This is a genomic window from Hydrogenophaga sp. OTU3427 (genome assembly GCF_038440225.1).
Lineage (GTDB): Bacteria > Pseudomonadota > Gammaproteobacteria > Burkholderiales > Burkholderiaceae_C > Hydrogenophaga.
This window is the reverse complement of record NZ_JASATI010000007.1, coordinates 52,552-109,726: the sequence shown is the minus strand read 5'-3', so window position 1 is coordinate 109,726 and position 57,175 is coordinate 52,552. Positions and strand designations below refer to the sequence as shown.

General features: G+C 69.5%; 49 protein-coding genes (2 of these 49 running past the window's edge). 37 read left to right on the top strand and 12 right to left on the bottom strand.

Features of this window, described 5'->3' with window-relative positions; genetic code table 11:
- The 4 genes from gmhB to AAHB17_RS06515 form a co-directional block, all read left to right on the top strand.
- On the top strand, positions 1–55 hold the 3' end of the coding sequence (gene gmhB, locus AAHB17_RS06530; RefSeq protein WP_342129698.1) for a D-glycero-beta-D-manno-heptose 1,7-bisphosphate 7-phosphatase. The gene continues 530 nt to the left of window position 1, outside the view; 55 of the gene's 585 nt are visible here — the last part of the coding sequence; its start codon lies off the left edge, out of view; the stop codon is at positions 53–55.
- 3 nt (positions 56–58) lie between these two features.
- Positions 59–790 carry a lysophospholipid acyltransferase family protein gene (locus AAHB17_RS06525; protein WP_342129697.1) on the top strand — a complete coding sequence of 244 codons (732 nt, stop codon included), beginning with the start codon at positions 59–61 and terminating at the stop codon, positions 788–790.
- A 131-nt stretch (positions 791–921) separates the two neighbouring features.
- Positions 922–1,788 carry a M48 family metallopeptidase gene (locus tag AAHB17_RS06520; RefSeq protein WP_446719562.1) on the top strand — a complete coding sequence of 289 codons (867 nt, stop codon included), beginning with the start codon at positions 922–924 and terminating at the stop codon, positions 1,786–1,788.
- A 90-nt stretch (positions 1,789–1,878) separates the two neighbouring features.
- Positions 1,879–2,286 carry a MerR family transcriptional regulator gene (locus tag AAHB17_RS06515; protein ID WP_342129696.1) on the top strand — a complete coding sequence of 136 codons (408 nt, stop codon included), beginning with the start codon at positions 1,879–1,881 and terminating at the stop codon, positions 2,284–2,286.
- A 14-nt stretch (positions 2,287–2,300) separates the two neighbouring features.
- Here the strand turns inward: AAHB17_RS06515 and gstA are convergent, their stop codons facing one another.
- Positions 2,301–2,912: a glutathione transferase GstA gene (gene gstA, locus AAHB17_RS06510; protein ID WP_342129695.1), complete on the bottom strand. Its 612-nt coding sequence runs from the start codon at positions 2,910–2,912 to the stop codon at positions 2,301–2,303.
- Positions 2,913–3,076: 164 nt separating this feature from the next.
- Here gstA and AAHB17_RS06505 point away from each other — a divergent pair, with 164 nt between their 5' ends.
- Genes AAHB17_RS06505 through AAHB17_RS06470 form a run of 8 tightly spaced genes read left to right on the top strand, consistent with a single transcriptional unit; the run spans position 3,077 to position 10,694 of the window.
- Positions 3,077–3,529 (top strand): PaaI family thioesterase, encoded by a 453-nt coding sequence (locus AAHB17_RS06505; protein ID WP_342129694.1) that lies wholly within the window; start codon positions 3,077–3,079, stop codon positions 3,527–3,529.
- A 21-nt stretch (positions 3,530–3,550) separates the two neighbouring features.
- Complete coding sequence (locus tag AAHB17_RS06500) at positions 3,551–4,729, top strand: isovaleryl-CoA dehydrogenase (RefSeq protein WP_342129693.1); 1,179 nt, start codon at positions 3,551–3,553, stop codon at positions 4,727–4,729.
- 29 nt (positions 4,730–4,758) lie between these two features.
- Positions 4,759–5,415, top strand: coding sequence for a carbonate dehydratase (can, locus tag AAHB17_RS06495; protein ID WP_342129692.1), 657 nt, complete (start codon positions 4,759–4,761; stop codon positions 5,413–5,415).
- Between the two features lie 14 nt (positions 5,416–5,429).
- Complete coding sequence (gene aceK, locus AAHB17_RS06490; protein WP_342129691.1) at positions 5,430–7,241, top strand: bifunctional isocitrate dehydrogenase kinase/phosphatase; 1,812 nt, start codon at positions 5,430–5,432, stop codon at positions 7,239–7,241.
- A gap of 36 nt (positions 7,242–7,277) precedes the next feature.
- The gene (locus tag AAHB17_RS06485; RefSeq protein WP_342129690.1) at positions 7,278–8,465 is read left to right on the top strand and encodes an acetyl-CoA C-acyltransferase; all 1,188 of its coding nucleotides are present in this window, start codon (positions 7,278–7,280) and stop codon (positions 8,463–8,465) included.
- Positions 8,466–8,472: 7 nt separating this feature from the next.
- Positions 8,473–9,141 carry an SDR family oxidoreductase gene (locus AAHB17_RS06480; RefSeq protein ID WP_342129689.1) on the top strand — a complete coding sequence of 223 codons (669 nt, stop codon included), beginning with the start codon at positions 8,473–8,475 and terminating at the stop codon, positions 9,139–9,141.
- Positions 9,142–9,163: 22 nt separating this feature from the next.
- Positions 9,164–10,294 (top strand): acyl-CoA dehydrogenase family protein, encoded by a 1,131-nt coding sequence (locus tag AAHB17_RS06475; RefSeq protein ID WP_342129688.1) that lies wholly within the window; start codon positions 9,164–9,166, stop codon positions 10,292–10,294.
- Positions 10,281–10,694 (top strand): YchJ family protein, encoded by a 414-nt coding sequence (locus AAHB17_RS06470; RefSeq protein WP_342129687.1) that lies wholly within the window; start codon positions 10,281–10,283, stop codon positions 10,692–10,694. The genes AAHB17_RS06475 and AAHB17_RS06470 overlap by 14 nt, the downstream gene beginning before the upstream one ends.
- 126 nt (positions 10,695–10,820) lie before the next feature.
- On the opposite strand, the gene AAHB17_RS06465 is transcribed toward AAHB17_RS06470, so the two are convergent.
- From AAHB17_RS06465 to AAHB17_RS06455, 3 genes are read right to left on the bottom strand one after another with little or no spacing between them, the layout of a single operon-like run.
- A complete protein-coding gene (locus tag AAHB17_RS06465) occupies positions 10,821–12,446 on the bottom strand; it encodes a hypothetical protein (RefSeq protein WP_342129686.1) in 1,626 nt (541 codons plus the stop codon).
- A 42-nt stretch (positions 12,447–12,488) separates the two neighbouring features.
- Positions 12,489–14,315 carry a hybrid sensor histidine kinase/response regulator gene (locus tag AAHB17_RS06460; protein ID WP_342129685.1) on the bottom strand — a complete coding sequence of 609 codons (1,827 nt, stop codon included), beginning with the start codon at positions 14,313–14,315 and terminating at the stop codon, positions 12,489–12,491.
- Positions 14,312–14,929: a response regulator transcription factor gene (locus tag AAHB17_RS06455; protein WP_342129684.1), complete on the bottom strand. Its 618-nt coding sequence runs from the start codon at positions 14,927–14,929 to the stop codon at positions 14,312–14,314. The genes AAHB17_RS06460 and AAHB17_RS06455 overlap by 4 nt, the downstream gene beginning before the upstream one ends.
- A 122-nt stretch (positions 14,930–15,051) precedes the next feature.
- Between AAHB17_RS06455 and AAHB17_RS06450 the strand changes: the two genes are divergently transcribed.
- The 6 genes from AAHB17_RS06450 to AAHB17_RS06425 all read left to right on the top strand — a co-directional run bounded on the left by AAHB17_RS06450 (position 15,052) and on the right by AAHB17_RS06425 (position 23,173).
- Positions 15,052–15,435: a hypothetical protein gene (locus tag AAHB17_RS06450; RefSeq protein WP_342129683.1), complete on the top strand. Its 384-nt coding sequence runs from the start codon at positions 15,052–15,054 to the stop codon at positions 15,433–15,435.
- 37 nt (positions 15,436–15,472) lie between these two features.
- A complete protein-coding gene (locus AAHB17_RS06445) occupies positions 15,473–16,315 on the top strand; it encodes a hypothetical protein (protein ID WP_342129682.1) in 843 nt (280 codons plus the stop codon).
- Between the two features lie 147 nt (positions 16,316–16,462).
- Entirely contained in the window at positions 16,463–17,833 is a 1,371-nt protein-coding gene (locus tag AAHB17_RS06440; protein WP_342129681.1) for an efflux RND transporter periplasmic adaptor subunit, read from the top strand.
- A 10-nt stretch (positions 17,834–17,843) separates the two neighbouring features.
- Entirely contained in the window at positions 17,844–21,026 is a 3,183-nt protein-coding gene (locus AAHB17_RS06435) for an efflux RND transporter permease subunit (protein WP_342129680.1), read from the top strand.
- Positions 21,023–22,444, top strand: coding sequence for an efflux transporter outer membrane subunit (locus AAHB17_RS06430; RefSeq protein WP_342129679.1), 1,422 nt, complete (start codon positions 21,023–21,025; stop codon positions 22,442–22,444). Before AAHB17_RS06435 ends, AAHB17_RS06430 begins: the two co-directional genes overlap by 4 nt.
- A 66-nt stretch (positions 22,445–22,510) precedes the next feature.
- A complete protein-coding gene (locus AAHB17_RS06425) occupies positions 22,511–23,173 on the top strand; it encodes an HAD family hydrolase (protein WP_342129678.1) in 663 nt (220 codons plus the stop codon).
- 16 nt (positions 23,174–23,189) lie between these two features.
- Here AAHB17_RS06425 and AAHB17_RS06420 read toward each other — a convergent pair whose 3' ends face one another.
- Positions 23,190–24,167, bottom strand: coding sequence for a Bug family tripartite tricarboxylate transporter substrate binding protein (locus tag AAHB17_RS06420; protein ID WP_342129676.1), 978 nt, complete (start codon positions 24,165–24,167; stop codon positions 23,190–23,192).
- A gap of 182 nt (positions 24,168–24,349) precedes the next feature.
- Between AAHB17_RS06420 and AAHB17_RS06415 the strand changes: the two genes are divergently transcribed.
- The gene (locus tag AAHB17_RS06415; RefSeq protein ID WP_342129675.1) at positions 24,350–25,093 is read left to right on the top strand and encodes an IclR family transcriptional regulator; all 744 of its coding nucleotides are present in this window, start codon (positions 24,350–24,352) and stop codon (positions 25,091–25,093) included.
- 85 nt (positions 25,094–25,178) lie between these two features.
- A complete protein-coding gene (locus AAHB17_RS06410) occupies positions 25,179–27,521 on the top strand; it encodes a cytochrome P450/oxidoreductase (protein ID WP_342129673.1) in 2,343 nt (780 codons plus the stop codon).
- A 1-nt stretch (position 27,522) separates the two neighbouring features.
- On the opposite strand, the gene AAHB17_RS06405 is transcribed toward AAHB17_RS06410, so the two are convergent.
- The gene (locus tag AAHB17_RS06405) at positions 27,523–28,509 is read right to left on the bottom strand and encodes an AraC family transcriptional regulator (protein ID WP_446719561.1); all 987 of its coding nucleotides are present in this window, start codon (positions 28,507–28,509) and stop codon (positions 27,523–27,525) included.
- Between the two features lie 213 nt (positions 28,510–28,722).
- Between AAHB17_RS06405 and AAHB17_RS06400 the strand changes: the two genes are divergently transcribed.
- From AAHB17_RS06400 to AAHB17_RS06350, 11 genes are all read left to right on the top strand, one after another.
- Complete coding sequence (locus tag AAHB17_RS06400; RefSeq protein ID WP_342129671.1) at positions 28,723–30,450, top strand: AMP-binding protein; 1,728 nt, start codon at positions 28,723–28,725, stop codon at positions 30,448–30,450.
- Between the two features lie 2 nt (positions 30,451–30,452).
- Positions 30,453–32,060: a carboxyl transferase domain-containing protein gene (locus AAHB17_RS06395; protein ID WP_342129670.1), complete on the top strand. Its 1,608-nt coding sequence runs from the start codon at positions 30,453–30,455 to the stop codon at positions 32,058–32,060.
- Between the two features lie 7 nt (positions 32,061–32,067).
- Positions 32,068–32,577 carry a DinB family protein gene (locus tag AAHB17_RS06390; protein WP_342129669.1) on the top strand — a complete coding sequence of 170 codons (510 nt, stop codon included), beginning with the start codon at positions 32,068–32,070 and terminating at the stop codon, positions 32,575–32,577.
- Complete coding sequence (locus tag AAHB17_RS06385; protein ID WP_342129668.1) at positions 32,574–33,368, top strand: enoyl-CoA hydratase/isomerase family protein; 795 nt, start codon at positions 32,574–32,576, stop codon at positions 33,366–33,368. Before AAHB17_RS06390 ends, AAHB17_RS06385 begins: the two co-directional genes overlap by 4 nt.
- A 24-nt stretch (positions 33,369–33,392) precedes the next feature.
- Positions 33,393–34,094: a DUF4126 domain-containing protein gene (locus AAHB17_RS06380; RefSeq protein ID WP_342129667.1), complete on the top strand. Its 702-nt coding sequence runs from the start codon at positions 33,393–33,395 to the stop codon at positions 34,092–34,094.
- A complete protein-coding gene (locus AAHB17_RS06375; protein WP_342129666.1) occupies positions 34,095–36,101 on the top strand; it encodes an acetyl/propionyl/methylcrotonyl-CoA carboxylase subunit alpha in 2,007 nt (668 codons plus the stop codon).
- Between the two features lie 77 nt (positions 36,102–36,178).
- On the top strand, positions 36,179–37,117 hold the full coding sequence (locus tag AAHB17_RS06370; protein ID WP_342129665.1) for a 2-hydroxyacid dehydrogenase: 939 nt from the start codon (positions 36,179–36,181) through the stop codon (positions 37,115–37,117).
- Positions 37,118–37,135: 18 nt separating this feature from the next.
- Entirely contained in the window at positions 37,136–38,044 is a 909-nt protein-coding gene (locus AAHB17_RS06365) for a hydroxymethylglutaryl-CoA lyase (RefSeq protein WP_342129664.1), read from the top strand.
- Positions 38,045–38,057: 13 nt separating this feature from the next.
- Positions 38,058–38,690, top strand: coding sequence for a LysE family transporter (locus AAHB17_RS06360; protein WP_342129663.1), 633 nt, complete (start codon positions 38,058–38,060; stop codon positions 38,688–38,690).
- A gap of 15 nt (positions 38,691–38,705) precedes the next feature.
- Positions 38,706–39,206 (top strand): YbaK/EbsC family protein, encoded by a 501-nt coding sequence (locus AAHB17_RS06355; protein ID WP_342129662.1) that lies wholly within the window; start codon positions 38,706–38,708, stop codon positions 39,204–39,206.
- A gap of 9 nt (positions 39,207–39,215) precedes the next feature.
- The gene (locus tag AAHB17_RS06350; protein WP_342129661.1) at positions 39,216–39,455 is read left to right on the top strand and encodes a DUF1289 domain-containing protein; all 240 of its coding nucleotides are present in this window, start codon (positions 39,216–39,218) and stop codon (positions 39,453–39,455) included.
- On the opposite strand, the gene AAHB17_RS06345 is transcribed toward AAHB17_RS06350, so the two are convergent.
- Entirely contained in the window at positions 39,425–41,173 is a 1,749-nt protein-coding gene (locus tag AAHB17_RS06345) for a diguanylate cyclase (protein WP_342129660.1), read from the bottom strand. The two genes, AAHB17_RS06350 and AAHB17_RS06345, sit on opposite strands and share 31 nt — an antisense overlap.
- A gap of 81 nt (positions 41,174–41,254) precedes the next feature.
- On the opposite strand from AAHB17_RS06345, the gene AAHB17_RS06340 reads away from it, so the two are divergent.
- Entirely contained in the window at positions 41,255–41,932 is a 678-nt protein-coding gene (locus AAHB17_RS06340) for a 2-hydroxychromene-2-carboxylate isomerase (RefSeq protein ID WP_342129659.1), read from the top strand.
- Between the two features lie 100 nt (positions 41,933–42,032).
- Here the strand turns inward: AAHB17_RS06340 and AAHB17_RS06335 are convergent, their stop codons facing one another.
- Positions 42,033–43,103 (bottom strand): helix-turn-helix transcriptional regulator, encoded by a 1,071-nt coding sequence (locus tag AAHB17_RS06335; protein ID WP_342129658.1) that lies wholly within the window; start codon positions 43,101–43,103, stop codon positions 42,033–42,035.
- Positions 43,104–43,160: 57 nt separating this feature from the next.
- On the opposite strand from AAHB17_RS06335, the gene AAHB17_RS06330 reads away from it, so the two are divergent.
- The 4 genes from AAHB17_RS06330 to uvrA all read left to right on the top strand — a co-directional run bounded on the left by AAHB17_RS06330 (position 43,161) and on the right by uvrA (position 54,096).
- Entirely contained in the window at positions 43,161–44,906 is a 1,746-nt protein-coding gene (locus AAHB17_RS06330; RefSeq protein ID WP_342129657.1) for an NADH-ubiquinone oxidoreductase-F iron-sulfur binding region domain-containing protein, read from the top strand.
- A complete protein-coding gene (gene fdhF, locus AAHB17_RS06325; RefSeq protein ID WP_342129656.1) occupies positions 44,903–47,725 on the top strand; it encodes a formate dehydrogenase subunit alpha in 2,823 nt (940 codons plus the stop codon). Before AAHB17_RS06330 ends, fdhF begins: the two co-directional genes overlap by 4 nt.
- A gap of 63 nt (positions 47,726–47,788) precedes the next feature.
- On the top strand, positions 47,789–48,226 hold the full coding sequence (locus tag AAHB17_RS06320; protein ID WP_342129655.1) for a universal stress protein: 438 nt from the start codon (positions 47,789–47,791) through the stop codon (positions 48,224–48,226).
- Positions 48,227–48,354: 128 nt separating this feature from the next.
- A complete protein-coding gene (gene uvrA, locus AAHB17_RS06315) occupies positions 48,355–54,096 on the top strand; it encodes an excinuclease ABC subunit UvrA (RefSeq protein ID WP_342129654.1) in 5,742 nt (1,913 codons plus the stop codon).
- On the opposite strand, the gene AAHB17_RS06310 is transcribed toward uvrA, so the two are convergent.
- The 4 genes from AAHB17_RS06310 to AAHB17_RS06295 are packed head-to-tail and all read right to left on the bottom strand — an operon-like array spanning position 54,086 to position 56,464.
- Entirely contained in the window at positions 54,086–54,559 is a 474-nt protein-coding gene (locus tag AAHB17_RS06310) for a DoxX family protein (RefSeq protein WP_342129653.1), read from the bottom strand. The genes uvrA and AAHB17_RS06310 overlap by 11 nt on opposite strands.
- Entirely contained in the window at positions 54,556–55,347 is a 792-nt protein-coding gene (locus AAHB17_RS06305) for an HvfC/BufC N-terminal domain-containing protein (RefSeq protein WP_342129652.1), read from the bottom strand. Before AAHB17_RS06305 ends, AAHB17_RS06310 begins: the two co-directional genes overlap by 4 nt.
- Entirely contained in the window at positions 55,344–56,180 is an 837-nt protein-coding gene (gene bufB, locus AAHB17_RS06300; RefSeq protein WP_446719564.1) for an MNIO family bufferin maturase, read from the bottom strand. Before bufB ends, AAHB17_RS06305 begins: the two co-directional genes overlap by 4 nt.
- A complete protein-coding gene (locus AAHB17_RS06295; protein ID WP_342129650.1) occupies positions 56,177–56,464 on the bottom strand; it encodes a BufA1 family periplasmic bufferin-type metallophore in 288 nt (95 codons plus the stop codon). The genes bufB and AAHB17_RS06295 overlap by 4 nt, the downstream gene beginning before the upstream one ends.
- 142 nt (positions 56,465–56,606) lie before the next feature.
- Here AAHB17_RS06295 and AAHB17_RS06290 point away from each other — a divergent pair, with 142 nt between their 5' ends.
- Positions 56,607–57,175: the 5' portion of a sigma-70 family RNA polymerase sigma factor gene (locus tag AAHB17_RS06290; protein ID WP_342129649.1), read on the top strand. Its footprint extends 7 nt past the window's final position; only the first 569 of its 576 coding nucleotides appear in the window; it begins with the start codon at positions 56,607–56,609; its stop codon lies off the right edge, out of view.

The window sequence follows — 57,175 nt, the reverse complement described above, 5'->3', positions numbered from 1 at the left end:
CGCGGCATTTGCCGATTTCATCCTGGCGCGCGGCGCCGTCCCCGACAAGGCCTGATCCATGCTTTTCCTGCGTTCCGTGCTCCACATGCTGTGGATGGCCGTCACCGTGGTGCCCTGGGCGCTGGCCGTGCTGATCGCCGCGCCTTTCCTCAGCAGCACCCAGGTCTACTGGATGTGCGCCGGTTGGCTCAAGGTGGCGGTGCGCGGCGGCAACCTGATCCTGGGCATACGCAACCAGGTGATCGGCTACGAGAACCTGCCGGTGGGCAGCACCGCGCCGGCGGTCCTGCTGCTCAAGCACCAGTCCACCTGGGAAACCTTCTGCATGCCCGCGCTCATGCCCCATCCGCTGGCCTATGTGTTCAAGAAGGAGTTGCTCTACGTGCCCTTCTTCGGCTGGGCCATGGCCAAGATGGACATGATCCACATTGACCGCTCCAAGCGGGCCCAGGCCTTCAACAAGGTGGTGGCCCAGGGCAAGCGGCTGCTGGACCAGGGCACCTGGGTGATCATGTTCCCCGAGGGCACCCGCATCCCGCGTGGCCAGAAGGGGCAGTACAAAAGCGGCGGCACGCGCCTGGCCATCGAGACCGGCGCGCCGGTGATCCCGATCGCGGTGACCTCGGCCAAGTGCTGGCCACGCAAGGCCTTCATCAAACGCCCGGGTGTGGTGGAGTTCTCCATCGGCAAGCCCATCCCCAGCGAAGGTCGCAAGCCCGACGAGCTGATGCGCGAAGTGGAAGACTGGATCGAGGCCGAGATGCGCCGCCTCGATCCCGAGGCGTACTGATGACCCCCCCGTCGCTTGCCCACGGCATGTGGCCGCATCCCCCCCAGGGGGCGACACCAGCGGACCGGCAGAGCCGGATCCGCGGTGTCTGCTGGGGTGGCGACTGAGCGCGGGGCGTGACGGTGAAGCGCGTGGCCCCTCCGGTTGATGCCACACAGTTGTCGCTGGATTTTTTTGGCGACGATGGGCCGCTTGCGCCGGTGCTGCCCGCCGCATCCACCCGGCCGCAGGACGCGGTGATGCCGGCCTCGCACTGGAAACACCCGCGCGCCAGCCGCCAGTTGCAGTTGGGCGCCTGCCTGGTGGCCTACGAGTTCAAGCGCGGCAAGCGCCGCACCATCGGCCTGAGCGTGGGGCCGGATGGCCTGAGCGTGAGCGCGCCGCGCTGGACGCCGCTGGCCGAGGTGGAGGCGCTGCTGCGCGACAAGGCGCGCTGGGTACTGGAGAAGCTGCAGGCGGTGCGCGAGCGCCAGGCCCAGGTCGAGCAGGCTCGCATCGAATGGCGCGATGGCGCGCGGTTTCCTTTCCTGGGCGAAGAGGTGGTGGTGGTGCTGGACCCGGCCCACGGTTTCAGTGCCGCGGGCGCGGTGCTGGAGCTTTCGCCGCAGGGCCCGCGCCTGCGGGTGGGGCTGTCGCAGCTGGCGGGCGCCGATCAGATCCGGGACGTGGCCCAGGCCTGGCTGATGCGCGAGGCGCGCGCGCTGTTCGTGGCGCGGCTGGACCATTTCGCGCCCGCGCTCGGTGTGCGCTGGACCAAGCTGCGCCTGTCCAGTGCCGGCACCCGCTGGGGCAGCGCCAGCGCCGATGGCAGCATCCGCCTGAACTGGCGGCTGATCCACTTCGGGCCACAGGTGATCGACTATGTGGTGGCCCATGAGCTGAGTCACCTGCGCGTGATGGACCACAGCCCCCAGTTCTGGGGCACGGTGGCCAGCGTCATGCCCGACTACCAGGAACGCCGCCTGGCCCTGCACAAGCTGCCCGTGCCCAAGTGGTGAGGCCCGTTCGCGGCATGTCCGACATCCCACCTCTTGGCGTTAAGATGTGTGGCTTGACGTTAACGTAAACGTCAATATAAAACCCACACCATGGCACCGAACCCGACCTTCACCATCAGCGACCTGGCGCGGGAATTCGACCTCACGACCCGCGCGATCCGCTTCTACGAGGACATGGGCCTGCTGCAGCCCCAGCGCGAAGGGCCGGGCGGGCGCAACCGGGTGTATTCCGCGCGCGACCGCACCCGGCTCAAGCTCACGCTGCGCGCCAAGCGCCTGGGCTTTTCGCTGACCGAGGCCAAGGACATCATCGAGATGTACGACAGCCCGCGCGACACCGGGCCGCAGCTGCGCAAATTCCTGCAGGTGCTGGCCGCGCACCGCCAGCAGATCGAAGACCAGCTGGCCGACCTGCAGGCCAACCTGGACGAAGTCAAGGTGCACGAGAAGGAGGCACGCAGCCTCCTGGCCAAGGTCGACAAGACCGAAAAGGCCTGAACGGCCTGCGTCCCTCAGGCCAGAAGGCCTTCGGCGCGCATGGCGGCCTGCACGGCGGGGCGTGCCGCCACGCGGGCCGAGAAGGCCTGCAGGTGGGGGTGGGCCGACAGGTCCACGCCCACACGCGGCGCCCACGAACAGACCACGAACAGGTAGCCGTCGGCCACCGTGAACTGCTCACCCGTCAGGTAGGACTTGCCTTCGAGCTGGCTGTTGACCCAGGTCAGGCGGCCCTGCAGGCGCTCGGTGGTGGTGGCTTTCATCTCCGCCGGCGTGGCCGGGTTGAACAAGGGGCTGAAGCCGCCCTTGTGCAGTTCGGTGGCGATCAGGTTGAGCCAGGCCTGCAGCTGATAGCGGGGTGGGGTGCCATTGGCCGGAGCGAGTTGCTTGGCGGGTGCCTGGTCGGCGATGTACTGCATGATCGCCGGACCTTCGGTCAGTTTGGTGCCGTCGCGCAGTTGCAGCAGCGGCACATAGCCCAGCGGGTTGATGGTGTAGTAGTCGGTGCCGTCGGGCAACTGGTGTGTCTTGGTGGGCGCGGGAATGCCTTCGTAAGCCAGACCGGCTTCTTCCATGGCGATGTGGCTGGCGAGCGAGCAGGCACCGGGCGAGTAATAGAGTTTCATGAAAAACGTGTGGGAGTGAAAACAGCACGCCCGGGCATCGTAGCCGCACCGCCATGACCCCACGCGCCGCTGGCCTTGCCGCAACCCCCACTTGGCAGGCGGGGGTGTGCTGCGACATAATTGACGTTTACGTAAACGTCAATCAACGCAGCCAACGATCCCCCATGACCTTCCAGCCTGCCGTGCCCGAGTTCTCCGACCGCGTGCGCGCCAGCTTTGCCCGCCAGGGCGCCATGGCGACGCTGGGCGCCCGTCTCGATGCCGTCGAGCCCGGCCGCGTGGTCATCGCCTTCGACTGGGCCCAGGGCCTGACCCAGCAGCATGGCTTCATCCACGCTGGTTTGGTATCCACCGCGCTCGACAGCGCGTGTGGCTACGCCGGCTTCAGCCTGATGCCGCTTGAGGCGGCGGTGTTGACCATCGAGTTCAAGATCAACCTGCTGGCACCCGCCAAGGGCCAGCACTTCCGTGCCGTGGGCACCGTCATCAAGCCCGGGCGCACCATCACCGTGTGCGAAGGCCACTTCTATGCGGTGGACAATGGCCGCGAGAAACTGGCCGCCACCATGGGCTGCACCCTGATGGCCGTGACCGGCCGCGAGAACATCCAATCCTGACCCGCTTTTTCGGAGACACACATGAACCTGCCCGGCCTGAACTTCCAACTCGGTGAAGACATCGATGCCCTGCGCGACGCCGTCCACGCCTTCGCCCAAGCCGAGATCGCGCCGCGCGCCGCCGAGATCGACCGCAACGACCAGTTCCCCATGGACCTGTGGCCCAAGATGGGTGAACTCGGCGTGCTGGGCATCACCGTGCCCGAGCAGTACGGCGGCGCCAACATGGGCTACCTGGCCCACATGATCGCCATGGAGGAAATCTCGCGCGCCTCGGCCAGCGTGGGTCTGAGCTACGGCGCCCACTCCAACCTGTGCGTCAACCAGATCAAGCGCAACGGTAGCGACGCGCAAAAGCAGAAGTACCTGCCCAAGCTCATCAGCGGCGAACACGTGGGCGCGCTGGCCATGAGCGAGCCGGGCGCCGGCTCCGACGTCATCAGCATGAAGCTCAAGGCCGAGGACAAGGGGGGCTTCTACCTGCTCAACGGCAGCAAGATGTGGATCACCAACGGCCCCGATGCCGACACCATGGTGGTCTACGCCAAGACCGAACCCGAGATGGGCGCGCGCGGCGTGACCGCCTTCATCGTCGAAAAAGGCATGAAGGGCTTCTTCACCGCGCAGAAGCTGGACAAGCTGGGCATGCGTGGCAGCCACACCGGCGAGATGGTGTTCCAGAACGTCGAAGTGCCGGCCGAGAACATCCTGGGTGGCCTGAACATGGGCGCCAAGGTGCTGATGAGCGGCCTCGACTACGAGCGCGCCGTGCTGGCCGCCGGCCCGATCGGCATCATGCAGGCGGTGATGGACAACGTCGTGCCCTACATTCACGACCGCAAGCAGTTCGGCCAGAGCATCGGCGAGTTCCAGCTGGTCCAGGGCAAGGTGGCCGACATGTACACCGTGCTGCAGGCCGGCCGCGCCTTCTGCTACCAGATCGGCAAGAACCTGGACAGCCTGGGGGCGGAACACGTGCGCCAGGTGCGCAAGGACTGCGCTTCGGTCATCCTGTGGTGCGCCGAGGAGGCAACCAAGATGGCGGGCAACGGCATACAGCTCTTCGGCGGCAACGGCTACATCAACGAGTACCCGCTGGGCCGACTGTGGCGCGACGCCAAGCTGTACGAGATCGGTGCCGGCACCAGCGAAATCCGCCGCATGCTGATCGGCCGCGAGCTGTTCGCCGAAACCATGTGATCCCGACGGCGCCTCGGTAATATCGCCCCATGACACACCCTCTGCAAAACCTCATCGAAGCCAATCGCCGCTGGGCCGCACAGACCGAGCTGGAGCGACCGGGCTATTTCCAGCAACTGGCCCAGCAGCAAAGCCCCAAGTACCTGTGGATCGGCTGTTCCGACAGCCGCGTGCCCGCCAACCAGATCACCGGCCTGGAGCCGGGCGAGGTCTTCGTGCACCGCAACGTGGCCAACGTGGTGGTGCACTCCGACCTCAACGCCTTGTCGGTGATCCAGTTCGCGGTGGAGTACCTCAAGGTCGAGCACATCCTGGTGGTGGGCCACTACGGCTGCGGCGGCGTGCTGGCCACGCTGCGTGGCATGCGGGTGGGCCTGGCCGACAACTGGCTGCGCCATGTGTACGACGTCAAGATGCGCCACCGCAAGCGCCTGGACCACCTGCCCAAAGCGGTGCAGGAGGACGTGCTGTGCGAGATGAACGTCATCGAGCAGGTGGGCAACGTGGCCTGGACCAACGTGCTGCAGGACGCCTGGGCGCGCGGGCAGAACCTGACCGTGCACGGCTGGTGCTACGGCCTCAAGGACGGCCTCGTCAAGGACCTGGGCGTGAGCATCAGCCGGCCCGAAGAGGTCATGCCGGTGTTCCGCAACGCGCTCAAACGCTACCCGCGCGAAGGCGCCTGAGGCGGGGCGTTCCCATGTTTCCCGAGCGGTTGGACTCGACCGTCGCCTACGACATCGCGCGCGCGATGATGGACGGCTTCAACCGCCACTACCGCCTGTTCCGCACCGAGTCGGCACGCGCCAAGCACCGCTTCGAGACCGCCGACTGGCACGCCCAGCAGCGTGCCCAGCGCGAGCGCATCGAGTTCTACGACCTGCGGGTCAAGGAATGTGTGATGCGGCTGGAAAAGGAATTCAAGGCCGGCGAGCTGTCCATGGACGTGTGGCAGCAGGTCAAGCTGCACTACATCGGCCTGCTGGTCAACCACCACCAGCCCGAGCTAGCCGAGACCTTCTTCAACTCGGTCACCACCAAGATCCTGCACCGCGCCCATTTTCAGAACGACTTCATCTTCGTGCGGCCGGCGGTCAGCACCGAGTACATCGAAAACGAGGAGCCCAGCGCCCGGCCCACCTACCGCTGCTACTACCCCACCCGCGACAGCATGCTGCTGGAGTTGCGCCGCATGGTGGACGACTTCGACCTGCACGTGCCCTTTGTCGACCTGTGGCGCGATGTGAAGTGTGTGCACGAGGCCATGCTGCGGCAGTTCGACCACACCAAGCTGCGCGCCAACTTCCAGATCCAGGTCCTGTCCAGCCTGTTCTTCCGCAACAAGGGCGCCTACATCGTGGGCAAGATCATCAACGGCTTCACCGAGGTGCCTTTTGCCCTGCCCATCCTGCACCACACGCGCAGCCGCCTGGTGATCGATGCCGCGCTGTTCGGCGAGGACGACCTGCTGATCCTGTTCAGCTTCGCGCGCGCCTACTTCATGGTCGACATGGAGGTGCCCAGCGCCTACGTCCAGTTCCTGCGGGGCATGATGCCGCGCAAGCCGCGCGCCGAGTTCTACAACGCGCTGGGGCTGGCCAAGCAGGGCAAGACCCTGTTCTACCGCGACTTCCTCTTCCACATGCGGCACAGCAGCGACAAGTTCCGCATCGCGCCCGGCATCAAGGGCATGGTCATGCTGGTGTTCGACCTGCCGTCCTTTCCCTTCGTGTTCAAGGTCATCAAGGACTTCTATCCGCCCCCGAAGGACACCACACGCGAGCAGATCCGCAACAAGTACCTGCTGGTCAAGCAGCACGACCGCGTCGGCCGCATGGCCGACACGCTGGAGTTCTCCGAGGTCGGGTTCCCGCGTGACCGCTTCGAGGACGGGCTGATCGCCGACATCCAGAAGTTCGCGCCCAGCCAGCTCGAGATCTCGGACCGCGACGGCGACGGCAAGGTCGAGGTCATCCTCAAGCACTGCTACATCGAGCGGCGCATGATCCCGCTCAACATCTACCTGCAGGAAGCCTTTGACGCCGGCCGTGACGACGCGCGCGGGCGCGAGCAGATCGCGCGCGCCGTGATCGAGTATGGCAATGCCATCAAGGACCTGGTGGCGGCCAACATCTTTCCCGGCGACATGCTGTGGAAGAACTTCGGCATCACCCGCCACGGCAAGGTGGTGTTCTACGACTACGACGAGATCGAGTACATCACCGACTGCAACTTCCGCCGAGTGCCGCCGCCGCGCAACGAGGAAGATGAGCTGTCGGGCGAGGTCTGGTACGCCGTCGGCAAACACGATGTCTTTCCCGAGACCTTCGCCCCCTTCCTGCTGGGCAACCCGGCGGTGCGCGAGGTCTTCATGCGGCACCACGCCGACCTGCTGGACGTCGCCTTCTGGCAGTCGCACAAGGAGCGCATACAGCGCGGCCACGTGCACGACGTCTTCCCCTACGAGCGCGCGCGCCGCTTCCACGCCACGGCCGCGGCCGAGATGAGCTGAATCACATCCGTTCCCCCTATCCACAGGAGTATTGACATGTCTTCCCACGATCCCGTTGTCATCGTCGGCGCCGCCCGCACCCCCATGGGCGCTTTCCAGAGCGACTTCGCCAGCCAGTCCGCCCACGACCTGGGCGGCGTGGCGATCCGCGCCGCCGTCGCACGCGCGGGCGTGAACCCCGCGCTGGTCGACGAGGTGCTGTTCGGCAACTGCCTGATGGCTGGCCAGGGCCAGGCGCCGGCACGCCAGGCCGCGCTCAAGGGCGGGCTGCCCCTGTCGGCCGGTGCCGTCACCCTGTCCAAGATGTGCGGCTCGGGCATGAAGGCCACCATGCTGGCGCACGACATGCTGCTGGCCGGCAGCGCCACCGTGATGGTGTCCGGCGGCATGGAGAGCATGACCAACGCGCCCTACCTGCTGCAAAAGGGCCGCGGCGGCTACCGCATGGGCCACGACAAGATCTTCGACCACATGATGCTCGACGGCCTGGAAGATGCCTACGAACCCGGCCGCAGCATGGGCACCTTTGGCGAGGACTGCGCCGCCAAGTACAGCTTCACCCGCGAGCAGCAGGACGCCTTCGCGATTGCCTCGGTCACGCGCGCCAAGGCCGCCACCGAGAGTGGCGCCTTCGCCAAGGAGATCGCCCCCGTGACGGTGAAAGACCGCAGCGGCGAGCGGGTGGTGTCCACCGACGAAGGCCCGGGCAAGGTCAAGCTCGACAAGATCCCCGGCCTCAAGCCCGCCTTCAAGAAGGACGGCACCATCACCGCCGCCAGCAGCTCGTCCATCAACGATGGCGCCGCCGCCCTGGTGTTGATGCGCCAGTCCACCGCCGAGCAGCAGGGACTCAAACCCCTGGCGCGCATCGTGGCCCACAGCACCCACGCGCAGGAACCCAATTGGTTCGCCACCGCGCCGGTGGGCGCCACGCAGAAGCTGCTGGCCAAGACCGGCTGGGGCGTGGCCGACGTGGACCTGTGGGAAATCAACGAGGCCTTCGCGGTCGTGCCCATGGCGCTGATGACCGAGCTGGCGATCCCGCACGAGCGGGTCAACGTCAACGGCGGTGCCTGCGCCCTGGGCCATCCCATCGGTGCCAGCGGCGCCCGCATCCTGGTGACCTTGTTGCACGCGCTGCAGGCGCGTGGCGGCAAAAAAGGCGTGGCCACGCTGTGCATCGGTGGCGGCGAAGCCACGGCCATGGCGATCGAACTGGTCTGACGCCCCCATGCCCACGGTCCTGGTCATCGGCGCCTCGCGCGGTATCGGTCTGGAGCTGGTGCGCCAGTACCGCGAGGCGGGTGCGCGCGTGATCGCCACCGCCCGCGACGACACCGGCCTGGGGCAACTGCGCGACCTGGGCGCCCAGGCCCTGCGGGTGGACGTGGCCGACCCGGCCAGCGTCAGCGGCTTCTCGTGGCAACTCGATGGCGAGAAGCTCGACGTGGCGCTGTACGTGGCCGGCGTGATGGACCGCGCCGGCGCCACCACACCGCCGACGCAGCAGGCCTTCGACCGCGTCATGCACGCCAACGTGCTGGGCCTGATGCAGGTCATCCCGCAGGTGCTGCCCATGGTGGAGGAGGCCGGTGGCGTGTTTGCCGCGCTGTCCAGCGGCATGAGCCTGATCGGCAGCGTGCCCGGCAGCAACGCCTGGCTCTACCGCGTGAGCAAGGCCGCGCTCAACATGGCGCTGGCCAGCGCGCGCTTCGATTACCCCCGCGCCCGCTGGGTCGTGCTCGACCCCGGCTGGGTGCAGACCGACATGGGCGGGTCGGGCGCCCCGCTGACGCTGGAAGACAGCGTGGCCGGCCTGCGCGCGGTGCTGGCCAGCGTGGGCCCTGAAGACAACGGCCGCCTGATCCACCACGACGGCCGGCGCGCCGCCCACTGGTGACACTTTTCCAACGAGAGACAACATGCTGCTGACCCAAGACCAGGAAATGATCCGCGACGCGGTGCGCGCCTTCGCCCAGGAACAGCTGTGGCCCCACGCCGCGCGCTGGGACAAGGAACACCATTTCCCCAAGGAGGCGCACCGTGGCCTGGCCGAGCTGGGCGCCTACGGCATCTGCGTGCCCGAGTCGCTGGGCGGTGCCGGGCTGGACTACCTGACGCTGGCCCTGGTGCTGGAGGAAATCGCCGCCGGCGACGGTGGCACCAGCACCGCCATCAGCGTGACCAACTGCCCGGTCAACGCCATCTTCATGCGCTATGGCAACACCCGGCAGCAGGCCCAGTGGCTGCGCCCGCTGGCGGCCGGCCAGATGCTGGGGGTGTTCTGCCTGACCGAGCCACATGTGGGCTCGGACGCGTCGGCGCTGCGCACCACGGCCGTGAAGCAGGGCGATGAGTACGTCATCAACGGCGTCAAACAGTTCATCACCAGCGGCAAGAACGGCCAGGTGGCCATCGTCATCGCCGTCACCGACAAGGGCGCGGGCAAGAAGGGCATGAGCGCCTTCATCGTGCCGACCAGCGCCCCCGGCTACGTGGTGGCGCGCCTGGAGGACAAGCTGGGCCAGCACAGCAGCGACACCGCGCAGATCAACTTCGACAACTGCCGCATCCCGGCCGAGAACCTGATCGGCGCCGAAGGCGAGGGCTACAAGATCGCGCTGAGCGCGCTCGAAGGCGGACGCATCGGCATCGCCGCCCAGAGCGTGGGCATGGCCCGCAGCGCCTTCGAGGTGGCGTTGGCTTACGCCAAGCAGCGCGAGAGCTTCGGCACCGCCATCTTCAACCACCAGGCGGTGGGTTTTCGCCTGGCCGACTGCGCCACCCAGCTGGAGGCCGCGCGCCAGCTGATCTGGCACGCCGCCGCGCTGCGCGACGCCGGCCGGCCCTGCCTGAAGGAGGCCGCCATGGCCAAGCTCTTTGCCAGCGAAACCGCCGAGCGCGTGTGTTCGGTGGCCATCCAGACCCTGGGCGGCTACGGTGTGGTGAGCGACTTTCCCATCGAGCGCATCTACCGCGACGTGCGGGTCTGCCAGATCTACGAAGGCACCTCCGACGTGCAGAAGATCATCATCCAGCGTGCCCTGGCTTGATGTGAGCGCCACCGAACCCTGCCCCTGCGGCCGCCTGGACGCCCGGGGCCGTCCGCTGCCTTACACCGGCTGCTGCCAGCCCTGGCATGCCGGCCAGCCCGCGCCCGACGCCGAGGCGCTGATGCGATCGCGCTACAGCGCCTTCGTGCGGGAAGACGCCGCTTACCTGCTGTCGACCTGGCATGCCAGCACCCGCCCGGCAGCCATCGATTTCGAGCCCGGCCAGCGTTGGCTGGGTCTGGCCGTGCGCCAGCACCGGGTGGTCGATGGCACACACGCCGAGGTGGAATTCGTGGCCCGATCGCGCCTGGGCGGGCGTGGCCACCGGCTGCACGAACGCAGCCGCTTCGTGCGCGAGGACGGGCGCTGGCACTACGTGGACGGCGATCTCTTCCCCTGATCGCAGCAAACGAAACGGTCGATCCGGGAGACACCGCCGGGCCGGCTTGGCCGGACGGCTGGTGTGGCCCCCTGGAGGGGGGATGCGGCCACGCGCAGCGGGCAAGCGACGGGGGTGGGTTTTATCTCACCCGCGTGGCCACCACACACCCACCAGCGCGCGCAGCTTCTGCCAGGCGCTGAGCTGCTCGTCGGACAGCGCGTCCAGAAAATCCGACAGGCGCTTGGACTTGGCGATGGTGTAGACCGTCAGCGCGGTGGTGGCCACGAACACCACGCCGAACACCGCCAGCCGGCGCGGCAACGGCGCGTCGGCCTCGGCCAGCAGGTTCATGCCCAGGAAGCCGGTGGTGATGGTGCCCACCAGGCCCAGGATGGTCACCACCGTCAGGCGCACCACCGTGTTGGCCTGGCGGCGCAGGCTGTCGGCGTCCAGGTAGCTGTTCATCTCGCCCACGCGCTCGCGCACCTCGGCGTACAGCGCGTCGGTCTGCAGGTGCTGGGCGCACATGCGGAACAGGGCGCGCGTCTGCGCCTGCTCGGCCACCTCGTGGAACCAGTAGCGGTGGGTGAAGCGCAGGAAGGACTCGAAACAGGTGCGTATGCTGCGCTTGAAGCGGCGCACGCTGCCGGTGTTTCCCACGTCCAGGCGGCGCAGCGCCTCGGCCAACCGGTCGGCGAACATCAGCAGGGCGGCCTTCTGGAAGTGGGCGATCACGAACAGCAGGAAATGCTGGTGCCGGAACTGCGCCAGCACCCCGCGGTCGCCACAGGTGTAGAAGTGCGCGTTGGTGTCACCCACCACCACCAGCGAGTGGCCGCTGCACAGGTAGCGGGTGTGGGGCGCGGCGCCGTTGTCGGTCCAGAAGCGGTCGTAGCAGTGGCGCTGCTCGAAGTCGGCGATGTCGCCCTCGGCCCCGCCGGCGCCGCCCACCAGGCCCAGGCGGATGAAGTCGCTGCGGCTCAGGCGCCGCGGGTCGTCGATGGCCAGGTAGGCCATCAGCGGCATGCGGTAGTACTCGATCTGGCGGAACCGCAACGTGCTGGCGTGGCCCGAGCGGTCGTCCACCAGTGGGTGCAGCAGATAGGCCCAGTGCGCGGCGATGCGCGGTGCGCGGTGTTCGCACACGTGGGCCAGGAAGCGCTCGCGCTGCTGGGCGTCCGAGCTGGCCAGCACCTGGCCGCTGGCGTCCAGCCATTCGGCGCTGGCCATGCAGTGCAGTGCCTGGCCATCGGCGTCCCAGCCGCTGGGGTAGCCGCGTCCGAATCGGTACAGGACCTCCTGCGCCACGGACAGCGGCAAGCCGTCGATGGCGAGTTCAACATTGAGGAACACAACGTCCACGTCGAGGAAGAAGATCAGGTCGACGTGCACCACGTCCAGCAGCAGCGGGACCTCGCCGGGGCGTGTCACCACCCGTGCCTGGGCCACGTCGCGGCGGCGGAACACGCGCATGGCGGCGCCGTGCCCAGCCTCGCCGGTGGTGCCGCCTTCGCCATACAGAAAACGCTGCACATAGGGCAGAAAGGTCACGAACTCGTTGTAGTGACGCTCGTGGAAGCCTTCCTTGCCGCCGGTGTATTCGTCCACCACCTCGCGCCAGGGCGAGTCGGCCACCTGGGTCAGCAGTTCCCAGTGCCGCGACACCTGGGCCGATTCACCCGCTACGGGCATCAGGCGCAGCGGCCACAGCAGCACCTGGCGCATGTGGCGCACCGTGGGCGGGGTGGTGGGTGTGTCCGGTGGGGTCATGTCGGGCGCCGTTGCGGTGAGGTCCTCATGTTACCCAGTGGCTTAGGGGTCCGGCGTGGGAGGCCAGGTTCGCAGCCAGCCCGACAGCAGCACATGCAGGTCCTGTGGGACCAGTGGCTTGCGCAGCACCGCGTAGCCTTCGTCCTCGGCCTGAGCCAGTTCGGGCGAGTCGAACTCGCCGCTGACCATGGCGCCACTGGCGTGCGGGCAGCGTGCCAACAGGGCACGCAAGACGTCGAAGCCGCTTTCGCCGGAGCGCAGGCGCTGGTCGCAGAAGATGGCCTGGGGTTCAAAGCCGCCGTCGAGCAGGCGCAGGGCCTCGCCGGCGGTGGCCGCGTAGCGGCCCTCGATGCCCCAGCTGCCCAGCAGGGCGGCCCAGGCGGCGATCACCAAGGGCTCGTCGTCGAGGACCAGGCAACACCCGGACAGCGGCGGCAGGGCTTGCCGGTCGCCGATCGGATGGGTGGGCAGATGGTCCGTGGCGGGGTCGGTGTCCGGGCTTTGGGGCAGTCGCAGCCAGAAGCGGGAACCCCGGCCCAGCCGCGACTGGAAACCCAGCGAGGCCTCCATCAGGCGCGCGCAGCGGGCCACCACCGACAGGCCCAGGCCGTGGCCGGCGCTGTCGATGCGCCAGGCATGGGGGTGGCGGTAGTAGGGCGAGAAAATCTGCTCGCCGTCCTCGGCCGCGATGCCCGCGCCGCTGTCCCACACCTCGATCTGCCAGTCCGTGCCGCGTGGGCGCAAGCCGATCAGGATGCCGCCGCGTTCGGTGTAGCGCAAGGCGTTGTGGACCAGGTTGACCAGCGCTTGGCGCAGCAGGGCCGGGTCGCCCCAGGCCACTGCCGGGTACGCGGGCACGTGCTGGCGCAGCACCAGCCCGCGCTGGCTGGCCTGCTCGCGGAACAAGGTCACGGTGTCGTCCACCAGCGGCTGCAGCGCCACGCGGGCGCGCCGTTGGGCCATGGCGCCGGCCTCCAGTTTGGACAGGTCCAGCAGCGAGTTGAACATCAGGTTCATGGACCCCATGCCCAGCTTCAGGTCGCGCAGCAGCGGGGCAACCTTGGGGTCATGGTTGCGCTGGGCGACCGCCTCCACCAGCAGGGACATGGCGTGCAGCGGCTGGCGCAGGTCGTGGCTGGCGGTGGTGAGGAAGAGGTTCTTTTCCTGCAGGGCGGCCTCGGCCTGGTCCCTGGCGGCGCGGAAGCGGTCGGCGAGCTGTTGGCTGTGCTCCTCGAGCCGGACCTGCTCGATGGAGAAGCGGTGTGAGATCAGCGCATGGCGGTAGACCACCAGGCTGTAGATCAGGCTGAGCGACATGTAGAAGGGCCACTCCATGGGAAAAACCCAGTAGGTCAGCAGCAGCATGACGTTCCAGCCACTGGCGAAGAAGCGCAGGAAGACGCCGATGGTGGGCGTCTGGTGCGTGGCGTTGGCGGCTGTGAGATGGCCCATCACCAGGTAGAGCAGCATGCTGGATGCCTGGGTGTTGGGGTTCTGCGTGGCGAGCACGCAGGCGCTGAGCCCGGCGCCGTGTGCCAGTGCCAGCCGCTGCACCCGGGGTCGCCAGCGGTGCAGGTTGTCGCTGGCCGGACGCTCTGCCTGGTCCCGCCGGTAGCGCCGGTGTTGCCGCCACACCCACAGCGACAGCACGCTGTAGCACAGCCCCCACAGGGCGATCCACTGCGCGCCGCTGTGGCGCGCGTGGTAAGCGATCAGTGGCAAGGACACCAGGGGCATCATGTACACGCTGAAGCGCAGGCGGTTGTAGCTCATGTCGAGCAGCCGCGCGTGGCCGCCGGCGCTGAGGTCGCTGCTGTCGGCCGGTTGCAGCCGGGCCCGCAGCCAACGCATGGCGGACGCGGGGGTCATGGCGCGTCGGAGGCAGGAATGTGGCGGCCCAACCGGGTGATCACCTCGATGCGGCTGCGCGCGCCCAGGCGCCCCATGAGGCCGCTCACATGCTCCTTGACGGTGCTTTCGGAAATGCCCAGCTGGGTGGCGATGCGTTTGTTGGGCAGCCCGCGCAGCAACAGGGCCAGCACCTCGTTCTGCCGCAGGGTCAGGCCCGGCGCGGCGGCGGAGGGTGGGGGCGCGGCGAACCACGTGCCGCCCGCCAGCACCGCCGCCACCGCCTGCCGCAAGGTGTCGGGGGCCGCCTGCTTGTGCACGAAGCCGCGTGCCCCGGCGGCGCGCGCGCGCGCCGGCAGGCTGGGGTCGTCATCGCCGCTGACCACCAGCCAGGGCGTGTGCGGGCACGACGGCCGCCCGCGCACCATGGCCAGCAGGCCGCTGCCCGAGGGCAGCCAGACATCCGCCACGACCAGCACCGGGCAGCCGCGAGCCAGCCTCTGGTACTGAGCCGCCGCCCAGTCGGTCACCGCCACATGGTCGATGTCGGGGAACACCGCTTGCAGGTAGTGCGCCATGCCTTGCGCGACCAGCGGGTGGTCGTCCAGAACCAGGGTGTAGGCGGCGGGTGGCATGGCAGGCGGCGGGCGGGGCAATGCCGGTCAGCATGCACTCCGGCGATCCCCTACTTGAGTCGGGTTTCCAAAGCCTACTGCCGTTCCGACAATGCGGCCAGTTTCCCAAGGGAGTGACAAAAGTGAATTTTCAATTGTTTGGATTTCCGGCGCTGCCGCTGCTGGTGGCATTCGGGTTGTCGGGTTGTGCCGCCACCATCGACCAGGCCGGCCTGGCGCAACGCACCTCGGCCGCCATCGGCCACCCGGTGGGCAGCTTCACGCTCTCCGACCAGAGCGAAGAGACCGGCGGGCGCATCAACTACAAGGCCACGACCCGGGACGGCGCCACCTACCAGTGCTACCTGTACTCCGCCACGGGGTTCCAGAAGCTGATGTCCCTGGGACAGACGCCGAACTCGGACGCCATCTGCACGCCGATGGACAGGCGCGGCACGAAGGCCGGGGCGGGTGGCCCGCCATCGCCTGCCTGCAATGCCCTGAACAAGGCTGCCGGCCGGTGCTGAAGCCGACGTTTCCATCCCTTCATCGCGACGTCTTGCCATGCCCACCCCTTCATTCTCCAAGCTTCTGTGCCTGACCCGTGTGGGCACGGCGGCCCTGCTGGCAATCTTGTCCGCCTGTGGCGGCGGCGACAACGACGCCGATGCCACCTACCAGGTGGGCGGGCAAGTCAGCGGCCTGGCGTCCGCCACCAGTCTGGGCCTGCAGAACAATGGCGGCGACACCGTCACGCTCACGCCCGGCGACATCGTGGCCCCCGGGTTGCCGCTGCGCTTCGTGTTTTCCCAGCGGCTGGCCTCGGGTTCCAGCTATCAAGTCACGGTCAGCACCCAGCCTGCCGGGCAAACTTGTGTGGTGGCCCAGGGCACGGGCACCATCGCCAGTGCGGACATCGACAGCGTGCGGGTGGATTGCCGCCCGTCCACGGGCACGCCACCCGGTGGCACCCCGCCCGCGCCGATGCTGGATGTGGCGAACGTCACCGGCGACTGGCTGCAGCACCAGTGTGTGCCGCTGGGGGCGGGTGTGTCGGGCCGGGCATTGGTGCGGGCGACCCGCCTGAGCGACACCAGCGTCAGTTTCGCCCAGGGTGTCTGGCAGTACCCCAACAGCAGTTGCAGCGGCACCGGCAGCGTGCTGGCGCCCGCAACGGTGTTGGGGACGGTGGTGTTCCGCGACGCCAAGGCGACCTCGACCCTGAGCGCCCTGTGGGGGCGCTGGGACACCATCACGGGCACCACCTCTTACGTGGTTTGGGCGCGCAAGGACAGCCGCCTGTGCGTGCTGGGCGACGAAAACCCGACCATCCTGCCCAGCGCCGCCGTGGTCGAGGACTTTTTCGATCTGCCCGGCCAGCAGCCCAGCTGTTATACCCAGCGCTGATCTGTCGAAGGCGGCGCGCGCCTTGTCAGCAAAACACAACGCGACGGCGGGGTGGGCACACACTTTGCTCGCATTGTTTTCAATTTTTACGGTCTGTATACATTCAGTCCGCACAATGGCTGGCGAATCCCCTACCTTCGACACGCCATGCCCCTGCACGCACCCGCCGGCGACCACGTCGGCCTGATCCGACGCGCCCCCAGCCCCCGGCCCCTCCCGTCTGCTTCCCGGCTCTGGGCCATCGGCTTGTTGGCCACGGTGGCGGCGCTGACCGGTTGCAAGCCCGCCACCGGTGACGCCGCCCCGGCGGGCGCTGCCGCCGCCGGGGCCGCCCAGGGTGGCGCGCGGCCGCCGGTGGCCGTGGGCGTGGTGACGCTCAAGGCCGAGGCCCAGACCCTCACGACCGAACTGCCAGGGCGCACCAGCGCCTTCCAGAACGCCGAGATCCGGCCCCAGGTCAGTGGTATCGTCAAGCAACGCCTGTTCACCGAGGGCGCAGTGGTCAAGGCCGGGCAGCCGCTTTACCAGATCGACGCCGCCACCTACGAGGTGGCCGAGGCCGCCGCCCGCGCCACGCTGGCCAAGACCCAGGCCGCCGCGCGCACGGCCGAACTCAATGCCCAGCGCAACGCCGAGCTGGTGAAGATCGATGCCGTGAGCCGCCAGGTGGCGGACGAGAGCCAGGCCACGGTGTTGCAGACCCGCGCCGACGTGGCCGCCGCCGAGGCCGCCCTGGCCCAGGCCCGCATCAACTTGCAGTACACCAAGATCCTCGCGCCCATCGGCGGCCGCATGGGCCTGTCGACCATCACCGCCGGTGCCTTGGTGACCGCCAACCAGACTGGCGTGTTGACCACCATCGTGCAGACCGATCCGATCTACGTGGACGTGACCCAGTCCACCACCGAGCTGCTGCAGCTGCGGCGCGACCTGGAGGCCGGCCGCTACGAGCGGGCCGGCGAAGGCGCGGCGCGGGTGCGCATCGTGCTGGAAGACGGCACGGCCTACCGCCTGCCGGGCAAGCTGCAGTTCGCGGGCGTCAACGTCAACACCGGCACCGGCGCCATCACGCTGCGCGCCGTGGTGCCCAACCCCGACGGCCTGCTGATGCCCGGCATGTACGTGCGCGCCCGGCTCGAGACCGGCGTGGTGCCCGACGCCCTGCTGCTGCCGCAGCAGGCCCTGACCCGCGACGGCGGCGGGCGCGCCAGCGTGCTGCGCGTGACCGAGGACGGCAAGGTCGAGCGCCGTGGCGTGGAGGTGGCGGCCGCGGTGGGCAACCGCTGGCGCATCGCCTCCGGCCTGCAGGCCGGTGACCGCGTGGTCGTGGACGGCCTGCAGCGCGTGCGCCCGGGCGACAACGTGAAGGAGACCGAGGTCGACCCGGCCACCCTGGGCGGTGGCAAGCGCAGCGGCAAGGGCGGAGGCGGCGACAAGCCGGCCGGTGACAAGGCCGCCGCCGACAAGCCGACCGCCGCGGCGCAGGGCGCGGGGGCCTCGGCCCCGGCCGCCCGCTGAGGAGCCGCCCATGGCCCATTTCTTCATCAACCGGCCCATCTTTGCCTGGGTCTTGTCCATCATCATCATGCTCGCCGGCGCGGGCGCGATCTTCACGCTGCCGCTGGAGCAGTACCCCGAGATCGCTCCGCCGCGCGTGACCGTCAACACCACCTACACCGGCGCCTCGGCCGAGACGGTGGACGTGTCGGTGACCCAGGTGATCGAGCAGCAGCTCAAGGGCCTGGACAGCCTGCTCTACATGAGCTCGGCCAGCGACTCGGCCGGCCGCTCGCGCACCACGCTGACCTTCAAGCCCGGCGCCAACATCGACGTTGCCCAGGTGCAGGTGCAGAACAAGCTGCAGAGCGCCATGAGCCGCCTGCCCGAGGCGGTCAAGAGCCGTGGCGTCTTCATCAACAAGGGCGGCCAGGATTTCCTGGTCACCTACTCCTTCACCTCGTCCGAGCCCGGCATCTCGCAGGTGGACATCGGCGACTTCATCACCAGCAACGTGGTCGACGTGATCGCCCGCGTCGACGGTGTGGGCGACGTCAACGTCTTTGGCACCAACTACGCCATGCGGCTCTGGATGGACCCGGCCAAGCTGGAGAAGTACGCGCTGGTGCCGGCCGACCTGGTCAACGCCCTCAACGCGCAGAACGTCCAGGTCTCGGCCGGCCAGCTCGGCGCGCTGCCGGCGGTGCCCGGCCAGATGCTCAACGCCACCATCACCGCCCGCACCAAGCTGCGCACGGTGGAGGAGTTCCGCGCCATCGTGCTCAAGTCCAGCAGCGACGGCGCGCTGGTGACCATGGGCGACGTGGCCCGCATCGCGCTGGATGCCGACAACCTGACCACCAAGTCCCAGCTCAACGGCCAGCCCGGCGCGGGCCTGGGCATCATCCTGTCCGATGGCGCCAACGCCATGGAGGTGGCCGACAACGTGGCGCGCAAGATCAAGGAGCTGGAGCCCTACTTCCCCAACGGCATCCAGGCCTTCGTGAGCTCCGACTCCACGCCCTTCGTGCGCGCCTCCATCAAGGAAGTGGTCGTCACCCTGGCCGAAGCCATGGCCCTGGTGGTGCTGGTGATGTTCCTGTTCCTGCAGAACTTCCGCGCCACGCTGATCCCGGCCATCGCCGTGCCGGTGGTGCTGCTGGGCACCTTCGGTGTCTTGTCGGCCATGGGCTACTCCATCAACATGCTCACCATGTTCGCCATGGTGCTGGCCATCGGCCTGCTGGTGGACGACGCCATCGTGGTGGTTGAGAACGTCGAGCGCGTGATGCACGACACCCACCTGCCGGCCAAGGAAGCGACGCGCCGTTCCATGGCCGAGATCACGCCGGCCCTGGTTGGCATCGGCCTGACGCTGGCCGCCGTGTTCGTGCCCATGGCCTTCTTCTCCGGCTCCACCGGCGTCATCTACCGCCAGTTCTCGGTCACCATCGTGGCGGCCATGGCGCTGTCGGTGTTCGTCGCCCTGACCCTGACGCCGGCGCTGTGCGCCACCATCCTCAAGCCACCGGTGCACCAGGACGAACACAACGCGCCGCGCCGCGGCTTGCTGGGCGTCAACGACCGCTTCTTCCGCTGGTTCAACCGCCACTTCGACCGCAACACCGTGCGCTACCAGGGCGCGGTGGGCGGCCTGCTCAAGCGCAGCAAGCGCGTGCTGGTGATCTACCTGCTGATCGGTGCTGGCGTGGCCGTGCTGTTCCAGCGCCTGCCCACCTCCTTCCTGCCCAACGAGGACCAGGGCTACGTCACCGCCAACGTGACCCTGCCGTCGGGCGCCACCGACGAGCGGCTGCAGGGCGTGCTGGAGCAGATCAAGGACTACTTCCTCAAGAAGCCCGAGGTGCTGAGCGTCTACGCGGTCTCCGGCTTCAGCGGCAACCAGAGCTCGGCCAACGTCTTCATCCGCTTCAAGACCTGGGACGAGCGGCCGTTGCCGGACCAGTCGGCCGACGCCATCGCGCGCCAGGCCACCAAGGACCTGGCCCGCATCCGCGACGCGCGCATCTTCGTCACCCTGCCGCCCGCGGTGCGTGGCCTGGGGTCGAGCGCCGGCATCAACTTCATGCTCAAGGACGTCAACGGCCTCGGCCGCGAGGCCCTGCTGGCGGCCAAGGACCGGCTGCTGGAGCTCACGCGCGACAACGCCACCCTGGTCAACCTGCGCACCACCAATTTCGACGACACCTCGGAACTCAAGGTCGACATCGACGACCGCAAGGCGGCCGCCCTGGGGTTGGCCACGTCCGACATCAACAGCGTGTTGTCCAGCGCCATGGGCGGCACCTACGTCAACGACTTCATCCACAACGGCCGTGTCAAGCGCGTCTACGTGCAGGGCGACGCGCCGCACCGCATGCTGCCGCAGGACATCGCGCGCTGGACCGTGCGCAACCGCAATGGCGAGATGGTGCCCTTCTCGGCCTTCTCCAGCATCCGCTGGCAGAGCGGGCCGCCCCAGACCGTGCGCTACAACGGCAGCCCGGCGCTGGAGATGGTGGCCAACACCGCGCCGGGCGCCAGCTCGGGCGATGCCATGCGCGCCATCGAGGCCGCCATGGCCCAGCTGCCCACCGGCATCGGCTACGAATGGACCGGCGCCTCGCTGCAGGAGCGCCAGTCGGGCGCCCAGGCGCCGCTGCTGTACGCCATTTCCATCCTGTTCGTCTTCCTGTGCCTGGCGGCGCTGTACGAAAGCTGGAGCGTGCCCTTCTCGGTCATGATGGCCGTGCCGCTGGGGGTGGTGGGCGCGCTGCTGGCCACCTACACACGCGGCCTGTCCAACGACGTCTACTTCCAGGTCGGCCTGCTCACCACCGTGGGCCTGGCGTCCAAGAACGCCATCCTGATCGTGGAGTTCGCGGTGCAGCTGCAAGAGCGTGGCAAGAACCTGTTCGATGCCACGGTCGAAGCCGTGCGCCTGCGCCTGCGCCCCATCCTGATGACCTCGCTGGCCTTCGGCTTCGGGGTGTTGCCGCTGGCCACCGGCTCCGGCGCGGGGGCCGGCGGGCGCCAGGCCATCGGCACCGCGGTGCTGGGCGGCATGGCGGCGGCCACCGTGCTGGGCATCTTCTTCGTGCCGGTGTTTTTCCTGGTGGTGCGCAGCCTGTTCACACGCCGCGCGCGCGAACCCGAGGTGCCCCCTGACGGCACCACCGTTCCGGCACTCGCCGCCGCGGAGGTGAAGGCATGAAGGCGAACCCCCTGATCCGTGTGCTGCCGCTGGCCGCCGCCCTGGCGCTGGCCGGCTGCATGAATTTGGCCCCGGTCCACCAGCGCCCGGACGCGCCGGTGCCCGCCACCCTGGGCGCGGCCGACGCCACCGGCCCCGCGCTGCAGGCCAGCGAGGTCGCGCGTGGCCAGGCCCAGGCCCTGGGCTGGGTGCGCTCGGCCCCGCTGCAGCAGGTGATCGCGCTGGCGCTGTCCAACAACCGCGACCTGCAGGTGGCCCTGCTCAACATCGAGCGCGCGCGGGCGCTCTACGGCGTGCAGCAGGCCGACCTGCTGCCCACGGTGGCCGCCTCCAGCCAGGGCACACGGGCCCGCACCGCGGCCGACCTGACCACCGCCGGCCGCTCGCAACTCAGCAGCCAGTACAACGTCCAGCTCGGCTTCACCAGCTTCGAACTCGACCTCTGGGGCCGTGTGCGCAACCTCAACGAGGCCGCGCTGCAGCAGTTCCTGTCGACCGAGGAGACGCGTCGCAACGTGCAGCTCGGCCTGGTGGCCGACGTCGCCAACGCCTGGCTCACCCTGGCCGCCGACCAGGCCCGCCTGCAACTGGCCCAGGACACACAGCGCGGACGCGAGCGATCGCTGGCCCTCACACAGCGCATCTTCGAGCTGGGCGGCACCTCCGGCCTGGTGCTGGCCCAGGCGCAGTCCGCGCTGGAGACCGCGCGGGTGGACGTGGCGGCCTTCACCAGCCAGGTGGCCCGCGACCGCAACGCCCTGCAGCTGCTGGTGGGCGGACCGCTGCCGGCCGATCTGTGGCCGGCCGCCCTGCAGCCCGGCGTCCACGAGGCGGCGGCCCTGCTGCCGGTGCCGGCCCCGCTGCCGTCCAGCGTGCTGCTGGAACGCCCCGACATCCGGGTCGCCGAGCGCACGCTGCAAGCCGCCTCGGCCAACATCGGCGCCGCGCGCGCCGCGCTGTTCCCCACCATCTCGTTGACCGCCTCGGCCGGCACCGCCAGCAACGAGCTGTCGGGCCTGTTCGGCGCGGGCAACGGCACCTGGAGCTTCGCGCCGGGCATCCGGCTGCCCATCTTCGACGGCGGGCGGGGCCAGGCCAACGTGCGGGTGGCCGAGCTCAACCAGCAGGTGGCCGTGGCCCAGTATGAGAAGGCGGTGCAGGTGGCCTTCCGCGAGGTCTCGGACGCCCTGGCCGACCGCGCCACCTGGGCCGATCGGCTCGGCGCCCAGCACGCGCTGGTGACGGCATCACAAAAGGCGCTGGACCTGTCGCAGGCGCGCTTCACCGCCGGCACCGACAACTACCTCACGGTGCTGGACGCACAGCGCAGCCTCTACGCCGCGCAACAGACCCTGATCGGCCTGCAGCTGGCCGAGCAGCTCAACCGCATCACCTTCTACAAGGTGCTGGGTGGCTAGCAGACGCTGCCGCAGTGAGGCCGTGCGCGGCCGGGCGGGCGCCGATGTTCATGCTCCAATCGGGACATGAACTTCCAGGCCGTGCTTTTTGACTGCGACGGGGTGCTCGTCGACAGCGAGCCCATCGTCAACCGCGTGCTGTTCGGCATGCTGCAGGACCTGGGCTGGTCCACCACGCCGCTGACCCGCGAGGCGGTGGACCAATACTTCACCGGGCGCACCATCCGCGACGTCATGCTGGCCTGGGCGCAGGACCAGGGCAACACGCTGCCGGCCGACTGGATGGACCGCTTTCTGGCCCAGCGCAACGCCGCGCTGTCCGCCGAACTGGAGGCCATCCCCGGCATCCATGGCGCGGTCGAGGCGCTGCACACACGGCTGTCGGGCCAGATCGCCTGCGCCTCGGGCGCCGACCGCTTCAAGATCGAGCTGCAGCTGCGCCAGGTCGGCCTGCTGCCCTGGTTCGATGGCCGCATCTTCAGCGGCCACGAAATGGTGGCGTCCAAGCCCGAGCCCCATGTCTACCTTGCAGCGGCGGCCCACCTGGGTGTTGCGCCGGCGCGCTGCCTGGTGATCGAGGACAGCGCCATCGGCGCGCGTGCCGGCCTGGCCGCCGGGGCCACCGTGTGGGGCTATTGCCCGGTCGGGCACGGGCGGGCCTTCGAGGGCTTGCCCGTGCAGCGGGTGTTCCAGCGCATGGCCGATCTGCCGGCGCTGCTGCTCGGCTGAATCGAAAGCCGGCGACTCAGTCGAGCGAGATCTTCTGGTCCCGGATCACCTTGTGCCAGCGCTGGACTTCCACGCGCAACAGCTCGGTGTATTGCTGTGGGGTGCTGCCCACGGGCTCGATGCCGAAGTCGATCAGCTTTTGGCGGACGGCGGGTTCCTGGATGGCGGCCGAGACCTGTTTCTGCAGGCTGGCGACCACCTCGGGCGGGGTGCCGGCGGGCGCGACGATGCCCACCTGGGCCGCAGCTTCGACGTTCTTGAAACCCAGTTCGGCGAAGGTGGGCACGTCGGGCATCTGGGGCAGCCGGGTCGGGTTGGCCACCGCCAGCGCGCGGATCTTGGCGCCCTTGAAGAAGCCCGCGCCGGCGGCGAGGTCGATCATCATGGCGCCCACCTGGCCGCCGGCCAGGTCGGTCAGGGCCGGTGCCGCCCCGCGGTAGGGGATGTGCACCATGTGCAGGCCGGCGCTGACCTTGAGCAGTTCCATGGCCAGGTGGTGCGGGCTGCCGGCACCGGCCGAGCCATAGCTGATGCGCCCGGGCGCGGCCTTGGCCTTGGCGATGAAATCCTTGGCATCCTTCACTTCCGACTTCTCGCCCACGGCCAGGATCATGGGGAACTTGCCCATCAGCGTCACCGGGGCCAGGTCCTTCTCCGGGTTGTAGGACAGCTTGGCGTACAGCGCCGAGTTGAAGACCATGGTGCCGTTGTCCGCCGACAGGATGGTGTAGCCATCGGCCGGGGCGCGGGCCACGTCGGCCGCCGCGATGGCGGTGTTGCCGCCAGGCTTGTTGTCGATCACCACGGTCTGGGCGATCTGTTTGGACAGCTGCTGGCCGATGGTGCGGGCCAGGAAATCGGAGCCACCGCCGGCCGGATAGGGCACCACCCAGCGCACGGATTTGGCGGGATAGGCCTGGGCATGGACGGCGCCAGCCAAGGCCACAAGGGCCAGGGCGGCAAGCAGACGGGTGGTGTGGCGGCGGTTCGGCATCGGGGTGCTCCTTGGGTGTGATGCGGTCGCAAGGGAATGTATTTGCAATGATATTACGCATTGCGTAATAATTTTTGCGGTGTTTACCCTGTGCTTCCCCCGATACTTGAGCGATGCGAAATACGACGACCACCAGCCCAGTGGCGGACCGCCGCCAGCGTGTCCAGTCCGCGGAGACCGGCATGTCCATCCTCAAGTCGCTCACGCGGCTGGGCGGCTCGGCCAGCCTGACCGCCATCGCCAACGATGTCGGGGAAAGCGCGGCCAAGGTGCACCGCTACCTGTCCAGTTTTGCACAGGAGGGTTTTGTCGCCCAGAACACCGCGACCCTGCACTACCACCTCGGGCCCGAATCCATCCGCCTGGGCCTGGCCGCGCTGCGCCAGTGCGACCCGGTGCGCCTGGGGGAGGGCGCGCTGCTGCGTCTGCGGGAGTCGCTGGAGGTGACCTGCTTCATCGCGGTGATGGGCAACCTGGGGCCGACCGTGCTGCGCATCGAGGAGCCGTCCTTGCCCGTGACGGTGAACATCCGCGCCGGCTCCGTCCTGCCCTTGTTGTGGTCGGCCACCGGGCAGGCCTTCATGGCCTTCAGCGACGACGCCGAGGTCCACCGCAAGGCCGAGCTGGAATTCGAGGCCGGCTCGGCCGAGCAGCGTTCGCTGATGGCGGGGCCGCAGCCGGTGGCGCGGCTGCGCCGGCAGGTGCGTGACCAGGGCTGCGCCATCGTGCACGACACCTTGCTGCGTGGCATCAGCGCGGTGTCGGCGCCGGTGTTCGATGCCGGCGGGCACGTCTGCGCGGTCCTGACCGCGCTGGGGGCCAGCAACGGCTTTGACGCGCGGCCCGGAGGGCGTGTCTGTCCCCAGGTGGTCCGCGAGGCGGGCGACATCAGCGCGGCCATGGGTTTTCAGCCGGCCAGCGGCTGACGGTCGTCGGGGAGCGCCGGGGTGTTCAATTTGCGTATTGCGTAATAGAATTACGCAAATCAAATCTGTGAACCAGGAGCCCGCCATGAACGCTTCCTCTTCCGCGGCCGCAGGCCGTTGCCCGGTTGACCACCAGGCGCTGGCGCGGCCGAATGCCAACGGTGGCTGCCCGGTCAGCGCTGGCGCGGCCGGTTTCAACCCGTTCGAGGGGGCCTACATGCAGGCGCCGGCGGACTACCTGCGCTGGGCGCGCGAGCAGGAGCCGGTCTTCTGGAGCCCCCAGCTGGGCTACTGGATCGTGACGCGCTACGAGGACGTGAAGGCGGTGTTCCGCGACAACACGGTGTTTTCACCCTCGATCGCGCTGGAAAAGATCACCCCGGCGACGCCGGAGGTCACGCAGATCCTGCAGGGCTATGGCTACGCCATGAACCGCACGCTGGTCAACGAGGACGAGCCGGACCACATGGAGCGTCGGCGCCTGCTGATGGACGCCTTCCTGCCGGAGCGGCTGGCCACCTACGAACCCACCGTGCGGGCGCTGGCGCGCCAGTACATGGACCGCTTCATCGACAAGGGCCGCGCCGACCTGGTGCGCGAGATGTTCTATGAAATCCCGCTCAACATCGCGCTGAAGTTCCTCGGGGTGCCCGACGACGGGGCCGAGCAGCTGCGGCAGTTCGCCGTCGCGCACACGCTCAACACCTGGGGCCGGCCGACCGCGCAGGAGCAGTTGGCGATCGCGGAGAACGTGGGCCGGTTCTGGACGGTGGCGCAGGGCATCCTCGACGGCATGCTGGCCCGGCCCGACGGCGAGGGGTGGATGTACGAGACCATACGCGAGCACCACAAGCACCCCGACATCGTGACCGTGTCCTACCTGCGGTCCATGATGATGGCCATCCTGGCGGCGGCGCACGAGACCACGTCCAACGCCACCGCCAACGCCTTCATGACGCTGCTGACCCAGCGCCCGGCCTGGGACGCGATTTGCGAGAACCCGGCCCTCATCCCCAACGCCGTCGAGGAGTGCCTGCGCGTGGCGGGCTCCATCATCGCCTGGCGCCGCGTGGCCACCACCGACACCACGGTGGGGGGCATGCCCATTCCTCGCGGCGGCAAGCTGCTGCTGGTGCAGGCCTCGGCCAATTTCGACGCGGCGCATTTCGAGAACCCGGACGTGGTCGACCTCTACCGCGACAACGCGGTCGAGCACCTGACCTTTGGTTATGGCGCCCACCAGTGCATGGGCAAGAACATCGGACGCATGCAGATGCGGGTGTTCCTGGAGGAATTCGCGCGTCGCCTGCCCCACATGCGCCTGGTGGACGGGCAGCGCTTCGAGTTCCTGCCCAACACCTCTTTCCGTGGTCCGTCCGAGCTGTGGGTGGAATGGTCGCCGGCGCAGAACCCGGAGCGCGATCCGTCGCGCGCGCTGCGGACGCCCGCGGATTTCTACATCGGGCCACCGTCCAAGGACGGCATTGCGCGTTCCCTGGTCGTGCGCGAGAAACACGTCGAAGGCGAGGACCTGTTCCGCTTCGTCCTGGCCGATCCGCGTGGTGGACCCTTGCCGGCCTGGACGGCCGGTTCGCACGTCGACCTCATCGCCGGAGGCTTCCGCCGCAAGTACTCGCTGTGTGGCCGGGCGGACGACGGATCGGCCCTGGAAGTCGTGGTGCAGCGCGAGGCGGGCGGGCGGGGTGGCTCGCGGTTTTTCTGCGAACAGCTGGCCGCAGGGGACACGCTTCAGCTGTCGGGGCCCAAGAACCTGTTCCGGCTCGATGAGTCCGCGCGCCGATTTGTGCTCATCGCCGCGGGCATCGGTATCACGCCCATGGTGGCCATGGCGGACCGCCTCAAACGCCTGGGCAAAACCTACGAACTGCACTACGCCGGGCGGTCGCGCCGGCACATGGCGCTGCTGGCGCGCCTGGAGCAGGACCACGGCGACCGGTTGTCCTTGTACGTCAAGGCGGAGGGGCGGCGCCTGCCGCTGGCATCCCTGCTGGCGGATGTGGATGCCGACACCCGGGTCTATGCCTGCGGTCCGGACCGGCTCATCGGTGAACTGGAAACCCTGGGGGAACGCTGGCCCGAGGGTGTGTTGCGCTTCGAGCACTTCAACGCGGACGGCGCGGCGCTGGAACCGGACAAGGCGCACGCCTTTGTCGCGGAACTCCAGGACTCCAAGGTCCGTGTGACCGTGCCCGCCCACCAGACGCTGCTGCAGGCCCTGCAGGCGGCTGGTTTCGACGTGCCCTGCGACTGCGGCGAGGGGCTGTGCGGCACCTGCGAGGTGGGTCTGGTGGCCGGCGAGGTGGACCACCGCGACAAGGTGCTGACCCAGCACGAGCGGGCTCAGAACAAGCGCATGATGAGCTGCTGCTCGCGCGCGGCGGGCCAGACCATCGTGCTGGCGCTGTGACTCACCGGGCGCTTTTGCCGCGGAAGGACTGAGGGGTCTCGCCGGTCCAGGCGCGGAAGGCGCGTGAAAAACTCTTCTCGTTGCGAAAGCCGGCCGCCAGGGCCACCTGCTTGATGGGGCGGTCGGTGCGCAGCAGCGCGTCCACCGCCACCTGGCGCCGCACCTCGTCCTTGAGCCCTTGCAGGGTGGCGCCTTCTTCCTTGAGCTGGCGGTGCAGCGTGCGCGGCGAGAGGTGCAGCAGCGTGGCCAGGGCCTCGGCGCTGTGGCTGGCCTGGGGCTGGTGCTGCAGGGCCTGGCGCACGCGCTCCACCAGGAGGCGGTCGCGGTGGTATTGGCGCACCGTCAGCGGCAGGGCGCGTTGCAGCATCTGGTTCATGGCGGCCTCGTCGCGGCGCAGCGGCTGGGCCAGGTAGCGGGCGTCGAAACGCAGCAGCGCCATGTCCTGTCCGAAGTGCTGGCCGCCGCCAGGGAACAGCACGCCATAGGCCTCGGCATGGGGCGGGGCGGGAAAGGGGAAACGGGCTTCGATCAGGGGCAGGCGCGAGGCGATGAACCAGCAGGCCAGGCCGTGGGCGTTGCGCAGCACCGAGACCAGGCAGAACTCGCGCAGCGCGCCCAGGTCGCGCCGCTCCTCGATCGCCAGGGTGGCGACGCCGTCCTGCACCGTCAGCGACAGGGCGATGTCCTCGGCCAGCAGGCCGTGGTGGCGGCACCAGCGTTTCATGGCCCGGCCCAGGTCGGGCGCGCCCAGCGAGGCCCGAGCCAGCATGCCGTAGCTGCCCCAGGGCAGGCGGCGCGAGAACCAGCCCAGCGCCTCGTCGTCGAGTTCGCGCATCGCGGCCTCGGACAGCAACTCCATCTGGGCGGCGGTGATGCGCGCGGCAGGTGAGGTCAGTGCGTTTGGCGCAATCTGTGCCTGCTTCAGTGCCTGCGCCGGGCTCTGGCCGCGCTGTGCGTAGGCCAGCGCGATGGCGCGCACAAAGGCCATGGGCGTCGCAGCGCGGCCGGGTTTGGGTCGCGGGGTGGTGGCCGATGGGCGAGGGGGGGGTGTCACGGTCGAAGTGTGCCCGACAAGTGGCACGATTTGCAACCTTTCTGGCAACCCAAACCGGGCGCCCGCTTCTATGCTTGTGGCCATCACCCGCCGTGCCCGGCGAGAGCGTCCACGCGTTCCGCCGGCCGACCCTGAGGAGACAAGCCCGTGAGCAATACCCGTTCGGCCCCCGCGCCCTTGTTGCACAGCCTGGCGCAGGGCGCGACCCAGCCGCCGCTGATCGAGCAGACCATCGGCGCGTTTTTCGACGCCATGGTGGCGCGCCAGCCCGACCGCGAGGCGCTGGTGAGCGTGCACCAGGGGCGGCGCTACACCTACCGCCAACTGCACACCGAGGCCGCCCGCCTGGCCAGCGCGCTGCTGGCGCAGGGGCTGGCGCCTGGCGACCGGGTGGGCATCTGGTCGCACAACAACGCCGAATGGGTGCTGATGCAGCTGGCCACGGCCCAAGTGGGCCTGGTGCTGGTCAACATCAACCCGGCCTACCGCACGTCCGAGGTCGAGTACGCGCTCAACAAGGTCGGCTGCAAGCTGCTGGTGACCATGGCCCGCTTCAAGACCAGCGACTACCTGGGCATGCTGCGCGAACTGGCCCCCGAGTGGGCCCACGGCCACCCCGGCCAGCTGGAAGCCCAGCAGCTGCCCCATCTGCGCACCGTGGTTTGGATAGACGAAGCGGGGCAGGGCATGGACGAGCCCGGCCTGATGCGCTTCTCCGACCTGCTCGCCCAGGGCCACGCGACCGACCCCCGCGTGGCGCAGGTGGCCGCCCACTTGCGCGCGAGCGACCCCATCAACATCCAGTTCACCAGCGGCACCACCGGCTTCCCCAAGGGCGCCACGCTGACCCACCGCAACATCCTGAACAACGGCTTCTTCATCGGCGAATGCATGAAGCTCACGCCGGCCGACCGCCTGTGCATTCCGGTGCCGCTGTACCACTGCTTCGGCATGGTGCTGGGCAACCTGGCCTGCTTCACCCACGGGGCCACCGTGGTCTACCCCAACGATGGCTTCGACCCCCTGACCGTGCTGCAGACCGTGCAGGACGAGCGCTGCACCGGCCTGCACGGCGTGCCCACCATGTTCATCGCCGAGCTGGACCACCCGCGCTTCAAGGAGTTCGACCTGTCCACGCTGCGCACGGGCATCATGGCCGGCTCGCCTTGCCCGACGGCCGTGATGCAGCGCGTGGTGGACGACATGCACCTGTCCGAGATCACCATCGCCTACGGCATGACCGAGACCAGCCCGGTGAGCTGCCAGAGCTCCACCACCACGCCGCTGGACAAACGCGTGTCCACCGTGGGCCAGGTGCAGCCCCACCTGGAGGTCAAGGTGGTCGACCCCGAGACCGGCGACACCGTGGCGCCCGGGCGGTCGGGCGAGCTGTGCACCCGCGGCTACTCGGTCATGCACGGCTACTGGGACGACCCGGCCAAGACCGCCGAGGCCATCGACGCCGAGGGCTGGATGCACACCGGCGACCTGGCCACCATGGACGCCGAGGGCTACGTCAACATCGTTGGCCGCATCAAGGACATGGTGATCCGTGGCGGCGAGAACATCTATCCGCGCGAGATCGAGGAGTTCCTCTACCGCCACCCGGCGGTGCAGGACGTGCAGGTGGTGGGCGTGCCCGACGCGAAATACGGCGAGGAGCTGTGCGCCTGGGTCGTGCCCAAGCCCGGCCATACGCTCACCGAGGACGCGCTGCGGGCCTTCTGCAAGGGCCAGATCGCCCACTACAAGGTGCCGCGCTACATCCGCTTCGTGGACGGTTTTCCGATGACGGTCACCGGCAAAATCCAGAAGTTCAAGATCCGTGACGCCATGAAGGACCAGCTGGGGCTGGCCGAACAAACCACTGCCTGACCATGACCACTCTCGACACCCAACTCAATGCCCGTTCGGCCGATTTCCAGGCCAACGCCAGCGCCATGCGCGCGGTGGTGGACGACCTCAAGGCGCAGGTGGCGCGCATGGCCGCCGGCGGCGGCGAGGCCGCCCGCGCCAAGCACACGGCGCGCGGCAAGCTGCTGCCGCGCGACCGTGTGCAGATGCTGCTGGATCCGGGCACGCCCTTCCTGGAACTCGCGCCCCTGGCCGCGATGGACATGTACAACGGCGACGCGCCCTGCGCCGGCATCGTGGCCGGCGTCGGCCGCGTCAGCGGCACCGACTGCATGATCGTCTGCAACGACGCCACGGTGAAGGGCGGCACCTACTACCCCCTCACGGTCAAGAAGCACCTGCGGGCGCAGGAGATCGCGCAGCAGAACCGCCTGCCCTGCATCTACCTGGTGGACTCGGGCGGTGCCAACCTGCCCAACCAGGACGAGGTCTTCCCCGACCGCGAGCACTTCGGTCGCATCTTCTACAACCAGGCCAACCTGAGCGCGCAGGGCATCGCCCAGATCGCGGTGGTCATGGGCAGCTGCACGGCCGGCGGTGCCTATGTGCCGGCCATGAGCGACGAGACCATCATCGTCAAGAACCAGGGCACCATCTTCCTGGGCGGCCCGCCGCTGGTGAAGGCCGCCACCGGCGAGGTGGTCAGCGCCGAGGACCTGGGCGGTGGCGACGTGCACACCCGCCTGTCGGGTGTGGCCGATCACCTCGCGCAGAACGACATGCACGCGCTGGCCCTGGCCCGCCAGATCGTCAAGAACCTCAACGTCGACAAGCGCCCCAACATCGCCCTGCACGCGCCGCTGCCGCCGCGCTACCCGGCCGATGAGCTGTACGGCGTCATCCCCACCGACACCCGCAAGCCCTTCGACGTGCGCGAGATCATCGCCCGCGTCGTCGACGACAGCGCCTTCGACGAGTTCAAGGCCCGTTTCGGCAGCACCCTGGTGTGTGGCTTTGCCCGCATCGAAGGCATCCCCGTGGGCATCATCGCCAACAACGGCATTTTGTTCAGCGAGTCGGCGCTCAAGGGCGCGCACTTCATCGAGCTGTGCTGCCAACGCAAGATCCCGCTGGTTTTCCTGCAGAACATCACCGGCTTCATGGTCGGGCGCAAGTACGAGAACGAAGGCATCGCCCGCAACGGCGCCAAGCTGGTGACGGCCGTGGCCACCGCCGCCGTGCCGAAGTTCACGGTCATCATCGGCGGCAGTTTTGGCGCCGGCAACTACGGCATGTGCGGCCGCGCCTACAGCCCGCGTTTCCTGTGGATGTGGCCCAACGCGCGCATCTCCGTGATGGGCGGCGAGCAGGCGGCGAGCGTGCTGGCCACGGTCAAGCGCGACGGCATCGAGCTCAAGGGTGGCCAGTGGAGCATGGAGGAAGAGGAGGCCTTCAAGGCCCCGATCCGCCGCCAGTACGAAGACCAGGGCCACCCCTACTACGCCACCGCGCGCCTGTGGGACGACGGTGTCATCGACCCGGCCGACACCCGCCGCGTGCTGGCGCTGGGGCTGAGCGCGTCGCTCAACGCGCCCATCCCCGAGACCAAGTTCGGTATCTTCCGCATGTGAGGTGGTGGTGAACCCGCACACCCACTTCGCCCAGCTGGCCCGCTACAACGTCTGGGCCACGCGGCGCTTGCTCGACGCCGTGGCGGCCTTGCCCGAGGCCGACTACCGTCGCGACCTGGGCCTGTTCTTCAAGAGCATCCACGGCACGCTCAACCACCTGCTGGTGGGCGAACATTTCCTGTGGTTCGCGCGTTTTGCCCGAGGCCAGTCGCCCACCGTGGCGCTGGACAGCGAGGTCGAGCCCGACCGGGCGCGCCTGGCCCAGGCCCTCAAGGGTGGCGCGGCCAACTGGCTGGCCCTGATCGAGGGCTGGCCGGCCGAGCGTTTCGACGGCGTGCTCAGCTACACCACCATGCGGGGCACGCCCGCCACCCTGCCGTTCGCGGCCACGCTGGCCCATGTGTTCAACCACGGCACCCACCACCGGGGCCAGATCAGCGCCGCGCTGACCGCGCTCGGCCGGCCCTGTCCCGAACTCGACCTGGTCTATTGCCTGCAGGAGGAAGCCCGCGCATGAACACCTCGACCAACGCCCTGACTCTGGACGTGCAGGCGGCCGTGGCCCGCATCACGCTGAGCCGCCCCGAGGTGCGCAACGCCTTCAACGACGCCGTGATCGCCGAGCTCACGCAGGTCTTCACGGAGGTGGGCCGGCGCGACGACGTGCGCGTGGTGGTGCTGGCGGCACAGGGCCCGGCCTTCTGCGCCGGCGCCGACCTGAACTGGATGCGGCGCATGGCCGACTACACCCGCGAGGAAAACCTCGCGGACGCCGGCGCGCTCGCCACCATGCTGCGCGCCATCCACGAATGCCCCAAACCCACCATCGCCCGTGTGCAGGGCGACGTGTACGCCGGCGGGATGGGCCTGGTGGCGGCCTGCGACATGGCGGTGGCGGTGGACACGGCTGGTTTCTGCCTCAGCGAGGTCAAACTGGGCCTGATCCCGGCCACCATCAGCCCATACGTCATCCGCGCCATGGGCGCGCGTGCCGCCCACCGCTATTTCCTGACCGCCGAGCGTTTCGGCGCCGCCGAGGCGCAGCGCATCGGCTTCGTGCACGAGGTGGTGGCCGCCGACGCGCTCGATGCCAAAGTGGGTGAGATTGCGGCCGCGCTCGTGAACGCCGGGCCGGCGGCGGTCCAGGCCTGCAAGCGCCTGGTGCTGGACGTGGCCGAGCGCGAGATCGACGGCGCGCTGATCGCCGCCACCGTCGAGGGGATTGCCGACATCCGCGCCAGCGTCGAAGGGCGGGAGGGCGTGTCGTCCTTCCTGCAGAAACGCAAACCCGGCTGGTTGCTGCCATGATGCGCCAAACATCAGGGAGCGATCATGGACACGACACTTCAAGCCGTCTTGCAACAACTCACGGTCTGGTGGCAGGCCGCCTTCGGCACGGTATCGGGCGGCCTGGGCAGCGCCAGCGCCCACCTCGACCTGCCCAGCCTGCTGGCGCTCGCGGCGGCCTTGGGCTGGGCCAGCGGGCTGCGCCTCTATCTGGTGGTGTTCGTGGTCGGCCTGAGCGGTGCGCTCGGCTTCTGGGTCCTGCCCGGCGGGCTGCAGGTGTTGCAGCATCCGGCGCTGCTGGTGGTCAGCGGCGGGCTGCTGTTCGTCGAGTTCTTCGCCGACAAGATTCCGGGCCTCGATTCGCTGTGGGACCTGCTCAACAGCGTGCTGCGGGTGCCGGCGGGCGCGGCCCTGGCGGCGGGTGTGTTCGGGGCCGACAGCGGCACCATGGCGCTGGTCGCGGCCCTGCTGGGCGGCACGCTGGCGGCCAGCAGCCAGGTGGCCAAGACGACCACCCGCGCGGCCATCAACACCTCGCCCGAACCCTTCTCCAACGTGATCGCCAGCCTGGTCGAGGACGGCCTGGCGCTGGGCGCCCTGTGGCTGGCCACGAACCACCCGCTGGTGTTCGCGGCCGTGCTGACGGTGGTGGTGGTCCTCGCCGCGTGGATCACCTGGGTGTTGCTGAGTTTTCTGCGGGCGGCCTGGCACCGCCTGCAACGCATGTTTTCTGAAAAGGTGGCTTAGATGTTCTCCAAGATTCTGATTGCGAACCGTGGCGAGATCGCCTGCCGGGTGGCCGCCACCGCGCGCCGCCTGGGCGTGCGCAGCGTCGCCGTGTGTTCCGACGTGGACGCCCATGCCCAGCACGTGGCCCTGTGCGACGAGGTGGTGAACCTGGGCGGCGCCGCGCCCAAGGACAGCTACCTGCGCTGGGAGGCCATCATCGCCGCCGCCCGCGCCACCGGCGCCCAGGCTATCCACCCGGGCTACGGTTTCCTGAGCGAGAACGAGGCTTTCGCCGACGCCTGCACCCAGGCCGGCCTGGTCTTCATCGGGCCGCCGTCCTCGGCCATCCTGGCCATGGGCCTCAAGGCCGAGTCCAAGCAACTGATGGAAAAGGCCGGCGTGCCGCTGGTGCCGGGCTACCACGGCGCCAACCAGGACCCGGCGCTGCTGCGCGCCGAGGCCGACCGCATCGGCTATCCCGTCCTGATCAAGGCCAGCGCCGGCGGCGGTGGCAAGGGCATGCGCGCGGTCGACAAGGTCGAGGACTTCGAGGCCGCGCTGGCCAGCTGCCAGCGCGAGGCGCGCAACAGCTTTGGCAGCGACGCCGTGCTGATCGAAAAATACGTGCAGCGCCCGCGCCACATCGAGATCCAGGTCTTCTGCGACACCCAGGGCAACGGCGTCTACCTGTTCGAGCGCGACTGCTCGGTGCAGCGCCGCCACCAGAAGGTGCTGGAGGAAGCGCCGGCGCCCGGGCTGACGCCCGAGATGCGTCAGCAAATGGGCCTGGCGGCGGTGGCCGCCGCGCGCGCCGTCAACTACGTGGGCGCAGGCACGGTGGAGTTCATCGTCGAGCAGCGCGACGATGGCAGCATGAACTTCTTCTTCATGGAGATGAACACCCGCCTGCAGGTGGAGCACCCGGTGACCGAGGCCATCACCGGCCTCGATCTGGTGGAGTGGCAGTTGCGCGTGGCCTCGGGCGAGCCGCTGCCGCTGCGCCAGGACGAGCTGCGCATCCACGGCCACGCCATCGAGGCCCGCATCTGCGCCGAAAACCCCGACAAGCAGTTCCTGCCCGCCACCGGCACCCTGCACGTCTACCGCAAGCCTGCGGCCAGCGCCTTCACCCAGGGGCTGGTGCGGGTGGACGACGGCGTGCGCCAGGGCGACACCATCAGCCCCTATTACGACAGCATGATCGCCAAGCTGATCGTGCACGGCGACGACCGCGAGCAGGCGCTGGCCCGGCTGGACGCCGCGTTGGCCCAGACCCATATCGTGGGCGTGGCCAACAACGTGCAGTTTCTGCGCCACGTGGTCCGTTCGCCGTCGTTTGCCGAGGCCCGGCTGGACACCGCGCTGATCCCGCGCGAGGCCGCCGTGTTGTTCAACCAGGAGCCGGTGGGCCTGCCGCTGGCGGCCGCGGCGGCGGTGTCGCAGACCCTGCACGACGAAGCGGCGGCGGCCGGCAACGACCCCTTCAGCCGCCGCGACGGCTGGCGTTCGCACGGCGAGTTCGTGCGCCGCTTCGCCTTTGTCTTCGGCGGCGAGACGGTGCCGGCGCAGTTGCGTTACGCCCACGACGGCGCCCTGTTCCTGAGCGTGGGCGAAGGCGAAACCGCCGTGGCCGGGCCGCTGTCGTGGCGGGCCGCCGGGGCCGGCCTGGAGGTGGCCTTCGCCGGCCAGCGCACCGAGCTGCGCGTCGACTGGCAGGGCGAGACCGCCCACGTGTTCTGCGGCCGTGGCGCCACCCAGATCGTCGAGGTCGACCTGCTGGCCCACGCGGGCGAGGGCACCAGCGAGGGCGGGCGCCTCACCGCGCCCATGCCGGGCAAGGTCGTGTCCTTCGCCGTCAAGGCCGGTGACGTGGTCAAGAAGGGCCAGGCGCTGGCCGTGCTGGAAGCCATGAAGATGGAGCACACCATCGCCGCGCCGCTGGACGGCACCGTGGCCGAGCTGTTGTTCGCGCCGGGCGACCAGGTCAGCGAAGGCGCGGAGCTGCTCAAGCTCGCCATGGCCTGAGGACAGGTCGATCAAACGCGGCCGTGATAATGGCAGGCCAACATTCCGGGGGACCGCGCCCCGGCGCACACATGCCCATGGACGCCACCTACATCACCTTCTGCTGCACCGACACCAAGGCCGAGCCGTGGCTGGCTGGGCTGCGCGCCGCCGTGCCACGGGCCCTGGTCGATGTCTGGCAGCCGGGCGCGCCGCAGGCCGACTACGCGGTGGTCTGGGCACCGCCGCAGCAGTTCATCGACGAGCAGTCGCGGCTCAAGGCCCTGTTCAACATCGGCGCCGGTGTCGACGGCCTGCTCAAGCTGAACCTGCCGCCCGGGATGGCCGTGGTCCGGCTGGACGACGCCGGCATGTCGGTGCAGATGGCCGAATACGTGTGCCATGCGCTGATCCGCCACTTCCGCGAGTTCGACGGTTACGAGGCGGATGTGGCCAAGGGCACCTGGTCCTACCGCAAGCCACGCAGCCGGGCCGAATGCCCGGTGGGCATCATGGGCCTGGGCGTGCTGGGCCAGCGGGTGGCGCAGGCGGTGGCGCAGTTCGACTTCCCGGTGCGCGGCTGGAGCCGCACGCCGCACCCCATGCCCGGCGTCACGGGTTTTGCCGGTGAGTCGCAGTTCAACGATTTCCTGGCCGGCACGCGGGTGCTGGTCAACCTGCTGCCGCTGACCGCGCAGACCGAGAACATCCTGCGCCGCGACACGCTGCAGCGCCTGTTGCCGGGCGGCTACCTCATCAACGTCGCCCGGGGTGCCCACCTGGTCGAGGCCGACCTGATCGCGCTGATCGACAGCGGCCACCTGGCCGGCGCCACGCTGGATGTCTTCCGCACCGAGCCGCTGCCGCGCGCACACCCGTTCTGGTCCCATCCACGCATCACCATCACTCCGCACACCTCGGCGCGCACGCTGCGCGAGGAGTCCATCGCCCAGATCGCCGCCAAGATCGCGCGCCTGCGCGCCGGCGAGTCGCCACAGGCCCTGCCGGGCTGCGTCGATCCGGCGCGTGGCTACTGACCTTTCCAGGAGCATTCCATGTCCTTGCCCTCCTTTGTCCAGCTGATCGACGTCGGCCCGCGCGACGGCCTGCAGAACGAAAAGCAGCCCGTGCCCGCGGCCGTCAAGATCGAACTCGTGCACCGCTTGCAGGCCGCCGGCCTGAAGGAGATCGAGGTCACGTCCTATGTGTCGCCCAAGTGGGTGCCGCAGATGGCGGACAACCACGCCGTCATGAGCGGCATCGCGCGCGCGCCCGGCGTGCGCTACAGCGTGCTCACGCCCAACCTCAAGGGTTTCGAGGCCGCGCTGGCGGACCGGCCCGACGAGATCGTGGTGTTTGGCGCCGCCAGCGAGGCCTTCAGCCAGAAGAACATCAATTGCAGCATCGCCGAGAGCATCGAGCGTTTTGCGCCGGTGGTCGAGGCCGCGCTGGCGGCCGGCATCGCGGTGCGTGGCGCCATGAGCTGCACCGTGGGCTGTCCCTACGAAGGTGATATCGCACCCGAACGGGTGGCCTACCTTGCCGGACTCATGAAGGGCATCGGCGTGCAGCGCGTGGACGTGGCCGACACCATCGGCGTCGGCACGCCGCTGAAGGTGCAGCGCGTCATCGAGGCCACCTTGTCCCACTACGACATCGACCACATCTGCGGCCATTTCCACGACACCTACGGCCAGGCGCTGGCCAACACCTACGCTGCCCTGCAGATGGGGGTCTGGAACTTCCAGTCCTCGGTCGCCGGCCTGGGCGGCTGCCCCTACGCCAAGGGCGCCACCGGCAACGTGTCGACCGAAGACGTGGTCTACCTGCTGCAAGGCCTGGGGCTGGACACCGGCATCGATCTCGATCAGCTGGTCGACGCCGGCGCCTTCATCAGCAGCGCGCTGGGCCGCAAGCCCAACTCGCGGGTGGCCACTGCCATCCTGAACAAACGGAACGCCTGAACGGACTATCCCCATGGAACTGCAAGTCTGGCTTGCCTACTTTGTCGCCTCCTGGGCGATCGCGCTGTCGCCCGGCTCGGGCGCGGTGCTGTCCATGAGCCATGGCCTGGCCTATGGCGTGAAGAAGACCTCGGCCACCATCGCCGGCCTGCAGCTGGGTCTGGCCGTGATCCTGCTGGTGGCCGGCATGGGGGTGGGGGCGCTGTTGCTGGCCTCGGCCACCGCCTTCCTGGTGGTCAAGGTGCTGGGTGCGGGCTACCTCATCTGGCTGGGCTGGTCGCAGTGGCGGGCGCCGGTGGCGGCCGATGCCGGCGCGGTGCTGCTGCCCAATGCCGAACTGAGTCCGCGCCAGCGTGTGTTGCGCGGCTTCATCACCAACGTCACCAACCCCAAGGGCATCGTTTTCATGGTGGCGGTGCTGCCGCAGTTCATCGACACCCAGCGCCCCATGGGCCTGCAGCTGCTGGTGCTGCTGGCCACCACGGTGCTGGTGGACCTGATCGTGATGCACGGCTACGCCTTCCTGGCCTCGCGCCTGCAGGGCCTGTTGCGCACGGCCCGCGCGCGGCGCACGCAGAACCGCATCTTCGGTGGCGTGCTCATGGGCATGGGCGCCAGCCTGATGCTGGTGCGCCGCGGTGGCTGACCGGTGGATCTGAACATGAACAACGAGAAAAACCTCCCCGATGGCGTGCTGCGCGTGTCCGCCGAGCTGTTGCGCCTGGGCCACCCGCATGTGCCGGTGATGCTGGACGACGCCGCGCGCACCGCGCAGCAGGCGGCCGACGCGCTGGGCGTGGGTCTGGGCCAGATCGCCAAGAGCATCGTGTTCAAGCGCAAGCCCGATGGCGCGGCCGTGCTGGTGGTCACCTCGGGCGACAAGCGGGTGGACGAGAAGAAGGTGCAGGCGCTGGTGTGTGGCGAAGGCCAGAAACTGGGCCGCGCCGATGCCGATTTTGTCAAGGCCAGCACCGGGTTCTCCATCGGTGGCGTGTCGCCGGTGGCGCACGCCAGTCCGCCGGTGCTGCTGGTCGACCGCGAGCTGTTCCGCTTCGACGTCATCTGGGCCGCGGCTGGGCATCCGCATGGCGTGTTCCGCTTGGCACCCCAGGATCTGGGGGTTTTGACCGGTGCGCCGGTGGCCGATGTCGCGCTCGACTAAGCTCTGGGTGTGACCACTCCGCCTTCCCGCATCACCCTGGCCCGTGCGCGCAAGACCGCGCCGGCGGGCACCGTGCCCTCGCCCTGTGTGGGGGTCTGCCGCATGCTGCCGGCCACCGGCCTGTGCGAAGGGTGCTGGCGCAGCCTCGACGAGATCGTGGCCTGGGGCCGTGCCAGCGCCGAGGAGCGGCTGCTCATCTGGCGCGCGATCGAGTCGCGTCAGGACGTGGCCGCCGCCGCCGGCTCGTAGAACGAGAAGCCGGTCTGCGCCTGTTTGGCGCGGTACATGGCGGCGTCGGCCAGGCGCAGCAGATCGACCAGCTTGTGGCCGTGCTCGGGGCAGCGCGCGATGCCGATGCTCACGGCCAGGCTGAGGCTGTGGCCCTGGTCCTGAAAGGGCTGGCGCACCGCCTGGCCGAGGCGCTCGGCCATGGCCGTCAGCTGCGCCAGCGTGTGCCGGCCGGCGAGCAGGATGACAAATTCATCGCCGCCCAGCCGGGCCACCAGATCGGCCTCGCGCATGTGGGTGTTCAGCCGGCGGGCCACCTCCACCAGCAGGCGGTCGCCCGCTTCGTGGCCGTGGGTGTCGTTGACCGGCTTGAAGCGGTCCAGGTCCAGCAGCATCACCGCATGCGGCTGTCCCGCCGCCAGCAGCTGGTCGGCGCGCTGGGCCAGGCCGAGCCGGTTGGCCAGGCCCGTCAGGGCGTCGGTGGCGGCGGCCTCGGCCAGGTGGGTGGCGCGGGCGCGCAGCTCGGTCTGGTGCTGGTGCATCAGGCGCACGCGGGCGCTGAGCGCGTAGGCGAACATCAGCATCTCGGCCACGACGCCGATCTGCAGGCCGTTGGCCAGCAGGAAAGGGGCGTCCAGCAGGCCCCAGTTGATGCCCACCACCGCCAGCGCCGAGAGGAACAGCAGGGCCTGGCCACCCAGGTACCAGCCGGCCGCGGCAAAACCCTGGCGCCAGACCCACAGGGCCACCCCGAAGGCCAGCGGCGTGCCCACCACGGCCGTGATCTCCACGAGGTGCTGGGACCAGGTGGTCTGGCCGGCCAGGGCCAGCAGCGCGGCCACGCCGGCAGCGCCGGCCACGGCCAGCAACACGCGGTCGAACCGGGGCAGGCGCCGGGGCAGCGCCAGAAAGCTGCGGCACAGCAGCGTGGCAAACCCGACCCAGAGCGCCGAGCCCAGCATGTTGGCGCGCTCCTGCCACCAGGGCCAGTCGCCCAGCAGGTAGTGCGCGGCGTGGCCGTTGTAGCTGGACAAGGTGAAGAGGGCGGCGGCACAGGTCAGCACGTAAAGGCCGTAGCTTTCGTGGCGGAACACCCAGGCCAGCACCAGGTTGTAGACCAGCAGCGCGACCAGGATGCCGTAGACCACGCCGTCGAACAGCCGCTTGTGCTGCCGCGACTGCACGTAGGCCACCGTGTCCCAGGCCGAGACCGTGAGCGACTGCGAGGAGTGGGACACGAGCCGCATGTAGACCACGTAAGGACCGGGCTGGTCGAGTTGCAGCCGCATGGCCGGCCGCTCGATGCCCAGCGGGCGGCTGTCGTAGGGCCGCACCAGGCCGGTCAGCACCGGTTCGGCCAGAGCCCGGCCCTGGGCGTCGAAGGGGCCGAAGAAACGCACGTCATCGATGGCGGTGGTGTGCAGGGCCAGCACCCAGTCGCCGTGGGGGCGGCGCTGCGCCACCTCCATGCGCAGCCAGTGGGGCTGGGCGTGGGTGCCGGTGCGCAGCGAGGCCGGCGCGGGCACGAACCGGCCCGCCGCGTGGGCCGTCTGCGCCGCCGACAGATCGGCCACGCCCGAGGGGTCGATCCAGTGTTCAACCCGATCCAGCACCGCGCCCGGCGTCAGGGCGTCCAGCGCGGTGGCCGCCTGGGCGCCCAGATGGCACAGCAGCAGGCACAGGAGGTGGCAGGCCCACCATGACCTGAACCAGGTGCTGCGAATCGGGTGTCGGTGCATCGGTCGATTTGCTCCAAAATGCCTGTGCCTGCAATGTTCCCACGAAGTGACAGCCGTGCGACGCCACCCAGCCCCATCGACGTGAAAACCATCACCTTCTTCTACGACGTGATCTCGCCCTACGCCCACCTGGCTTTCGAGGCCTGGCCGCAGGCCATGATGGGCGTGGGCCACCGGGTGCGCCACGTGCCGGTGCTGTTCGCGGGGCTGCTGGCGCACCACGGCCAGCTCGGGCCGGCCGAGATCGCGCCGAAGCGCGACTGGACCTACCGCCAGGTGGCCTGGCTGGCGCACCGCGCAAGCGTGCGGCTGGACATGCCGGCCAGCCACCCCTTCAACCCGCTGCCGCTGCTGCGTCTGGGGGCGGCCTGTGCGCAACATCCGGCCGCGCAGGGCGGCACCAGCCGCTTCGTCACCGAGGCCCTGTTCCACCACGTGTGGCATGGCGGCGGCGATCCCAACGACCCACAGCGGCTGGCGGCGTTGTCGCAGCGCCTGGCCGACCACATGGCCGAATGTGGCCACCCCATGCCCGCGACCGACAGCCCCGAGGTCAAGCAGCAGCTGCGCGCCAACACCGAGGCCGCGCTGGCCCTGGGGGTGTTTGGCGTGCCCACGTTCGAGGTCGATGGCCGCCTGTTCTGGGGCCAGGACGCCCTGCCCATGCTGCGCGCCTGCCTGGAGGGTGATGCGTGGTTTGACAGCGGCGCGTGGGAGGCCGCGACCCAGGTGGGGAGCGGGGTGGCGCGGGTGCGCTGACCGCGCTGTGGCAGCGGCACTTTTCGCCGCCGGGCCGCCCCAAGGCGAAACAGTCCCCTCGGGGGGCAGCGACCCGCGCAGCGGCGGAGCGTGGGGGCTTTCAGTCCGGAAAGGCCTCGTCCAGCGTCATGGTCGCACCGGTGGTGCTGGCGTCGTAGCCACTCAGCGCGGCCACGCGGGCGCGAAAAGCGGGCGACCTGAGCACACTCAGCACCGGCGACAGTTCGCCGCTGGCCTGGGCGTCAGTGGCCAGCGCAAAAAAGTAGCGCTCGCGCAGCAGCGGTATGAAATGCAAGCCGAAACGTTGGGCGGCAGTCTGCACCCCCAGGCCCACATCGGCCATGCCGCTGGCCACATAGGCGGCCACGGCGGCGTGGGTCATTTCGGTGGTGTTGTAGCCGGTGATGGCCTGCGGTGCGATGCTCTGGCGCTTGAGCAGCAACTCGGTCAAAACGCGGGTGCCCGAGCCCTCGGGGCGGTTGACAAAACGCACGCCGGGGCGGGTGAGATCGTCCAGCCCGCGCACGTCCAGCGGGTTGCCCGGCGCCAGAAACAGGCCCTGGGTGCGCCCCGCCAGCAGCACCAGGCGGTGCCGGTCGGGTTTGAGCCACGACAGGTAACGCTGCGCGGCTTGGTGTTGCAGTTCGCCCAGGGGCACATGAAAACCCGCCAAGTCACATTCTCCCCGCGCCAGCGCGGCCACGGCTTCCAGGCTGTTGCGGTAGCGCAGGTCGATGGGCAGGCGGCGGGCATTCAGCAACTCGTGCAGGGACGCCACCGCAAAACCGTGGCTGGCATGCAGCCGGCACACCGGGCGCTGGCGGCGCTGCGCGCCCGCCAGTTCGCCGCCCATCTCCGAACCCAGCGAGGCCAGCAGGGGTTGCAAGCGCGCGGCGATGCGGGCGTCGGCCCAGACCAGCCGTTGGCCGGCCTCGGTCAGGGCCGAGCCTCGGCCACGCTCGCGGGTGACCAGGGGCTGGCCCAGCAGGCGCTCGGCATCGCCCACCAGTCCCCAGGCCTTGCGGTAGGACAGGCCCAGTTCGCGGCCGGCCTGGGCGATGCTGCCGCTGTCCTGCACCGCGCCGAGCAAGGCCAGCAGGGCGGTGGCGTCCAGGTTCTCGCCGGCCTCGCGCTCGACGCGCCATTGGGGTTGGAGGGTGAAGCGGAGCATGGTTAATTATGCAGTGGCATGCATATTTGAAGTGGGGTGTGGTGCTACGCTGTCCGCATGAACGAGTCAATCCCAACCGACGGGCGCCTGGTCGGCGTGCAGGCAGTGCCCATGCGCCGCATGGACCTCCCGGGCAAGGGCAAGCTGCGCGGCACGCCCAAGGGCCGGCAGGTGACCCCCGACGACCGGGCGCGCGTGGCGGCCCTGTGCGACGGGCTGGACGCCCGGCCCGAGCTGCTGATCGAACACCTGCACCGCCTCAACGACGCCGAGGGCGCGCTGCGCAAGGGCCGGCTGGCCGCGCTGGCCGAACGCCTGCGCCTGAGCCAGGTGGAGGTGTTCGAGGTGGCCAGCTTCTACCACCACTTCCAGATCGTCGACGACGACGCGCCGGTGGCGCGCACTACGGTGCGGGTGTGCACCAGCCTGTCGTGCGAGATGGCCGGCGCCCACGCGCTGCTGGCCGATGTGCGCGCGCGGCTCGCGGGCGACACGTCGGTGCAGGTGCTGGCCGCGCCGTGTATCGGTCAGTGCCACCAGGCACCCGCCGCCTGCGTGGGCCAGCACCAGTTGCCGCATGCCAGCGCCGAGGCGGTGGCCGCGCTGGTCGAGCGCGGCGACACCGGCCCGCGCGTGCTGCCCGTGCCGCCGGGCGACAGCGACTATGCCCAGCTGTTGCGCCTGCTCGACGGCGCCGTGACACCCGACCAGGTGCTGGCCGAACTCAAGGCCTCGGGCCTGCGCGGCCTGGGCGGCGCCGGTTTTCCGTCCTGGCGCAAGTGGGAGACGGTGCGCGCCCAGCCGGGCCAGAAGGCCATGGTGGTCAACATCGACGAGGGCGAGGTCGGCACCTTCAAGGACTGGCAGGTGCTCACCACCTCGCCGCGCCAGGTGCTCGAAGGTATGCTGATCGCAGCGCTGACCGTGGGTGCCGGGGACGTGTGGCTCTACCTGCGCGACGAGTACCACGACGGCCGTGCCATCCTGAGCGCCGCCATCGCCGATCTGCAGCAGCGGATCGCGGCCTGGACGCCGCGCTACCCCGAGGTGCGTTTCCCGCGCATCGCGCTGCGGCGGGGCGCCGGTGCCTACGTGTGTGGCGAGGAGTCGGCCCTGATCGAATCGGTGGAAGGCAAGCGGGGCATGCCGCGCCTGAAACCCCCCATCGTGGCGGTGAATGGCGTCTTCGGCCGGCCCACGCTGGCGCACAACCTGGAAACCCTGTGGTGGCTGCCCGAGATACTGGCCCGGGGCGGCGCCTGGCTGGCGGGGCAGGGGCGGCACGGCCGCAGCGGCCTGCGGCGCTTCAGCGTCTCGGGGCGGGTCAACAAGCCGGGTGTGTACCTGGCGCCGGCCGGCATCACGCTCAACGAGCTGATCGCCGAGCACGCGGGTGGCCTGCCCGAGGGGCACCGGCTCCACGCCTACCTGCCCGGGGGCGCTTCGGGCGGCATCCTGCCGGCCGCGCTGGCCGACGTGCCGCTGGACTTCGACACCCTGGCCGAACACGGCGCCTTCGTCGGCTCCATGGCGGTGGTGGTGCTGAGCCAGCACGACAGCGTGCGCGACGCGGCCCTGAGCCTGATGCGCTTCTTTGAACACGAGTCCTGCGGCCAATGCACGCCCTGCCGCGCCGGCACGGTGCAGGCGGCCCATCTGATGGCGGACAAGGTGTGGGACGGCGAACGCCTGGCCCAGCTGTCGCAGGTCATGCGCGACGCGTCCATCTGTGGCCTGGGCCAGGCAGCGCCCAATCCCTTCGATTCGGTGCTGCGCTTTTTCCCCGACGAGGTGAAGCCATGAAGTCCAACGAACTGCCCCTGACCGACTTCAGCCTCAACGGCCAGCCGGTCCAGGCCCTGCCTGGCGAATCGATCTGGCAGGTGGCCCACCGCGTGGGCGTGGACATCCCCCACCTGTGCCACAAGCCCGGACTGCCCAGCGCCGGCAACTGCCGCGCCTGTGTGGTGGAGGTCGAGGGAGAGCGTGTGCTGGCGGCCTCGTGCTGCCGCGCGCCGCAAGCCGGCATGGTGGTGCACAGCAACAGCACGCGCGCCACGGCGGCCCAGAAGACCGTGCTGGAGCTGCTGCTGGCCGATGCCGGCGACCACACCACCGACCTCAAGCAGGACAGCGAACTCGCCCGCTGGGGCCAGGCCGTGGGCGCCGCGCCGCAGCGTTTCCAGCGCCGCGCGCCGCCGGCCCCGGACCTCAGCCACCCGGCCATGCAGCTCAACCTCGGCGCCTGCATCCAGTGCACCCGCTGCATCCGCGCCTGCCGCGACATCCAGGGCAACGACGTGCTCGGCCTGGCCTTCCGCGGTGGCCACGCGCAGATCGTGCTGGACCAGGGCGACGCCATGGGCGACAGCACCTGCGTGGCCTGTGGCGAGTGTGTGCAGGCCTGCCCCACCGGCGCCATCGCGCCCGCCAACGGCAGCTACGCCCGCGTGGCGGACAAGACCGTCGACTCGGTCTGCCCCTACTGCGGCGTCGGCTGCCAGCTGACCTACCACGTCAAGGACGGCCGCATCGACCACGTGGAAGGCAAACAGGGCCCGGCCAACGAGGGCCGGCTGTGTGTGAAGGGCCGCTTTGGCTTTGATTACGTGCACAACCCGGACCGCCTGACGCGCCCGCTGATCCGCCGCGAAGGCGTGCCCAAGGACCCGGCGCACAGCCTGCGCCGGCGCACGCCCGAGGAAGTGCGCGCGCTGTTCCGCGAGGCCAGCTGGGACGAGGCGCTGGACGCCGCCGCCGCTGGCTTCAAGCGCGCGCTGGCCAGCACACCCGAGCGCGGGCGCCTGAGCCCGGTGTCGGGCTTCGGTTCGGCCAAGGGCACGAACGAAGAGGCCTACCTGTTCCAGAAGCTGATCCGCACGGCGTTTGCCACCCACAACGTGGACCATTGCACCCGCCTGTGCCACGCCTCCAGCGTGGCCGCGCTGATGGAAGGCGTGGGCTCGGGCGTGGTCAGCAACCCGTTGCGCGACGTCGAACACGCCGAGCTGATCTTCGTCATCGGCGCCAACCCGGCCCAGAACCACCCGGTGGGCGCGAGCTGGATGAAAAACGCCGTCAAGCGCGGCGCCCGGCTGGTGCTGGCCGACCCGCGCCGCACCGAGCTGGCGCGCCACGCCTGGAAGTTCCTCGGGTTCACCCCGGGCACCGACGTGGCCCTGCTCAACGGCCTGCTGCATGTCATCACGCAAGAGGGCCTGACCGACGAGGCCTTTGTGCGCGAGCGCACGTTGGACTTCGCCCAGCTCAAGGCCCACGTGGCCGACTTCGCGCCCGAGGTGGTGGCGCCCGTGTGCGGCATTGACGCCGATACCATCCGCGAGGTGGCGCGCGCCTTCGCCACGTCCAAGGCCAGCATCATCCTGTGGGGCATGGGCGTGAGCCAGCACAGCCACGGCACCGACAACGCGCGCTGCCTGATCGCCCTGTCCCTGATCACCGGCCAGATCGGCCGCCCGGGCACCGGCCTGCACCCCTTGCGCGGGCAGAACAACGTGCAGGGTGCGAGCGACGCCGGCCTGATTCCCATGGTCTTCCCCGACTACCGGCCGGTGAGCGACGCCGCCGCGCGCGCCCATGCCGAAGAGGTCTGGCGCCTGGCCCCCGGCACGCTGGGCGCGCAGCCGGGCCTCACCGTGGTGGAGATCATCAACGCCGCGTACGACCGGCAGATCCGCGCCATGCTGATCCAGGGCGAGAACCCGGCCATGAGCGACCCCGACGCCACCCATGCGCGCGAGGCCCTGGCGCGGCTGGACCACCTGGTGGTGCAGGACATCTTCCTGACCGAAACCGCCGCGCTGGCCGATGTGGTCCTGCCCGCCACCGCGTGGCCCGAGAAGACCGGCAGCGTGACCAACACCGACCGCTGCGTGCAGATCGGCCACCGGGCGCTGAACGCCCCCGGCGAGGCCCGCGCCGACGCCTGGATCACCGAGCAGATCGCGTGCCGCCTGGGCCTGGACTGGCGCTATGGCATCGCTGCCGACGGCACGGCCAGCGACGACCCGGCCCATGGCGTCGGCGCGGTGTTCGAGGAGATGCGTTCCCTCATGCCCAGCATCGCCGGCCTGTCCTGGCCGCGCCTGTGGCGCGAGCAGGCCGTGGTCTACCCGGTGCACGACCTGGGCGACCCCGGGCAGGCTGTGGTGTTCACCGATCATTTCCCCACCGCCACGGGCCGTGCCCGGCTGGTGCCGGCCACGCCGCTGCCACCCGCCGAGGTGACCGATGCCGACTACCCGCTGGTGCTGATCACCGGCCGCCAGCTGGAACACTGGCACACCGGCAGCATGACGCGCCGCGCCAGCGTACTCGACGCGCTGGAGCCGGTGCCCAGCGTCAGCCTGCATCCGGCCACGGCACAACGCCTGGGCCTGGCCGGCGGCGGCACGGCACGCGTGCGTTCGCGCCGGGGCGCCGTCTCCCTGGCCGTGCGCCTGGACGAGGGCATGCCGGCGGACACCGCCTTCATTCCTTTCGCCTACGCGGAGGCAGCGGCCAACCTGCTGACCAACCCGGCGCTGGATCCGGTGGCCAAGATCGCCGAGGTCAAGTACTGCGCGGTCGCGGTGGAGGCCGGGGAGGTGCTGGACACTTGATCTGGCGCAAGCGCATGCGGCCGCGTTTGACCGATACTGGCCGCCTTGGAAAAGGAGAACCCCATGTTCAAGAAAATCCTCGTGCCTTCCGACGGTTCCGACCTGGCCCACAAGGCCGCTGACTTCGCGGCCGACCTGGCCAAGGTCCACGGCGCGCAGATCATTGGCGTCTACGTGATCGATCCTTTCCCCTACATCGGCATCGGCGACGCCTCGGCGGTGGGCCTGCAGGCCTACCTGAGCGAAGCCAAGCTGGCGGCCAACCGCTCGCTGGAGATGCTGGCCGACAGCTGCAAGCAGCGTGGCGTGTCCTATGCCGGCGACACCATCGAGCGTTCGGTGGTCTACGAGGGCATCACCGAAACCGCCCGGATCGAAGCTTGCGACCTGATCGTCATGGGCTCGCACGGCCGCCAGGGCGTGGAAGCGCTGATCCTGGGCAGCGTGGCGCAAAAGGTGCTGACCCATGCCAAGGTGCCGGTGCTGATCGTCAAGGGCTGACCCGCCCGGACCCGCCCCCGTTCGCGGGGGGACGGGGGTGGTGCGGCCGGATCGGACCGCGCAAAGCCCTTCGCCGCGCCGCGTGGCCCGGGGCTACATAGAATGTTTGCCTCCCACCAGGCGAACCCATGTCATCACCCGAACACCACAGCGGCCTGATCCGCATCCACGGCGCCCGCCAGCACAACCTCAAGAACCTGGACGTGGACTTCCGCACCGGCGAACTGACGGTGGTGACCGGCCCCAGCGGCTCGGGCAAGTCCAGCCTGGTGTTCGACACCCTCTACGCCGAAGGCCAGCGTCGCTACGTCGAGACCTTCAGCGCCTACGCGCGGCAGTTCCTGGACCGCATGGACAAGCCGGCGGTGGACAAGGTCGAAGGCGTGCCGCCGGCCATCGCCATCGACCAGACCAACCCGGTGCGCAGTTCGCGCTCCACGGTCGGCACCATGACGGAGCTGAACGACCACCTCAAGCTGCTGTTTGCCCGCGCCGGCAACCTGTTCGACCGCCAGACCGCCCACGCGGTGCGGCACGACTCCACCGAAACCATCTACGCCGAGCTGCTCCGCCGCGCCGCCGAGGCCGGCGATCCGCGCCTGGTGGTCACCTTCCCGGTCGAGCTGCCGGCCGGCACCAGCGCCGAAGAGGTGGAGCAATGGCTGCTGGCCAGCGGCTTCACCAAGGTGCAGGCGGAGCGCGAGGTGGCCACCGTCACCGGGCCGCGCAAGCTGCTGGATGTGGTGGCGGACCGTTTTCGTTTGGCCAACGCAGAAAAAGCGCGGGTCATCGAGGCGATTGAAGTGGGCTTGAAGCGCGGCAGCGGGCGCCTGAACGTCTACAAGCTCAACGACGAAGGCGAGCCGGATCTGTGGCGTTTTTCGACGGGCCTGCACTGCCCGGACAGCGACATCCGCTACACCGACCCCATGCCGTCCATGTTCTCGTTCAACTCGGCGGTGGGCGCGTGCGAGGCCTGCCGGGGTTTTGGCCGGGTGATCGGGGTCGACTACGGGCTGGTGATTCCCGACGAAAAACTCACGCTGCGCGCCGGCGCCATCAAGCCCATACAGACACCCGCGTGGAAGGAGTGCCAGGACGACCTGATGCGCCACGCCGAGGCCGCCGGCATCCCGCGCGACACCGCCTGGAACAAGCTCACGCCCGAGCAGCGGCACTGGGTCATCGACGGCGTGCCCGACTTCAAGGAAGGGCAGTGGAACAAGCGCTGGTACGGCATCAAGCGCTTCTTCGCCTACCTGGAGAGCAAGTCCTACAAGATGCACATCCGCGTGCTGCTGTCCAAGTACCGCAGCTACACGCCCTGTGGCACCTGTGGCGGCGCGCGGCTCAAGACCGAGAGCCTGCTGTGGCGCATCGGCTCGCAGGCCGCGGCCGACGCGGTGCTGCCGCCGGAGAAGCGCTTCCTGCCCCAGGGCGTCACCTGGTCGCGCGCGCAGCTGGAGGCTTTGCCCGGGCTGTGCCTGCACGACCTCATGCTGCTGCCCATCGTCCGCATGCGGCGCTTCTTCGACCTGATTGCGGCCGAGATCGCGGCCCACGCCAGCGGCGGCGACGCGCAGGCGCTCAAGCTGCTGTTCGAGGAGATCACCACCCGCCTCAAGTACCTGGTGGACGTGGGCATCGGCTACCTCACGCTGGACCGCCAGAGCCGCACGCTCAGCGGCGGCGAGGTGCAGCGCATCAACCTCACCACGGCCCTGGGCACCTCCCTGGTCAACACCCTGTTCGTGTTGGACGAGCCCAGCATCGGCTTGCACCCGCGCGACATGGCGCGCATCAACGAGGCCATGCTGCGCCTGCGCGATGCCGGCAACACCCTGGTGGTGGTGGAGCACGACCCGGCCGTGATGCTGGCCGCCGACCGCATCATCGACATGGGCCCCGGCCCGGGCGAGCGCGGCGGCCAGATCGTGTTCGACGGCACGCCCGAGGCGCTGCGCCGCGTCGACACCGCCACCGGCGTCTACCTGGGCGGACGCAAGCAGATCGGCATGGGCTTCAAGCGCATGGTGACCGACAACACGCCGCGCCTGATCCTGGAGGGCGCGCGCGAACACAACCTGCGTGACGTCACGGTCGACATCCCGCTGCAGCGCCTGGTGGTGGTGACCGGGGTCAGTGGCTCGGGCAAGTCCTCGCTGGTGCAGGACGTGCTGGCGCCGGCGCTGATGCGCCACTTTGGCCGCGCCACCGAATCGCCCGGCGCCCACGACCGCCTGCTGGGCGCCGATTTTCTGTCCGACGTGGTCTTTGTCGACCAGTCGCCCATCGGCAAGACGGCGCGTTCCAACCCGGCCAGTTATGTGGGCGCCTGGGACGCCGTCCGCAACCTGTTCGCCGATGCGCCCCTCTCACGCCAGCGTGGCTACACCGCGTCCAAGTTCAGCTTCAACAGCGGCGACGGCCGCTGCCCCACCTGCGGCGGCTCGGGCTTCGAGCACGTGGAGATGCAGTTCCTCAGCGACGTCTACCTGCGCTGCCCGGATTGCGACGGCAAACGCTACCGGCCCGAGATCCTGGAGATCCACATCGAACGCGGCGGACGTTGGCTCAACGTGGCCGATGTGCTGGACCTCACGGTGAGCGAGGCGGCCGCCCTGTTCAGCGCCGACCGCGAGGTGATCCGCGCGCTGCAGCCCATCGTCGACGTGGGCCTGGAGTACGTGCGCCTGGGCCAGCCCGTGCCCACGCTGTCGGGCGGCGAGGCGCAACGCCTCAAGCTCGCGGGTTTCCTGGCCGAGGCGGCCAGCACCGCCAGCAAAAGCCGTCAGCCGCTGGCGCGCAAGGGCACGCTGTTCCTGTTCGACGAACCCACCACCGGCCTGCACTTCGACGACATCGCCAAGCTCATGCGCGCGCTGCGCAAGCTGCTCGACGCCGGGCATTCCCTGGTGGTGATCGAGCACAACCTGGACGTGATGCGCGCCGCCGACTGGCTGATCGACCTCGGCCCCGAAGGCGGTGACGGCGGTGGCCTGGTGGTGGCCGAGGGCACGCCCGAGGACGTGCGCCTGCACGCCAGCTCGCACACCGCCCAGGCGCTGCGCGAGTACGAGCTGGCCATGGGCGTGGGCGCCGCGCTGGCCGGCGAGCCTGCGGCGGCCTGGCGGCGGCCCCCCCGGGCCGCGCCGGCCCAGGGCGCCAACGCGATCCAGATCGTCAACGCGCGCGAACATAACCTCAAGGGCCTGAGCGTGGACATCCCGCGCGGGCAGTTCAACGTCATCACCGGTGTCAGCGGCTCGGGCAAGTCCACCCTGGCCTTCGACATCCTGTTCAACGAAGGCCAGCGCCGCTACCTGGAAAGCCTCAACGCCTACGCCCGCAGCATCGTGCAGCCGGCCGGCCGGCCCGAGGTCGACGCCGTCTACGGCATCCCGCCCACTGTGGCCATCGAGCAGCGGCTGAGCCGCGGCGGGCGCAAGAGCACGGTGGGCACCACCACCGAGGTCTGGCACTTCCTGCGCCTGCTGTACGTGAAGCTGGGCGTGCAGCATTGCGTGCGCGACGGTGCGGCCGTGCAGCCACAGACCGCCGAGCGCATCGCCGCGTCGCTGATGACCGCCTTCCGGGGCCAGCACATCGGCCTGCTGGCGCCGCTGGTGGTCAACCGCAAGGGCGTCTACACCGAACTGGCCGACTGGGCGCGCCCGCGCGGCTACACCCACCTGCGGGTCGACGGCGAGTTCCTGCCCACCACCGGTTTCCCGCGCATCGACCGCTTCAAGGAACACAGCATCGAGCTGCCGGTGGCCAGCCTGGACGTGTCGCCCGAGAACGAAGGCCTGCTGCGCGACAAGCTGGCGCTGGCGCTGGAACACGGCAAGGGCGTGCTGACCGTGCTCAGCGGCATCACCTCCCTGGCCGAGGCCATGCGCGAAGGCCGCTCGACGGCCGCCATCGGCCATGTGCACAGCTTCTCGACCCTGCGCGCCTGCCCGGTGTGCGCCACCTCCTACGCCGAGCTGGACCCGCGCCTGTTCTCGTACAACAGCAAACACGGCTGGTGCCCCGACTGCGTGGGCACGGGCGTCAAGCTCACGCGTGACCAGCGCAAGGCCATGGACGACTCGGTGCGCGACGACAAGGAGAAGGGCCGCGAGCAGACCTTTGCCGAGCCCGAGCTGGAGGACGTGGCCGATGTCGCCTGCCCGACCTGCGAGGGCACGCGCCTGAATGCCATCGCCCGCGCGGTGCGCTTCGCCGGGGTGGGCATCACCGACATCGCGCGCCTGGCCGTGGTCGACGTGCGGCGCTGGGTGGAGAGCCTGTCGCTCGAAGGCGCCATGAGCCAGCGCGAGATCGACATCGCCCGCGACCTGGTGCCCGAGATCAAGAGCCGGCTGGAGTTTCTGGAGGAGGTGGGCCTGGGCTACCTCACGCTGGACCGCGGTGCGCCCACGCTCAGTGGCGGTGAGGCGCAGCGCATCCGCCTGGCCGCCCAGCTGGGCAGCAACCTGCAGGGCGTGTGCTACGTGCTCGACGAGCCCACCATCGGCCTGCACGCGCGCGACAACCAGATCCTGCTCAACGCCCTGCACAAGCTGGGCGACAAGGGCAACACCCTGGTGGTGGTGGAGCACGACGAGGACACCATACGCCGCGCCGACCACATCATCGACATCGGCCCCAGCGCCGGCAAACGCGGCGGGCGCGTGGTGGCACAGGGCACGGCCCAGGACCTGTCGGACGCACCCGATTCGGTGACCGGCCGCTACCTGCTGCAGGCCATCCGCCACCCGCTGCACCCCCGGCGCGAGGTGCTGCCCGATCAGGGCCCGTGGATCACCGTGCAGGGCGCCCGGCTGCACAACCTGCAGCAGGTGGATGCGGCGGTGCCGCTCAAGCGCCTGGTGGCCGTCACCGGCGTCAGCGGATCGGGCAAGTCCACCCTGGCGCGCGATGTGCTGCTGGCCAATGTGCAGGCGGCGGTGCAGCAGGCGTCCACCAAGGCCGGCCGCGAGGCGCTGGCCGCGGGCAAGGGCCAGCCCTGGAGCGGCTGTGCCGCGGTCGAAGGCTGGGGTTTTGTCGACCGCGTGCTGGAGGTCGACCAGACGCCCATCGGAAAGACGCCACGCAGCTGCCCGGCCACCTACATCGGCTTCTGGGACACGGTGCGCAAGCTCTTCGCCGAGACGCTGGAGGCCAAGGCGCGCGGCTATGGGCCGGGGCGCTTCAGTTTCAACACCGGTGAAGGCCGATGCCCGGTGTGCGAAGGGCAAGGCGTGCGCACCATCGAGATGAGTTTCCTCCCCGATGTGAAGGTGCCCTGCGAAGGCTGCCACGGCGCCCGCTTCAACCCCGAGACCCTGGCCGTGACCTGGCGCGGCAAGAGTGTGGGCGACGTGTTGCAGATGGAGGTGGACGAAGCGGTGGACTTCTTCGCTGCCATGCCCGCCATCGCCCACCCGCTGCAGCTGCTCAAGGACGTGGGCCTGGGCTACCTCACCCTGGGTCAGCCCAGTCCCACGCTCAGCGGTGGCGAGGCGCAGCGCATCAAGCTCGTGACCGAACTCAGCAAGGTGCGCGACGAGGTCGGGCGGCGGGGCCAGAAGGCGCCGCACACGCTGTATGTGCTGGACGAACCCACGGTGGGCCTGCACATGGCCGACGTGGAGAAACTCATCCACGTGCTGCACCGCCTGGTCAACGGCGGCCACAGCGTGGTGGTGATCGAACACGACCTCGACGTGATCGCCGAAGCCGACTGGGTGCTGGACCTGGGGCCCGAGGGCGGCGCGGCCGGCGGCCGCATCGTGGCCGCCGCCACGCCGGAGGACGTGGTGCGCCTGGGCACCCACACCGGCCGGGCGCTGGCGCCGGTGCTGAGCCGCCTCAGCGCCTGAACAGCACGTGGTCCGCCGACCACCGCCCGCCGCCGTGCGCCAGCAGGTAGAGCAGCGGCGCGGCCCAGCTCAGATGGGTGGGCCAGGCGCTGGGGTAGACGAACAGCTGGATGGTGAGCGTCATGCCCAGCAGGCCCAGGGCGGCGAATCGGGTGCCCAGGCCGATGAACAGCAGCAGGGGCAGCAGGTGTTCGGCGTAGGTGGCCAGGTGGGCGGCCCACAGCGGCGGGATCAGGGGCAGGGCGTAGTCCTGCTCGAACAGCAGCAGGGCGGTTTCGTTCAGGCTCAGCAGACCGTCCACCTTGGTGCGCCCCGACAGGAAAAAGATGCTGCCGACGCCGAAGCGGCTGGCCAGGGCGATCAGGTCGTCTGGCACCAGGCGTGCCGTGGCGCCGAGCAGGCGTTCGCGCCAGCCGACATGGGTGCCCAGGTGGTGGGTGACGGGGGTGGTGAGCGGGTTCATGTCGGCTCCTCGTGGCGGTGGATGGAAACGGTGGCGGTGAAGGCGCCCTGGGTCAGCAGCAGGCCCAGGGTGGCGCCGAGGTCCAGCGCCGGCTCGCGCGCGAGCGCGTGTTCGATGGCCTGCGCCACCGGCAGGCCATGGGCGCAGGCGTCGAGCAGGGCGATGCCGCCCGCGGACAGGGGCGCGCACAACACCTGGTCGTGTGGCCGGGTGAGCAGCGTGCCCTCGCCGACCCAGGCCGGTGGGTTGGGGTCGTTGTGTTGCTCGCGCGCGGCCCGCCACAGGCTGTGGATGGGCAGCGTGTCGCTCCAGGTCCAGCGCGCGGCGGGGTGGGGCCGCAGGCCGTGGGTGTGCAGGGCCTGGGCGTCCAGCGCGGCCAGGGTCTGAGGCGCCAGCGGCGCGGCATCGGCGGCGGTGTGGGCCTCGGTCCACCACCAGTCCAGCCGCGCCACGCCGGCCAGGTAGGGCAGATCGGCGGCGGGCGCGAAGTCCCGCAGGAAGTGGGCAAAGGCTTCGCCATAGCGCAGCAGGCGGCCGTCGTGGGGCGGCTGGGCGCGCACGTGTTCGGCGGCCGCGGCGCGGAACCAGTCCTCCCCCACCAGCCGCAGCACGCTGGGGAACTGCGCCGCCAGCGCATCGACGCAGCCCTTGAGGCAGGTGTTGCGGTAGACCACAAATCCCGGCTGTGCCGCGATCGCGGCGATGGGACCACCCATCGCCTCATCGGGCGCGGCGAGCAGCGCCCGCCAGAAGGCCGGCATCAGGGCCAGGTTGGCGTCGCTGTTCATGCGGGCACCTCGTCCCGTGTCAGCAGGTGGTGCGCGCGGTCGCGCTCGGCCATCAGGGTGGCGAAGCCGGGCAGCTGGTCGTCGCGTTCGATCAAGGTCGGGCGCGGGCCGATGTCGGCGATCAGGTCGGCGTACAGCCGCCACACCGCGTCCGACACCGGCGTGTCGTGCGAGTCGATCAGCAGCGCCTCGCCCAGCAGCGGGTCGCGGTGGTGGCCGGCGAGGTGGATTTCCATCACCGCTTCAGCATCGTAGGCGCGCAGCATGGGGGGGGCGTCAAAGCCCATGTTGTGGGCCGAGACGAAGACGTTGTTCACGTCCAGCAGCAGGCCGCAGCCGGTGCGCCGCACCAGTTCGTTCAAGAAGTCGGGTTCGCTCCAGGTGTGGCCGGGCAGGGCGATGTAGTGCGATGGGTTCTCGATGGCGATGCGTTGGCCGAGGGCCTGCTGCACCTCCGTGACGTGGGCGGCGCAGCGGGCCAGGGCGGCGTCGTCGCGCACGAAGGGCAGCAGGTCGGGCAGCACCTGCCCACCCAGCGCGCACCAGGCCAGGTGTTCGGACACCAGGGCAGGGCGCAGCCGGTCGACCAGCCCGCGCAGGCGCCGCAGGTGCGCGCGGTCGGGCCGGTCCAGCCCGGCCAGCGACAGCGACACCCCGTGCAGGGAGAGCGGGTGCCGCTCGCCGATGGCCAACAGCCAGTCCAGGCGCGGACCGCCGTCGACCAGGTGGTTCTCGGGATGGACCTCGAACCACAGGCCGGGCGAACGGTGGGCCAGGGCCTCGTCGCAGTGGGCGGGCTTGAGGCCCAGGCCAGCGGTCAGCATGGGGGTCAGGACTTGATGGGCATCAGCGAGCCCATGCCGGTGGGCGTCTTCATGCTGGTGCAGGTGCCGGCGGGCACGTACTTCCAGGCGTTGCCCTGGTGGTCCACCTTGGACGTGCCGGCACAGGTGGTGCCCGGGCCGGCGGCGCAGTCGTTCTTGCCGGCCAGCGAAACGCCGTAGCAGCGCTCCTTGGCGGTGGCCTTGGTGTCGGGCATGCTGGATTGGGCGATGGCGGCACCGGCGGACAGGGCGGCGAGGGTGATCAGGGTCAGGCCGAGGGGACGGGTGTTCATGGTGGCTCCAGTGGGATCGGGGTTGAGGTGATGAACCGTGGGGTTCGGTGGTGAGTTCGCCGCGGCGCGTCCATCGGTTACAGCGCGGGAGCACAATGCTTCCCACAATTTTTTTTGAGCCGCCCTGTAACCTTTTCACCCCATGACGCGAACTGAACTGGCAAGCGCCATGGAGCAAGAACTCAGAGGACTGTTGCTGGCGGGCCTGGACGGTGACGCGTCGGCCTACCGGGTTTTTCTGCAACGCCTGAGCACGTTGCTGCGGGGCTATTTCCGACGCCGCCTGCAGCGCCTGCCCGACGAGGTGGAGGACCTCGTGCAGGACACACTGATGGCGGTGCATGCGCAGCGCCACACCTACCGGCCGGGCGAGCCGCTGACCGCCTGGGTGCACGCGCTGGCGCGCTACAAGCTGGTGGATTTGTGGCGGCGCCGTGCGCGCCACGAGGCGCTGAACGATCCGCTGGACGACGCGGACAACAGCACGGCCGAGTGGCTGGTGGCGCCGGAGGACGAAGCCGCCGATTCGAAGCGCGACATCGGCCGTTTGCTGGAGACCCTGCCCGACCACCAGCGGCTGCCGATACAACACACCAAGATCGAGGGCTTGTCGGTGGCCGAGACCGCCCGCCTGACCGGCATGTCCGAGTCGGCGGTGAAGGTGGGTGTGCACCGTGGCATCAAGGCCCTGGCCCGGCTCTGGAAGGAAAC

What these genes read in the sequence shown, in the direction of transcription:
- AAHB17_RS06525 (WP_342129697.1), top strand. Translation starts at nt 59, where the DNA reads ATGCTTTTCCTGCGTTCCGTGCTCCACATGCTGTGGATGGCCGTCACC.
- AAHB17_RS06515 (WP_342129696.1), top strand. Translation starts at nt 1,879, where the DNA reads ATGGCACCGAACCCGACCTTCACCATCAGCGACCTGGCGCGGGAATTC.
- gstA (WP_342129695.1), bottom strand. Translation starts at nt 2,912, where the DNA reads ATGAAACTCTATTACTCGCCCGGTGCCTGCTCGCTCGCCAGCCACATC.
- AAHB17_RS06505 (WP_342129694.1), top strand. Translation starts at nt 3,077, where the DNA reads ATGACCTTCCAGCCTGCCGTGCCCGAGTTCTCCGACCGCGTGCGCGCC.
- AAHB17_RS06500 (WP_342129693.1), top strand. Translation starts at nt 3,551, where the DNA reads ATGAACCTGCCCGGCCTGAACTTCCAACTCGGTGAAGACATCGATGCC.
- can (WP_342129692.1), top strand. Translation starts at nt 4,759, where the DNA reads ATGACACACCCTCTGCAAAACCTCATCGAAGCCAATCGCCGCTGGGCC.
- aceK (WP_342129691.1), top strand. Translation starts at nt 5,430, where the DNA reads ATGTTTCCCGAGCGGTTGGACTCGACCGTCGCCTACGACATCGCGCGC.
- AAHB17_RS06485 (WP_342129690.1), top strand. Translation starts at nt 7,278, where the DNA reads ATGTCTTCCCACGATCCCGTTGTCATCGTCGGCGCCGCCCGCACCCCC.
- AAHB17_RS06480 (WP_342129689.1), top strand. Translation starts at nt 8,473, where the DNA reads ATGCCCACGGTCCTGGTCATCGGCGCCTCGCGCGGTATCGGTCTGGAG.
- AAHB17_RS06475 (WP_342129688.1), top strand. Translation starts at nt 9,164, where the DNA reads ATGCTGCTGACCCAAGACCAGGAAATGATCCGCGACGCGGTGCGCGCC.
- AAHB17_RS06465 (WP_342129686.1), bottom strand. Translation starts at nt 12,446, where the DNA reads ATGACCCCACCGGACACACCCACCACCCCGCCCACGGTGCGCCACATG.
- AAHB17_RS06460 (WP_342129685.1), bottom strand. Translation starts at nt 14,315, where the DNA reads ATGACCCCCGCGTCCGCCATGCGTTGGCTGCGGGCCCGGCTGCAACCG.
- AAHB17_RS06455 (WP_342129684.1), bottom strand. Translation starts at nt 14,929, where the DNA reads ATGCCACCCGCCGCCTACACCCTGGTTCTGGACGACCACCCGCTGGTC.
- AAHB17_RS06445 (WP_342129682.1), top strand. Translation starts at nt 15,473, where the DNA reads ATGCCCACCCCTTCATTCTCCAAGCTTCTGTGCCTGACCCGTGTGGGC.
- AAHB17_RS06440 (WP_342129681.1), top strand. Translation starts at nt 16,463, where the DNA reads ATGCCCCTGCACGCACCCGCCGGCGACCACGTCGGCCTGATCCGACGC.
- AAHB17_RS06435 (WP_342129680.1), top strand. Translation starts at nt 17,844, where the DNA reads ATGGCCCATTTCTTCATCAACCGGCCCATCTTTGCCTGGGTCTTGTCC.
- AAHB17_RS06430 (WP_342129679.1), top strand. Translation starts at nt 21,023, where the DNA reads ATGAAGGCGAACCCCCTGATCCGTGTGCTGCCGCTGGCCGCCGCCCTG.
- AAHB17_RS06425 (WP_342129678.1), top strand. Translation starts at nt 22,511, where the DNA reads ATGAACTTCCAGGCCGTGCTTTTTGACTGCGACGGGGTGCTCGTCGAC.
- AAHB17_RS06420 (WP_342129676.1), bottom strand. Translation starts at nt 24,167, where the DNA reads ATGCCGAACCGCCGCCACACCACCCGTCTGCTTGCCGCCCTGGCCCTT.
- AAHB17_RS06415 (WP_342129675.1), top strand. Translation starts at nt 24,350, where the DNA reads ATGTCCATCCTCAAGTCGCTCACGCGGCTGGGCGGCTCGGCCAGCCTG.
- AAHB17_RS06410 (WP_342129673.1), top strand. Translation starts at nt 25,179, where the DNA reads ATGAACGCTTCCTCTTCCGCGGCCGCAGGCCGTTGCCCGGTTGACCAC.
- AAHB17_RS06405 (WP_446719561.1), bottom strand. Translation starts at nt 28,509, where the DNA reads ATGGCCTTTGTGCGCGCCATCGCGCTGGCCTACGCACAGCGCGGCCAG.
- AAHB17_RS06395 (WP_342129670.1), top strand. Translation starts at nt 30,453, where the DNA reads ATGACCACTCTCGACACCCAACTCAATGCCCGTTCGGCCGATTTCCAG.
- AAHB17_RS06385 (WP_342129668.1), top strand. Translation starts at nt 32,574, where the DNA reads ATGAACACCTCGACCAACGCCCTGACTCTGGACGTGCAGGCGGCCGTG.
- AAHB17_RS06380 (WP_342129667.1), top strand. Translation starts at nt 33,393, where the DNA reads ATGGACACGACACTTCAAGCCGTCTTGCAACAACTCACGGTCTGGTGG.
- AAHB17_RS06375 (WP_342129666.1), top strand. Translation starts at nt 34,095, where the DNA reads ATGTTCTCCAAGATTCTGATTGCGAACCGTGGCGAGATCGCCTGCCGG.
- AAHB17_RS06370 (WP_342129665.1), top strand. Translation starts at nt 36,179, where the DNA reads ATGGACGCCACCTACATCACCTTCTGCTGCACCGACACCAAGGCCGAG.
- AAHB17_RS06365 (WP_342129664.1), top strand. Translation starts at nt 37,136, where the DNA reads ATGTCCTTGCCCTCCTTTGTCCAGCTGATCGACGTCGGCCCGCGCGAC.
- AAHB17_RS06360 (WP_342129663.1), top strand. Translation starts at nt 38,058, where the DNA reads ATGGAACTGCAAGTCTGGCTTGCCTACTTTGTCGCCTCCTGGGCGATC.
- AAHB17_RS06355 (WP_342129662.1), top strand. Translation starts at nt 38,706, where the DNA reads ATGAACAACGAGAAAAACCTCCCCGATGGCGTGCTGCGCGTGTCCGCC.
- AAHB17_RS06345 (WP_342129660.1), bottom strand. Translation starts at nt 41,173, where the DNA reads ATGCACCGACACCCGATTCGCAGCACCTGGTTCAGGTCATGGTGGGCC.
- AAHB17_RS06335 (WP_342129658.1), bottom strand. Translation starts at nt 43,103, where the DNA reads ATGCTCCGCTTCACCCTCCAACCCCAATGGCGCGTCGAGCGCGAGGCC.
- AAHB17_RS06330 (WP_342129657.1), top strand. Translation starts at nt 43,161, where the DNA reads ATGAACGAGTCAATCCCAACCGACGGGCGCCTGGTCGGCGTGCAGGCA.
- fdhF (WP_342129656.1), top strand. Translation starts at nt 44,903, where the DNA reads ATGAAGTCCAACGAACTGCCCCTGACCGACTTCAGCCTCAACGGCCAG.
- AAHB17_RS06320 (WP_342129655.1), top strand. Translation starts at nt 47,789, where the DNA reads ATGTTCAAGAAAATCCTCGTGCCTTCCGACGGTTCCGACCTGGCCCAC.
- uvrA (WP_342129654.1), top strand. Translation starts at nt 48,355, where the DNA reads ATGTCATCACCCGAACACCACAGCGGCCTGATCCGCATCCACGGCGCC.
- AAHB17_RS06310 (WP_342129653.1), bottom strand. Translation starts at nt 54,559, where the DNA reads ATGAACCCGCTCACCACCCCCGTCACCCACCACCTGGGCACCCATGTC.
- AAHB17_RS06305 (WP_342129652.1), bottom strand. Translation starts at nt 55,347, where the DNA reads ATGAACAGCGACGCCAACCTGGCCCTGATGCCGGCCTTCTGGCGGGCG.
- AAHB17_RS06295 (WP_342129650.1), bottom strand. Translation starts at nt 56,464, where the DNA reads ATGAACACCCGTCCCCTCGGCCTGACCCTGATCACCCTCGCCGCCCTG.